The sequence below is a fragment of the Gudongella ferriphila genome, assembly GCF_046224405.1.
Lineage (GTDB): Bacteria > Bacillota > Clostridia > Tissierellales > Tissierellaceae > Gudongella.
Genome location: NZ_JBJXRK010000011.1, coordinates 1 through 57,671 on the forward strand (window position 1 = coordinate 1; position 57,671 = coordinate 57,671).

The 57,671-nt window shown below is 40.9% G+C and carries 58 protein-coding genes and 3 tRNA genes (1 of these 61 running past the window's edge); 5 read left to right on the forward strand and 56 right to left on the reverse strand.

The genetic code is table 11. The features are described 5' to 3' along the window. Window positions 1–71 precede the first annotated feature (71 nt). A complete protein-coding gene (rpsT, locus tag ACKVDP_RS07670) occupies window positions 72–335 on the forward strand; it encodes a 30S ribosomal protein S20 (protein ID WP_409228234.1) in 264 nt (87 codons plus the stop codon). Between the two features lie 40 nt (window positions 336–375). On the opposite strand, the gene holA is transcribed toward rpsT, so the two are convergent. Next, window positions 376–1,416, reverse strand: coding sequence for a DNA polymerase III subunit delta (gene holA, locus ACKVDP_RS07675; RefSeq protein ID WP_409228235.1), 1,041 nt, complete (start codon window positions 1,414–1,416; stop codon window positions 376–378). After that, window positions 1,403–3,784, reverse strand: a complete 2,382-nt coding sequence (locus ACKVDP_RS07680) for a DNA internalization-related competence protein ComEC/Rec2 (RefSeq protein ID WP_409228236.1) — start codon at window positions 3,782–3,784, stop codon at window positions 1,403–1,405. The genes holA and ACKVDP_RS07680 overlap by 14 nt, the downstream gene beginning before the upstream one ends. Window positions 3,785–3,906: 122 nt before the next feature. Between ACKVDP_RS07680 and ACKVDP_RS07685 the strand changes: the two genes are divergently transcribed. Continuing rightward, window positions 3,907–5,118 (forward strand): alanyl-tRNA editing protein, encoded by a 1,212-nt coding sequence (locus ACKVDP_RS07685; protein WP_409228237.1) that lies wholly within the window; start codon window positions 3,907–3,909, stop codon window positions 5,116–5,118. A 76-nt stretch (window positions 5,119–5,194) separates the two neighbouring features. On the opposite strand, the gene ACKVDP_RS07690 is transcribed toward ACKVDP_RS07685, so the two are convergent. The 6 genes from ACKVDP_RS07690 to ACKVDP_RS07715 all read right to left on the reverse strand — a co-directional run bounded on the left by ACKVDP_RS07690 (window position 5,195) and on the right by ACKVDP_RS07715 (window position 11,045). Next, window positions 5,195–5,291: transfer RNA gene (locus tag ACKVDP_RS07690), tRNA-Sec, on the reverse strand. Between the two features lie 48 nt (window positions 5,292–5,339). Beyond that, on the reverse strand, window positions 5,340–6,029 hold the full coding sequence (locus ACKVDP_RS07695) for a winged helix-turn-helix domain-containing protein (RefSeq protein WP_409228238.1): 690 nt from the start codon (window positions 6,027–6,029) through the stop codon (window positions 5,340–5,342). 18 nt (window positions 6,030–6,047) lie between these two features. Beyond that, window positions 6,048–7,958: a selenocysteine-specific translation elongation factor gene (selB, locus tag ACKVDP_RS07700; RefSeq protein ID WP_409228239.1), complete on the reverse strand. Its 1,911-nt coding sequence runs from the start codon at window positions 7,956–7,958 to the stop codon at window positions 6,048–6,050. Continuing rightward, a complete protein-coding gene (gene selA, locus ACKVDP_RS07705; RefSeq protein WP_409228240.1) occupies window positions 7,955–9,379 on the reverse strand; it encodes an L-seryl-tRNA(Sec) selenium transferase in 1,425 nt (474 codons plus the stop codon). Before selA ends, selB begins: the two co-directional genes overlap by 4 nt. A 14-nt stretch (window positions 9,380–9,393) precedes the next feature. Further along, window positions 9,394–10,407, reverse strand: a complete 1,014-nt coding sequence (selD, locus tag ACKVDP_RS07710) for a selenide, water dikinase SelD (protein WP_409228295.1) — start codon at window positions 10,405–10,407, stop codon at window positions 9,394–9,396. A 35-nt stretch (window positions 10,408–10,442) separates the two neighbouring features. Then, on the reverse strand, window positions 10,443–11,045 hold the full coding sequence (locus tag ACKVDP_RS07715) for a helix-hairpin-helix domain-containing protein (protein ID WP_409228241.1): 603 nt from the start codon (window positions 11,043–11,045) through the stop codon (window positions 10,443–10,445). Between the two features lie 162 nt (window positions 11,046–11,207). Here ACKVDP_RS07715 and ACKVDP_RS07720 point away from each other — a divergent pair, with 162 nt between their 5' ends. Continuing rightward, the gene (locus ACKVDP_RS07720; RefSeq protein ID WP_409228242.1) at window positions 11,208–12,494 is read left to right on the forward strand and encodes a D-alanyl-D-alanine carboxypeptidase family protein; all 1,287 of its coding nucleotides are present in this window, start codon (window positions 11,208–11,210) and stop codon (window positions 12,492–12,494) included. A gap of 43 nt (window positions 12,495–12,537) precedes the next feature. On the opposite strand, the gene ACKVDP_RS07725 is transcribed toward ACKVDP_RS07720, so the two are convergent. The 35 genes from ACKVDP_RS07725 to polA form a co-directional block, all read right to left on the reverse strand. Then, a complete protein-coding gene (locus ACKVDP_RS07725) occupies window positions 12,538–12,921 on the reverse strand; it encodes a Rid family detoxifying hydrolase (RefSeq protein WP_409228243.1) in 384 nt (127 codons plus the stop codon). Beyond that, on the reverse strand, window positions 12,921–13,274 hold the full coding sequence (gene rsfS, locus ACKVDP_RS07730) for a ribosome silencing factor (RefSeq protein ID WP_409228244.1): 354 nt from the start codon (window positions 13,272–13,274) through the stop codon (window positions 12,921–12,923). The genes ACKVDP_RS07725 and rsfS overlap by 1 nt, the downstream gene beginning before the upstream one ends. A gap of 22 nt (window positions 13,275–13,296) precedes the next feature. Further along, the gene (locus ACKVDP_RS07735; protein ID WP_409228245.1) at window positions 13,297–14,160 is read right to left on the reverse strand and encodes an LCP family protein; all 864 of its coding nucleotides are present in this window, start codon (window positions 14,158–14,160) and stop codon (window positions 13,297–13,299) included. Beyond that, window positions 14,147–14,731: a bis(5'-nucleosyl)-tetraphosphatase (symmetrical) YqeK gene (gene yqeK / locus ACKVDP_RS07740; protein WP_409228246.1), complete on the reverse strand. Its 585-nt coding sequence runs from the start codon at window positions 14,729–14,731 to the stop codon at window positions 14,147–14,149. The genes ACKVDP_RS07735 and yqeK overlap by 14 nt, the downstream gene beginning before the upstream one ends. Before the next feature lies 1 nt (window position 14,732). Then, entirely contained in the window at window positions 14,733–15,338 is a 606-nt protein-coding gene (gene nadD, locus ACKVDP_RS07745) for a nicotinate-nucleotide adenylyltransferase (protein ID WP_409228247.1), read from the reverse strand. 59 nt (window positions 15,339–15,397) lie between these two features. After that, the gene (yhbY, locus tag ACKVDP_RS07750; RefSeq protein ID WP_409228249.1) at window positions 15,398–15,688 is read right to left on the reverse strand and encodes a ribosome assembly RNA-binding protein YhbY; all 291 of its coding nucleotides are present in this window, start codon (window positions 15,686–15,688) and stop codon (window positions 15,398–15,400) included. A 16-nt stretch (window positions 15,689–15,704) separates the two neighbouring features. Next, window positions 15,705–16,976: a GTPase ObgE gene (gene obgE / locus ACKVDP_RS07755; protein WP_409228250.1), complete on the reverse strand. Its 1,272-nt coding sequence runs from the start codon at window positions 16,974–16,976 to the stop codon at window positions 15,705–15,707. A 148-nt stretch (window positions 16,977–17,124) separates the two neighbouring features. Continuing rightward, the gene (gene rpmA / locus ACKVDP_RS07760) at window positions 17,125–17,415 is read right to left on the reverse strand and encodes a 50S ribosomal protein L27 (RefSeq protein ID WP_409228251.1); all 291 of its coding nucleotides are present in this window, start codon (window positions 17,413–17,415) and stop codon (window positions 17,125–17,127) included. Beyond that, complete coding sequence (locus tag ACKVDP_RS07765; RefSeq protein WP_409228252.1) at window positions 17,408–17,767, reverse strand: ribosomal-processing cysteine protease Prp; 360 nt, start codon at window positions 17,765–17,767, stop codon at window positions 17,408–17,410. Before ACKVDP_RS07765 ends, rpmA begins: the two co-directional genes overlap by 8 nt. A gap of 2 nt (window positions 17,768–17,769) precedes the next feature. Then, the gene (gene rplU, locus ACKVDP_RS07770) at window positions 17,770–18,081 is read right to left on the reverse strand and encodes a 50S ribosomal protein L21 (protein WP_409228253.1); all 312 of its coding nucleotides are present in this window, start codon (window positions 18,079–18,081) and stop codon (window positions 17,770–17,772) included. A 108-nt stretch (window positions 18,082–18,189) separates the two neighbouring features. Continuing rightward, window positions 18,190–19,425, reverse strand: coding sequence for an Rne/Rng family ribonuclease (locus tag ACKVDP_RS07775; RefSeq protein ID WP_409228255.1), 1,236 nt, complete (start codon window positions 19,423–19,425; stop codon window positions 18,190–18,192). Window positions 19,426–19,436: 11 nt separating this feature from the next. Then, window positions 19,437–20,138, reverse strand: coding sequence for a TIGR03936 family radical SAM-associated protein (locus ACKVDP_RS07780; protein WP_409228256.1), 702 nt, complete (start codon window positions 20,136–20,138; stop codon window positions 19,437–19,439). Then, on the reverse strand, window positions 20,135–21,949 hold the full coding sequence (locus ACKVDP_RS07785) for a TIGR03960 family B12-binding radical SAM protein (RefSeq protein ID WP_409228257.1): 1,815 nt from the start codon (window positions 21,947–21,949) through the stop codon (window positions 20,135–20,137). The genes ACKVDP_RS07780 and ACKVDP_RS07785 overlap by 4 nt, the downstream gene beginning before the upstream one ends. 117 nt (window positions 21,950–22,066) lie before the next feature. Beyond that, window positions 22,067–22,348 (reverse strand): cell division topological specificity factor MinE, encoded by a 282-nt coding sequence (gene minE, locus ACKVDP_RS07790; protein ID WP_409228258.1) that lies wholly within the window; start codon window positions 22,346–22,348, stop codon window positions 22,067–22,069. 14 nt (window positions 22,349–22,362) lie between these two features. After that, window positions 22,363–23,175, reverse strand: a complete 813-nt coding sequence (minD, locus tag ACKVDP_RS07795) for a septum site-determining protein MinD (RefSeq protein WP_458306238.1) — start codon at window positions 23,173–23,175, stop codon at window positions 22,363–22,365. Window positions 23,176–23,190: 15 nt separating this feature from the next. Then, window positions 23,191–23,838, reverse strand: coding sequence for a septum site-determining protein MinC (gene minC, locus ACKVDP_RS07800; RefSeq protein ID WP_409228259.1), 648 nt, complete (start codon window positions 23,836–23,838; stop codon window positions 23,191–23,193). An 82-nt stretch (window positions 23,839–23,920) separates the two neighbouring features. Next, entirely contained in the window at window positions 23,921–27,175 is a 3,255-nt protein-coding gene (locus tag ACKVDP_RS07805; protein WP_409228260.1) for a penicillin-binding transpeptidase domain-containing protein, read from the reverse strand. A 6-nt stretch (window positions 27,176–27,181) separates the two neighbouring features. Further along, on the reverse strand, window positions 27,182–27,682 hold the full coding sequence (mreD, locus tag ACKVDP_RS07810; protein ID WP_409228261.1) for a rod shape-determining protein MreD: 501 nt from the start codon (window positions 27,680–27,682) through the stop codon (window positions 27,182–27,184). 13 nt (window positions 27,683–27,695) lie between these two features. Continuing rightward, a complete protein-coding gene (gene mreC, locus ACKVDP_RS07815) occupies window positions 27,696–28,532 on the reverse strand; it encodes a rod shape-determining protein MreC (RefSeq protein WP_409228262.1) in 837 nt (278 codons plus the stop codon). A 7-nt stretch (window positions 28,533–28,539) separates the two neighbouring features. After that, a complete protein-coding gene (locus tag ACKVDP_RS07820) occupies window positions 28,540–29,571 on the reverse strand; it encodes a rod shape-determining protein (RefSeq protein WP_409228263.1) in 1,032 nt (343 codons plus the stop codon). A gap of 15 nt (window positions 29,572–29,586) precedes the next feature. Beyond that, the gene (gene radC / locus ACKVDP_RS07825) at window positions 29,587–30,294 is read right to left on the reverse strand and encodes a RadC family protein (RefSeq protein WP_409228264.1); all 708 of its coding nucleotides are present in this window, start codon (window positions 30,292–30,294) and stop codon (window positions 29,587–29,589) included. A 54-nt stretch (window positions 30,295–30,348) separates the two neighbouring features. Beyond that, complete coding sequence (locus ACKVDP_RS07830; protein WP_409228265.1) at window positions 30,349–30,924, reverse strand: Maf family protein; 576 nt, start codon at window positions 30,922–30,924, stop codon at window positions 30,349–30,351. Then, window positions 30,921–31,451, reverse strand: coding sequence for a Gx transporter family protein (locus ACKVDP_RS07835; protein ID WP_409228266.1), 531 nt, complete (start codon window positions 31,449–31,451; stop codon window positions 30,921–30,923). The genes ACKVDP_RS07830 and ACKVDP_RS07835 overlap by 4 nt, the downstream gene beginning before the upstream one ends. 12 nt (window positions 31,452–31,463) lie before the next feature. Then, window positions 31,464–31,844 (reverse strand): NusG domain II-containing protein, encoded by a 381-nt coding sequence (locus ACKVDP_RS07840; RefSeq protein WP_409228267.1) that lies wholly within the window; start codon window positions 31,842–31,844, stop codon window positions 31,464–31,466. A 105-nt stretch (window positions 31,845–31,949) separates the two neighbouring features. Further along, window positions 31,950–32,777 (reverse strand): RnfABCDGE type electron transport complex subunit B, encoded by an 828-nt coding sequence (locus ACKVDP_RS07845; RefSeq protein WP_409228268.1) that lies wholly within the window; start codon window positions 32,775–32,777, stop codon window positions 31,950–31,952. 12 nt (window positions 32,778–32,789) lie between these two features. Continuing rightward, complete coding sequence (locus ACKVDP_RS07850) at window positions 32,790–33,368, reverse strand: electron transport complex protein RnfA (RefSeq protein WP_409228269.1); 579 nt, start codon at window positions 33,366–33,368, stop codon at window positions 32,790–32,792. A gap of 11 nt (window positions 33,369–33,379) precedes the next feature. Beyond that, on the reverse strand, window positions 33,380–33,979 hold the full coding sequence (gene rsxE, locus ACKVDP_RS07855; RefSeq protein WP_409228270.1) for an electron transport complex subunit RsxE: 600 nt from the start codon (window positions 33,977–33,979) through the stop codon (window positions 33,380–33,382). A 17-nt stretch (window positions 33,980–33,996) separates the two neighbouring features. Beyond that, on the reverse strand, window positions 33,997–34,575 hold the full coding sequence (locus tag ACKVDP_RS07860; RefSeq protein ID WP_409228271.1) for an RnfABCDGE type electron transport complex subunit G: 579 nt from the start codon (window positions 34,573–34,575) through the stop codon (window positions 33,997–33,999). After that, the gene (locus ACKVDP_RS07865) at window positions 34,576–35,529 is read right to left on the reverse strand and encodes an RnfABCDGE type electron transport complex subunit D (protein WP_409228297.1); all 954 of its coding nucleotides are present in this window, start codon (window positions 35,527–35,529) and stop codon (window positions 34,576–34,578) included. It lies immediately after the preceding gene. Between the two features lie 31 nt (window positions 35,530–35,560). Then, on the reverse strand, window positions 35,561–36,886 hold the full coding sequence (gene rsxC / locus ACKVDP_RS07870) for an electron transport complex subunit RsxC (protein ID WP_409228272.1): 1,326 nt from the start codon (window positions 36,884–36,886) through the stop codon (window positions 35,561–35,563). A 153-nt stretch (window positions 36,887–37,039) separates the two neighbouring features. After that, a tRNA-Leu gene (locus tag ACKVDP_RS07875) sits at window positions 37,040–37,126 on the reverse strand. An 87-nt stretch (window positions 37,127–37,213) separates the two neighbouring features. Beyond that, on the reverse strand, window positions 37,214–38,839 hold the full coding sequence (locus tag ACKVDP_RS07880) for an ABC transporter substrate-binding protein (protein ID WP_409228273.1): 1,626 nt from the start codon (window positions 38,837–38,839) through the stop codon (window positions 37,214–37,216). Between the two features lie 26 nt (window positions 38,840–38,865). Next, the gene (locus tag ACKVDP_RS07885; RefSeq protein WP_409228274.1) at window positions 38,866–39,489 is read right to left on the reverse strand and encodes a lytic transglycosylase domain-containing protein; all 624 of its coding nucleotides are present in this window, start codon (window positions 39,487–39,489) and stop codon (window positions 38,866–38,868) included. Between the two features lie 9 nt (window positions 39,490–39,498). Next, window positions 39,499–40,116 carry a dephospho-CoA kinase gene (gene coaE / locus ACKVDP_RS07890; protein ID WP_409228275.1) on the reverse strand — a complete coding sequence of 206 codons (618 nt, stop codon included), beginning with the start codon at window positions 40,114–40,116 and terminating at the stop codon, window positions 39,499–39,501. After that, entirely contained in the window at window positions 40,103–42,772 is a 2,670-nt protein-coding gene (gene polA / locus ACKVDP_RS07895; protein ID WP_409228276.1) for a DNA polymerase I, read from the reverse strand. Before polA ends, coaE begins: the two co-directional genes overlap by 14 nt. 164 nt (window positions 42,773–42,936) lie before the next feature. Between polA and ACKVDP_RS07900 the strand changes: the two genes are divergently transcribed. Next, a tRNA-Leu gene (locus ACKVDP_RS07900) sits at window positions 42,937–43,023 on the forward strand. Window positions 43,024–43,065: 42 nt separating this feature from the next. On the opposite strand, the gene mltG is transcribed toward ACKVDP_RS07900, so the two are convergent. The 12 genes from mltG to ACKVDP_RS07960 form a co-directional block, all read right to left on the reverse strand. Next, window positions 43,066–44,073 carry an endolytic transglycosylase MltG gene (gene mltG, locus ACKVDP_RS07905; RefSeq protein WP_409228277.1) on the reverse strand — a complete coding sequence of 336 codons (1,008 nt, stop codon included), beginning with the start codon at window positions 44,071–44,073 and terminating at the stop codon, window positions 43,066–43,068. 1 nt (window position 44,074) lies between these two features. Continuing rightward, window positions 44,075–45,241, reverse strand: a complete 1,167-nt coding sequence (locus tag ACKVDP_RS07910; protein WP_409228278.1) for a GNAT family N-acetyltransferase — start codon at window positions 45,239–45,241, stop codon at window positions 44,075–44,077. A 20-nt stretch (window positions 45,242–45,261) separates the two neighbouring features. Next, a complete protein-coding gene (locus tag ACKVDP_RS07915) occupies window positions 45,262–46,254 on the reverse strand; it encodes a lipoate--protein ligase (RefSeq protein ID WP_409228279.1) in 993 nt (330 codons plus the stop codon). A gap of 16 nt (window positions 46,255–46,270) precedes the next feature. Beyond that, window positions 46,271–47,899 (reverse strand): MBL fold metallo-hydrolase RNA specificity domain-containing protein, encoded by a 1,629-nt coding sequence (locus ACKVDP_RS07920; protein WP_409228280.1) that lies wholly within the window; start codon window positions 47,897–47,899, stop codon window positions 46,271–46,273. 127 nt (window positions 47,900–48,026) lie between these two features. Further along, window positions 48,027–49,067 carry an ABC transporter substrate-binding protein gene (locus ACKVDP_RS07925; protein WP_409228282.1) on the reverse strand — a complete coding sequence of 347 codons (1,041 nt, stop codon included), beginning with the start codon at window positions 49,065–49,067 and terminating at the stop codon, window positions 48,027–48,029. A 4-nt stretch (window positions 49,068–49,071) separates the two neighbouring features. After that, window positions 49,072–49,863: an ABC transporter permease gene (locus ACKVDP_RS07930; RefSeq protein ID WP_409228284.1), complete on the reverse strand. Its 792-nt coding sequence runs from the start codon at window positions 49,861–49,863 to the stop codon at window positions 49,072–49,074. After that, entirely contained in the window at window positions 49,857–50,696 is an 840-nt protein-coding gene (locus tag ACKVDP_RS07935) for an ABC transporter permease (protein WP_409228285.1), read from the reverse strand. The genes ACKVDP_RS07930 and ACKVDP_RS07935 overlap by 7 nt, the downstream gene beginning before the upstream one ends. After that, on the reverse strand, window positions 50,686–51,741 hold the full coding sequence (gene potA, locus ACKVDP_RS07940) for a spermidine/putrescine ABC transporter ATP-binding protein (RefSeq protein WP_409228286.1): 1,056 nt from the start codon (window positions 51,739–51,741) through the stop codon (window positions 50,686–50,688). Before potA ends, ACKVDP_RS07935 begins: the two co-directional genes overlap by 11 nt. A gap of 10 nt (window positions 51,742–51,751) precedes the next feature. Beyond that, window positions 51,752–52,291, reverse strand: a complete 540-nt coding sequence (locus ACKVDP_RS07945) for a helix-turn-helix domain-containing protein (RefSeq protein WP_409228287.1) — start codon at window positions 52,289–52,291, stop codon at window positions 51,752–51,754. A gap of 194 nt (window positions 52,292–52,485) precedes the next feature. Beyond that, on the reverse strand, window positions 52,486–53,652 hold the full coding sequence (thiI, locus tag ACKVDP_RS07950; protein WP_409228288.1) for a tRNA uracil 4-sulfurtransferase ThiI: 1,167 nt from the start codon (window positions 53,650–53,652) through the stop codon (window positions 52,486–52,488). Window positions 53,653–53,656: 4 nt separating this feature from the next. Further along, a complete protein-coding gene (locus ACKVDP_RS07955; protein WP_409228289.1) occupies window positions 53,657–54,811 on the reverse strand; it encodes a cysteine desulfurase family protein in 1,155 nt (384 codons plus the stop codon). An 11-nt stretch (window positions 54,812–54,822) separates the two neighbouring features. Then, window positions 54,823–55,416 carry a lactate utilization protein gene (locus ACKVDP_RS07960; protein ID WP_409228290.1) on the reverse strand — a complete coding sequence of 198 codons (594 nt, stop codon included), beginning with the start codon at window positions 55,414–55,416 and terminating at the stop codon, window positions 54,823–54,825. A 342-nt stretch (window positions 55,417–55,758) separates the two neighbouring features. On the opposite strand from ACKVDP_RS07960, the gene ACKVDP_RS07965 reads away from it, so the two are divergent. Continuing rightward, window positions 55,759–56,745: an asparaginase gene (locus tag ACKVDP_RS07965; protein ID WP_409228291.1), complete on the forward strand. Its 987-nt coding sequence runs from the start codon at window positions 55,759–55,761 to the stop codon at window positions 56,743–56,745. Between the two features lie 128 nt (window positions 56,746–56,873). On the opposite strand, the gene thrC is transcribed toward ACKVDP_RS07965, so the two are convergent. Then, window positions 56,874–57,671, reverse strand: partial view of a threonine synthase gene (thrC, locus tag ACKVDP_RS07970; RefSeq protein WP_409228292.1) — the 3' portion only. 396 nt of this gene lie beyond the right edge of the window; the window shows 798 of its 1,194 coding nt (coding positions 397–1,194); the start codon falls outside the window, past its right edge; the stop codon is at window positions 56,874–56,876.

Genomic DNA, 57,671 nt, shown 5'->3' on the forward strand with positions numbered 1-57,671 from the left:
GTGATTTTTCTCTTGCATTTTGATTTATGACATGGTACAATATCCTTTGTTAGATTAGAGGAGGTGAAATCGTGGCAAATATTAAATCAGCTGAAAAAAGAATTCTTGTAACCGCTAAAAAAACTGCCTTGAATAAGAGTAAGAAAACTGAAATTAAGACATATATTAAGAAATTTGAGAGTGCTGTAGCCAACGGAAATTTCGACGAGGCGAGAGCATTGTTGAAGGTCATTGATAAGAAGCTTAAGAGAGCAGCTCACAAAAACGTAATCCATACCAATGCTGCTGCTAGAAAAGTTAGTCGTCTGACTAAGGCACTTAATAAAGCAATGTAATAAAAACTTCGGCCAAACCGAAGTTTTTTTCTTTTTTGAATTAACTTTTATACGATCTACCACTGGTTGTCAGCTTTACTATCAGCATTTCCATTTCAAGTCTCTGGTCAGAGGATGTTGTTTTGAGATTCCTGTCAGTTTGGAGTATTTCCTCAAGAATATCCCTTAATCTGTTCCTGTCCATTCCGTTCCCCTGAGCAGCTATCTTTCCAAATTCATATGGTTTTATTCTCAGCTTTTCCTGTATTTCTCCAGAGCCATATCCCTTTTCCCTATAGGTGACATACCCAAGCAGCAACCTGAACTGCCTACTTATCATAAATAGGATTCGAGGCACCGGTTCATTCATAAGATATATTTCATTGAAGACCTCCATGGCCCTGTCCGTATCATTCTTGCCTACAGCTCCCAAAAAATCGAAAATGTTCTTGTCGAGAGTCTTAATTAGGACCTGATCCAGGATTATCCGGTCAATGTTTTTTCCAGAGGCATAATCAGCAAGCTTCTTGATTTCGTTGTCAAGATCATATAGTGTAGTGCTTATGTTTCTACTGTTGTAGCTGCTTTGCTGAATAAAGTAGTTCAGATCAGCATAGGACATGGTCTTGCCTCTTTCTGCCAACTTCCCATGTATCCAATCAGCTAGCTCCTTTCCCTTGAGCTTCTCAAACACCACAGCACTTCCAGCTTTATTGAGATACCTGTAAAACTTAGTGTTCTTCTTGATTTTTCCATCTCTGTCATTTATCAGTAAAAGCTGATGATCCCCCAAGCTCTTTACATAATCCAACATTTCATCAGATGATGAATCCTTGTCAAGCAAGGCTTCTGCTCCCCTTAAGACAGTTACTCGCCTTTCTGACATAAATGGCAGAGTCTCACAGCTGGCTTTCAGATCCTCCAGTCCAGCAGTCTTACCATCCAGGTTTGCAAGATTGATGGTCCTCCCTTCTTTTGTCATGAACAGACCCACAAGTTGCTCTACAGCAATATCGAGAAGGTAGGTTTCCTCACCAGTGAATATGTATATTGGATTGATATTACCATTTTCAATTGAATTTTGAAACTCAATGTATTTCATAATTCTTTTCCTCCATTTTTGTATAGGTAATAGTTGATATATAGGATAGTATACAATAAACAACTATCCAGCTCAACCGATAGCCATGCTTAGATATTAAATCTAAAGGATTCATCTGGTACATGGGGCCGTTATAAGGTAGCACCTCCATCTCATCATCCCTTAAGACCACCTTGATCAGGCCTGCTTCATCTGTTCGATAGATACTGGATCCAAATTTTTCCAAGGTTTCCAGCACTGAGTCATGGGGGTGTCCAAAGGAGTTGTTTCTACCAGCGGAAATGACACTGACCTCCGGCAACAGCCGCGAAATATGGTCCACAGAGGATGATGTTCTGCTTCCATGATGTGCAACCTTCAAAATATCAACATCATATCCAGTTAGTAGTCTTTCAACCTCCACCTCTATATCCCCTGTAAAAAGTGTACTCTTCCCTTTGCTTCTGAGTAAAAGAACAAGTGAATTATTGTTTTCATCGGTGTATGAATTACCAGAAGAATATATGCACTCTATGTAGCTTCCACCAAAATCAAACCTACTTCCTTCCTTAACAATGAATACTGGAATGTTGAACTTTTTTACTGCATGCTCCAAATCCGCATCAGGAATAACATTGTTTACATATAGGGCTTCAATTTCCAAATCCTCCATAATTGGGAACAGACCCTTGTAATGATCCTCGTGAAAATGACTTATGAAAACCCCATCAAGTTTTCTAACACCCAGCTTTTTCAGATATGGCAGAGTTATGGCTTCCCCGGGATCGTAGCTTCCGAAAATTGCTCCACCTGTATCAATGAGATAATCCCTGCCTTCAACCCTTACAAGGGCTGAATCACCCTGACCCACATCAATAAAGTGGATTTCTGTATTGGTGGATTCAAACACATGCAGAAGACCCATGGCTGAGATGAGCAAAAGGTATGCCACAATAACCTTCATTATCCTGATATTAAAATATGAAATGTACCTCCATTTCAAAACCACAATTAGAAAAAATACATAAAGGATTATTTGGTGCAGACTTGGTGAAGCAACTCCAAGCGCTTCGATTGGCAAAAATGACAACAGGTCAATCATATACCTCTGAAGATTCAACAGCCAATTTAGTATGGGAGCCAATGCCGGTATTGCAATAATTATAGATCCCAGTATGAGATTAGCCGTAGCCACCGGCACTATCAATATATTGGAAAATAAGGCCATAAGGGGCAACTGATTGAAATAGTAGCTTTGCAATGGGAGAATCCCAGCATTTACTGCCATCACTGCACCAACGGACATTGCAAGCTTTCCCTTTGCAGGATATATCCTCTCCTGTATCCAGGGAGCAATTGTGGCCAGGGATAGTGTTGCACCATAGGATAATTGAAAGCCCAAACTGAAAATCCAGAATGGATTAATCAACAAGCAAATTATATATGATACTGCCAATAAATTGATTGGGTCATATGCCCTGTGCAGGATTTTAGATATCAATACAAATGAAAGCATAACTGAAGCCCTAAGAGCTGATTCAGGAAATCCAACCAGATAGGTGAATAACCAGATAAATATCATGACAGCAGGAATTGCCACATTCCTTTTTACTCCCGTCCTGGACATTATGAAAAGCAGAAACCCTGTCAGAATACCTATGTGAAGTCCTGAAATTGCTAATATATGGGCTATCCCCATCTCTCTGTAAAGCTCATATTCCTCCTGCTGCAAAGAGTCCTTTCCACCTGTTAGAAGAGCCTTCATAAAGCCCGCATTTTCTTTGGACAACCCATTGTCAAATACCATGTCCAATCTATCCTTAAAGGAATTCTGTATTTCATATCCAAATTCAATGGGTCTAGCATTATTTTGTGGCAAAACTTCCTCTGTCCGAAGCAAATGTTTTATGTTTTTAGTCAACAGGTACTGTCTGTGGTTAAATAGCATCGGGTTTGTATTTGCCATGGGCTTGTACAACTGACCCCTTAAAATTATCTCAGTTCCTGGAGATATTGACGAGCCATCGTATATATTGGTCCTTATTTTCTCCTTTAGACCATCACCGTTTATACTATGGATAACTATGTCATAGCTGCTGTAGCCTTCCCTGATGTACTCCCTGTGTACCGTTCCCATTATAAGTACATCCTTATGTAAATAAGCATCCAAGGATGATGTGTGAGAGTAATTTGTATAGAGCATTGACAACAGGAATAGGAGTAGAAGGTAGGACTTTCCAAGATTCCTACCTGTAGACAGCAAGCCAATCCATACTATAAGAACCAGGACTGACAGGCCCAATATGACAATTGATGAAATACTGAAATAATAAGCTGTTAGTATCCCCAACGTGAAAAAAAGAGCGGGGATCAAAGCAGGTCGCTTCATGTATTATCTCCTCAGCACTTTATATTTGCGTTTCGTTGTTATATAATAAAATCAATTATATCACAGAACTGGTTAGTTTCTCTTTAAATATTTAAAATTACAAATTTGAAGGTGGTGCTTTTATGACAAGAAAGCTTTATTGGGAGAATCCATATTTACATGAGACTGAGGCTTCCATAATCAAAAAGGAAAGAAAAAATGGTCTATTCCACATAACTCTTGACAGGACAATATTCTATCCTGATATGTCAGGTGGTCAACCAGGGGATATTGGAACCATTAACGGTGTATCGGTAATTGAAACAGTCGAGAATGAGGATCGCTTAACACATATACTCAAATCAGACATTCCAGGGCCTAAGGTCAAGCTCTCCATCCAATCAGACCACAGATTCGATATGATGCAACAGCATAGTGGCCAGCACCTTCTTTCAGGCGTCCTATACAACCTTTTGGGAGGTGAGACCATAAGCTTTCACCTGGGAAAGGATTATTCATCAATCGATGTGACCCTATCTCATATGGAGCAGGAGGAAGTTGACAATGCTGAGGCCCTGTGCAACAAGATCATCCAATCTAATTTTCAGGTAAAAACCTACTTTGTCAATCAGGAGAAAATTAAACTGCTACCTGTAAGAAAGGCACCCGCAGTTGCAAGCAACATAAGAATGGTAGAAATCGATGGATTTGATTATTCTCCATGCGGTGGCACACACGTGAACCACACCGGCGAGCTTGGATTGCTGAAAATTACAAAGTGGGAGCATTACAAGGGCAATCTGAGGATTCATTTTCTGACCGGACTAAGGGCATTTATGGATTACTCCTCCAAGTTTAAGTCCGTCAGATCCATTTCAAATCTATTGTCCTCCTCCGATGATGACATTGCAGTCAAGGTTGAAAAGCTATTCAATGACAGGACAGAACTTGAAAAGGAGGTCAGATCTGGAAGAGAAGAGATAATTTCAGCCAGAAGTTCCATGCTGGTTGATGGTTCGGAAAGGCTCGGGGATTTAAGGGTAATAAGAGAGCTGTATGACAATTATGATTTCAAGGCCCTCAGTCAGCTGGGAAGTCATATTTCAAACAATTATGAAAGGGTTGTGCAGATCTATGGAATATCGAACAATGGTCTTGGGCAGTTCATAATCAGCAAATCCAAGGATATCAACCTTGACCTTGGAAATGTATACAAACAGTTGTCAACAGAATTCAAACTCAAGGGAGGGGGAAATCCCAACACTGTGCAGGGTTCAGTTCCAACTGCCAATTTGAACCTACTGCTCCAAAGGTCCATGGATATAATTTCCCAGATGCTCCAGTCCGAAAATTAACTATAAGCATATTAAAAAGCACCTTCACAGGTGCTTTTCTAAATATGAACATGCAGTATCATCGTATTAATTTATATGGCGGGAGTATGTGAGAATCGAACTCACCCAGGACGCTCCTAACGCCCCGCGCTGGTTTTGAAGACCAGAGAGCCCACCAGGACTCCTCTACCCCCATATGGCTACAAAAGCCATTATACAATAAATACTAAAATATTTCAATCCTAATTTACCTTGAAAAAGTAACCTACTCCCCATTTTGTAAGAACATACTCCGCAGCTTTGGGATCTTTCTCAATCTTTTCCCTAATTCTCCGTATATGAACGTCAACTGTTCTTAGATCTCCATAATAGGCATATCCCCATACCTTTCCCAACAGTTCCTCTCTTGTGAATACCTTCCCCGGATTTGATGCCAGGACATATAGAAGGTCAAACTCCTTGCCAGTCAGTGAAATGTTCTTGTCATTTCTTGTGACCTTTCTCCCGACGGAATTGATCCTCAAATCCTTTATTTCAACAACATTGCTGTCATTGTCAGAAACCTTGTGGTTTATCCTCCTAAGAACGGCCTTGATTCTGGCTTTCAGTTCCAATATGTTAAAAGGCTTTACCAGATAATCATCTGCTCCATACTCCAAAGCGAGAATTTTCTTGATATCCTCATTCACGGAGGTTATGAAAATAATTGGTACAGATGAAATATTTCGGATATCCTGGCATAATGTAAGCCCATTAATGTCTGGAAGATCCGTCTCCATAAGTACCATATTGTAATCCTTCCTAGATATGTGGTCCAGGGTATTCTTCCCCTCGGAAAGTATATCTATGCGATAATCATCCTGCTCAAGGCTGTATCGAAGCCCCTTCACAAATGACCTGTCGTTGTCTATAATCAGTATTCTACCGCTCATACCTACCCCACCTCAATATCAATTTACAAGTATCCTCTTCTCGCCATCTCTTTTTGTAATTTTAATTTGGTCGAAGTACTCAAGCAGACCAATTGCATTCTTTCTATTCGTATTTAATAGATCTCTGTACTCGGCTACAGATATTCCTCCATTTTTTTCTATGTGACCTATCAACTCCACTTTGGCTAATTCAAGATTTTCAGGCGACAGTATCAAGTCATCGCTGATCTTCATCAGTTCCTGCCTGTTGAGCATGTCCATTATAATTTCCTCTATATCATCGTTTTTACCCAAATCAGACTTTATCAAATCCTCTTTCTTTGGTGGCATAAAAGCTTCCTTGTTGATGATTTCAAGAACCTTGTGCTTTAGCTTAAGCTGTTCACTTGAGTACTCAGGATTAAAATTCTGAAGTGAAATCAGGTCTTTTTCCTGCTTGAAGTGTCCTTTTTGGATCAGGTTTTCAATTATGATCTCTGCAAGCTTTGGTTTTGCCTTCTGTAGGAACCTGCTTCTCATCTCCTCCTTTGAAGCTCCAATTCTCAGTGGATATTTACTGTGAAACACCTGAAGAACCTTTTCCATGGATTCAACAAGGTTGGATATATGATCCATATGCACGGGGTAGATATCCTTGCTAAGCTCATAGAGGGTTACCTTCCCTTTCTCTTGAAGGTTTCTTACCTCTTGGAGAATATTCTCCTCCAGCATGGACGTTTCTCTGGCCATTTCCTTAACAGAAAGGTAAAGCTTAGCTTTGTCAAGAATCATATGCTCTACAATATCTCCAAAATCTCCTTCGTCCTTTATTCGAAGCTCCTGGATATCATCATCGTCAAATCTCTTTCGTTTAGCAGGGTTAGGCTCAAGAATCTCTCCTCCTCCGATTGTAAACATAGGTGAATAGAATCTAAGTATAAACCTATCTCCCCTTTTTGCTACGGTCTCAGATTCAAGTCTGAGTTGAGCATAAGCCTCTTCACCAGGCTCAAGTGCTTCCTTGTCAAGTAGTACAATTCTACAGAGAATCTCTTCAGTTCCCAGATAAAGCTTAAGTCGTGTACGATTTTCAATTATCTTATCCAAATTCTTTAGCAGCTTAATCTTTACATCGAGCATCATGGTACTGACCATGGCATTTATTGGAGCCACAACATTCCCTCTATTGATATCATCCTTCTTAACATTGGCAAGATTCATGGCGACTCTCTGCCCACCGAAGGCTTCCTTTGCATCTTGGTCATGAACCTGTATGGACCTTATCCTGGACTTTAATCCTGATGGGTAGATTTCCACCTCGTCACCAATTGAAAACTTCCCTGCCAATAGAGTCCCTGTTACGACTGTTCCAAATCCTGAAATGGTGAATACTCTGTCAATTGGCAGCCTAGGCATATCATTCAAATTCTTGTCCTCAAGCTCTCCTGCCATATCCTGAATCAAGTTGATTACCTTGTCTATTCCTGTTTTCTTTGTTGATGATACGGGAATGATTGGGCTTCCTTCCAGAAAGGTCCCTTCCACTGCCTCCCAAATCTCCTCCTTGACCAGTTCAATCCATTCCTCTTCTACCATGTCAGCCTTTGTTATTACAACAAATCCCTTCTCCACTCCAGCCATATCAAGAATTGCAAGATGCTCTGCTGTTTGAGGCATTATTCCCTCATCAGCAGCAACTACAAGCATCACTATATCAATTCCAACAACACCAGCCAGCATGTTTCTAATGAATTTTTCATGGCCAGGGACATCAATAATTCCTGCCCTCTGTCCATCGGGAAGATCAAAATATGTGAATCCCAGTTCAATGGATATCCCTCTGTCCTTCTCCTCTTTCAACCTATCCGTTTCTCTTCCAGTCAGTGCCTTTATTAGAGTTGTCTTGCCATGATCTATATGACCAGCTGTTCCAATAATCAGATGCTTCATTTTTTACACTCCTCCAGTCCGTCAATTGCCCTCCGGACGGCCTTGGAGACTATCTCCATTTCAGAATCGTCTATGGTTCTCACATCAAGATATACTTTATCCCTGTAGATTCTGGCTATGACCGGAATGGTATTGGTTCTTAGAAGCTCCTCGAACCTTGCTGTACTTCCTTCTTCAAGTTCAATGACAACGCATTTGGTGGGAAGTTTCTCCATGGGTAATGACCCTCCACCCACCTCAGAATAGTCATCCTGTAGGGTTAAACCAACTCTTTTCTGAAGATCTTCCCTTGACAACATCCCCATCAGCCTTTCACCCTTTTCCTGGAGAATCTCCCTGGAATAGGTTAACATCTTTAAAGTGGGGATTTTAGATACAACAGTATCCTCATCCAGATAGTACCTAAAGGTTGCCTCAAGGGCAGAGATTGTAAACTTATCTACTCTAAAGGCTCTGGTTAGGGGGTTCTTCTTCATCTGGTCGATGAACTTCTTCCTTCCCACAATTATTCCAGCCTGTGGCCCTCCCAAAAGTTTGTCACCGCTGAAGGTAACCACGTCAACTCCGTTCTTCAGACTATCCATCACTGTGGGCTCATAGGTTATTCCATATCTGGAAAGGTCAACAAGTACCCCACTTCCCAAATCCTCAATTAGTGGGATATTGTTTTTCTTGGAAACATCCTTTAGCTCTGAAGCCTCCACTGCGGAAGTAAAGCCCATTATTCTGTAATTTGAGGTATGAACCTTCATTATTGCTCCAGTATCCTCAGAGATGGAAGCCTCGTAATCCCTTTTATGGGTTTTATTTGTTGTGCCCACCTCTATTAGTTTTGCACCACTTTGGGCCATTACATCCGGAACCCTGAAAGCCCCACCTATTTCTATCAGTTCCCCTCTTGATACAATCACTTCCTTCCCTGACGCCAGGGTGCTCAATACAAGAAGAACCGCTGCTGCATTATTGTTGACCACCATAGCTGATTCGGCACCTGTTATCTCAGCAACCACTTCCTCCAGATGTGAATATCGTGATCCCCGGCTACCCATTTCCAGGTCATATTCAAGATTTGAATAGCCCTTGGCAACCTCCCTTAAATGATCTAGTATTTCAGGATTTACAGGAGATCTTCCCAGATTGGTATGGATTACAACCCCTGTTGCATTGATGACAGGTCTTAGCTTAAAAGAACTCTTCTTGCTTGCCAACCTAACTACTGTTTCTCCCAGCTCTCTTATCATTTCCTTGATTTCTTCATGCTCTTTCCCACCATTGATTGAAGCTCTTATGCTTTCGGTGGCAAGTCGAATTGAATCCACAATGGTCTTTCTTGCTACCTTGTCTTCCAGATTTTTTATAAGCTCATTTTCCAGAAGCTCATCTACCTTGGGTATCATCTTATATAGATTAATATCGCTCATTTCACACCAATCCTTTATTCTACGATCAACTGTTTTTCTTCTTTTGTAATAACTTCTCCAATAATTCCGAAATCAACAGGTGATTTGGAAAGACTGTCCAGCAATGCATCCACATTTTCCCTTGCAACTGATATCAAGAGTCCACCTGATGTCTGTGGATCGAATAGAATATCCCTTAGGTATTCTGGTACAGCTTCATCAATTCTAACCTTGTCACCTATGAATTTTCTATTGTTGTAAGCACCTTCAGGGATCAAGCCCATCTGTGAATAATCCTTTGCTTCTTCAATATAGGGTACCTTGCTGCTGAAAATCCTGATGGTCACACCGCTCCCCTCTGCCATTTCCAGGCTATGACCCAACAGGCCAAAACCAGTTATGTCAGTTACGGAGTGAACATTTTCTGTGGCATCAATGGCATTCTTGCCATGAATGTTCAAGGTGCCCATTGAAAGTATTGCCTTATTCTTGGCATTTTCACTTGCAAGCTCTCCTTTTATTGCAGTTGTGATGATTCCTATCCCCAGAGGTTTAGTCAATACAAGTAAATCTCCAGGTTTCGCTGTATTATTTGCCTTCACCTTTTCAGGATGCACAAATCCTGTAACTGAAAGCCCATACTTAGGCTCATCATCGGATACACTGTGACCTCCCACCAGTATGGCACCGGCTTCAGAGACCTTGTCATGTCCTCCTTTCATTATTTGTGTCAAAACTTCAGGGTCCAAACAATCCGGGAAACAGACGATATTCAATGCCAGCCTAGGTTCTCCACCCATTGCGTAAATATCACTTAGGGAGTTGGCTGCAGCAATCTGACCAAAGGTGTAGGGATCATCCACTACAGGAGTGAAAAAATCCAACGTTTGGATTATTGCCAACTCATCATTTATCCTATAAACTGCGGCATCATCTGATGATTCAATTCCAACCAATAAATTATCATCGTTGGCTTTTGGTAAGTGGCACAGAACCTGTGCCAGGACATCCGGTCCTATTTTAGCCGCTCAGCCAGAGCTTTTTGTCATTTGGGTCAATCTATCTTCCAACTTAAATCCTCCTATCAGTTAACAGTAATAAGATCCTTGATCTGCTCAAATTTTGCATCACCTATTCCAGATACATTCATTATATCCTCAGGCCTCTTAAACTTGTTCTTCTCTCTATATTCTACCACCCTGCCTGCTATGACCTCTCCTATCCCAGGCAGGCTCTCAAGCTCCTGTTGTGAGCAGCTATTTATATCCAACAGTCCGCCACCTCCTGTGGAGGTATTCATTCCCGTTTCAATTGCCACCTCTTCCTGGTAGGATGGTATATATATCTTATCCTCATCAACAAGTTTCTTAGCTAAGTTTATTCTATCCAAATCTGCCTGTTTGGTCAAACCTCCTGCCAGGTCAACTGCATCGACAACCCGGTCACCCTCAATGAGCTGGAATATTCCCGGGTGATACACCTGACCGCTTATGTGGACCATTATTACCTTTGGTCTTATATCTTCATTCTCGCCGTCATCCTCAATAGCTTCAGCTTCATGCAAACTCCTTACATCTGTGATTTCCGGCACCTTTTCCTTCAAAACAATCCTGGCTCCAAGTACTCCCAGGATCAGCACGACTACACTAAGTATAGCTATTTGTTCTCTTTTTGTAAAGAATTCCATATGTCCAATACCTCCAGAAAATAGTATAGTATATTATTATATTCGACTTGTTTTGTGAAATTCCTTCTTTTTTTGAAATTCTAGAGCTTAAATAATCCATCTTTTTCTGGTATAATCTATATAGTCAGGTGGTACTGCAAAATATAGGCGAGGTGGTTTGATTTGAAAAAGATATTGATATTGCTATGTATTGTTTTGATTACTGTTTCAAGCTCGGGAGCTTATGCCCAAGCCCTAGATATAGATGGAGAAGCTGCTATTCTCATTGATTATGACACCGGAGAAATACTTTTTCAAAAGAACAGTCATCTTAAGCTGTACCCTGCAAGCACAACAAAAATGATGACTGCGATACTGGCTGTGGAGAACTCCTCCCTCAATGAGCTGGTTATGGTTGACCAGGAAATAGTGAGTCTTACAAAGGGAAGTCATATCGCCCTTGAACCTGGAGAAGTCCTAACAATGGAACAAATGCTACATGCATTGCTCCTTCCATCTGCTAATGATGCAGCTTTGGCAATAGCAAAGCATGTGGGAGGCTCAATAGAAAACTTCGTATCCATGATGAATCAAAAGGCCAACGAGTTGGGTGCCCTTGATACAAACTTTGTCAATCCAAACGGGCTTCATGACGATAGACACGTATCCTCAGCATATGATTTGGCTCTAATTGGTCGGTATGCAATGAACAGTGAAACTATTAGAAGCATTGTAGATACGGTTACATATGAAATACCACCAACAAATATAAAAACTGAAACAAGATATTTTAAAATCACCAATAAGCTATTGTTCAGCTCAGAGCTCATAGACAAGGACGGAGAACTTGTTCCGGCCCGTTATGAACCTGCCTCTGGTGTAAAGACAGGCTATACCTCCCAAGCTATGAATTGTCTGGTTTCATATGCTGAAAAGAATGACCAGCGGCTTATAGCAGCTGTCCTTAAGGCCGATGGTAACATGGTATATTCAGACAGCCAGAAGCTACTGGACTTTGGCTTTGAAAATTACAGTAATACTGTTATAGCGACTAAAAATGAATTTATTGATAATATAGGTATAACCGATGGAGATGCTCCTTTTATTGCAGGGATCCTGGATAGGGATATAAGTTACCCGGTTTCTGAGACAAATACAAACCTGATTGAAAGTAAAGTCACATTGAATGAAAATCTGAAGGCACCCATAGACAAGGGGCAAATCCTGGGCCAGGTTGAATACCTTGTGGATGGGAAGGTGATTGGAGGAGGAAATGTAATCTCCACAGCTTCGGTTAAGGTTGATCCACTTACCGTAATGCCTGGTAAACTATTGAGCAAGTGGTATCTGTTTGTATTTGGAGCTTATTTTATCATGAGGGTTCTAATACTCCAGAATCGGAAGAAGAGAAGAAGATATTCGAGAAAAAGAAGGCAATCAATGTACAGAGTACCCTATGCACCTAAATAGAATCTAAAAGGCCAGGACAATGTTGTCCTGGCCTTTGTATATCCTACTTTGCTACTGCAACAGCCTCTATTTCTATTACTCCATCTTTGGGAAGTCTCGCCACTTCAACAAGGCTTCTAGCAGGCTTGTGATCAGTGAAAAATTCTGCATAAACCTCGTTAATGGCTCCAAAATTGTCCATATCCTTAACAAATACGGTTACCTTTACAACGGTCTCAAGGGAAGCTCCACCTTGCTCAAGCACAGCTTTGACATTGTTCAAAGCAAGTCTTGTAGCCGCTTGGATATCTTCCTGTACCAGCTGACCTGTTTCTGGATCGATTGGCAGCTGTCCTGATGTATAGACAAAATCTCCCACCCTTATACCCTGTGAATAAGGTCCAACTGCTGCAGGTGCTTTTTCTGTTGCCAATGTGTTGATGTTCATTATTTCTCCTCCTTTGAAATTTTCTCATATTCTGACCACAATCTTTCTAGATTGTAATACTCCCTTTCATCTCTGTGGAACAGGTGAACTATAACATCTTCATAGTCAAGAATAATCCATCTTGCACTACCGTATCCCTCTTTGGTGGTTAATGTATGAAACCCAGCTTCCTCCATTTTATCTTCAACCTCATCAGCTATTGACGTGACCTGATTGGAAGAATTTCCACTGGCTATTACAAAATAATCAGCAATTGTTGTCAACTTACCAACTTCCATTGTTTCGATGTTAAAGCCCTTCTTGTCATCAATTGCCTTCTGGATTATTTCCAGTTTTTTGTTCAACTCAGTCATTATATAATCGACCCCCTTTGGTTTATTTAATTCCTATATCTATCAACAGTTGCTCAGTTTCATTGTGATCGTGAATAAAATATGATAGGCCCTCCATCATTTTTGCACTTCCCGGCAAGGTGTACCCATTTATTTTATCCATATCAAGCCTTAAGCTCTGAACACCGTAAATAACCATTTCAAAAAACGAAATGTTTGTCTCCATATTATTATTGTATATACCTATCATGCCGGGAATTTTAGAGATATTCCCCAACTTTATGCTTTGCCCAAAAAGCTCCTTCATAAACTCCTGCTGTGCTCTCACTCTTCCCAGGTCTGCATCCTTGTAGCCCTTTCTGAACCTTAGATATTGAAGTGCCTTTTCTCCATCAAGTGTCTGTTCCCCTTCCTTCAAGTCAATATGAAGTGGCGGATCTGCCACTGGATCTGAATATTTCATGTCCATCGGCACATGAATATCCACCCCTCCTACAAGGTCAACAAACTCCTTTACAAGCTGATAATCAGCTAAAACATAGTGATCCAGCTCTATGCCCAGCAGATTCCTTACGGTGCTTAAGGTAAGCTCCGGTCCTCCGTATGCGAATGAATGATTAATCTTTTCAGGACTCTTTCTGCCTTCAATAGGTGCCCTGGTGTCTCTTGGAATTGATATTATGTTTATTTCTCCTGAAGAGGTGTTCATATCCACAAGCATAATCGTATCTGACCTGACACTGGAAACCTCACTGTAATCACTTGAGTCTATGCCAAGAAGAAGGAATCTTTCATGATTCTCCTTTGAACCCATGAAGCCTCCGGCTAAAAACAGCAAGGAGAGAAAAATCAAAAATGATACCACAAACACTCTAATAAACACACTATTATTTTTACGCTTTTTCATTTATATTCTCCCCTAAACGCTTTCCAAGGAGAAAGTTTCTCGCATGTACAGTGTTCACATGGATAATGCTCTTCTTCTTTAAAAGGTATGATATGGTACTGTCCAAAGCCATAAAAATAGCTTCATCCAAGTCCTCCAAAGCCTTGGCTCTTATGATCTGGATCCCTTCAAACTCTCTTCCAGGCTCTATGAAATCCGCCAAGAAAACTATCTTTTCAACAGTTGTCATGTTCTCTCTTCCTGTTGTGTGATATGTAATTGCGTTTAGGATTTCCTGATCTCCAATATTGAAGTATTCCTTAACCATTCTGGCTCCCAATGGGCCATGAATAAGCTCTGTGCTTGTGATTGTAACATCGTCAAGCTTAAGGCCGTATTCTTTAGCCAGTCTTAGAGACTCTTCCAGAGTCAGGTTCTTCGCAAAATCATGCAAAAGGGCTGCAATTTTCACCTTGTCCTCCGGTGCCTTGTGCCTTTTGGCCAAGCTAAGGGCCTCTTCAACTACACTAAGAGTATGGTTCAGTCTTTCCTCTCCAATTCTATCTTTTAAAACCTCAATTATTCTATCCATTTCATTCCCCTTTGTATAAGGATTCCCTTTTGATCTCTTCAATAAGGATATCCGGAATCATATACTTTACTGATTGGCCCTTATTTATCCTATCTCTGATTTGGGTTGATGATATCTCAACCTCCGGACCTTTACTCCTATTGATTTTAAAACCATAACCATTCCTCAGACTCCATAGTTTTTCCTCAATTTCTTCCTCGGAGTGGGTGCCACGGCCATACATTATAAAATCAATCTCTTTGGCAATTTCCTTGAAATTTTTCCATGTTTCAAGCTCGAACAAGGTGTCTGTTCCAATTATAAAGTAGAGCTTCTCATATGGATATTCTATACTCATCTGCCTTATTGTGTCAATTGTGTAGGAATACCCTTCCCTTCTAAACTCAATATCACTCATCTGAAAATATGGATTATCCTCAATCGCCAGTTCCACAAGTCGCATTCTATAGCTAGCATCAATAACATCCCCACCAATTTTGTGTGGTGGATTGGCGGATGGTATATAAATCACTTTATCAAGATCCCACTCATCCCGAATGTATTCCCCTACAAGCAGATGACCCATATGAATTGGGTTAAAGGTTCCACCAATTAATCCAATTGCCATTATATCCCTCCTTCTCCCAGATGACATAGGACTTCAGAAATATCTGAAGCCCACTATCCCTAGGGAAGCACGATTGTTTTGTTGTCCTTTGATTCCCTGTAGATTACAAATCTTCTTCCAATACTTTGTACAAATTCTGCATTAAGTGTCTCGACAAGCTCCACCGCTACATCAGTGGGGTCAAGAACACTGTTTTTCAATACGCTTACTTTTACAATCTCTCTTGCAGTCAGAGCATCATCCACCTGCTTGACAAAATTCTCTGTCAAACCATTCTTTCCCAGCTGAAATATTGGGTCTAGATTATGTGCAATGCTCTTTAAATAACTTCTCTGTTTTCCTGTTAACACTTTTTCACTTCCTCTTCTATTCAAAAAATTCAAATTCGTAATCACAGATGAATACTGAATCTCCCTCGGTTATCCCCAGTTCCTTCAGCCTGTCAATGACACCTTTCTTTCTTAGCATCTCCTGAAAATATCTCAGGGAATCAGAATCATCCATATATGTGGATCCCAGGAGTCTTTCCATGAAATCTCCCTCTACAATGAATCTTTCATCCTCTTTTCGGACAATTATTTCATCACGTCTGGGAGCAATGGCTTCCACATATTCTTCATCATAAGTTTCGTAAGATGTCTCAGTATTCTCCAGAAGATTCCAAATTGCATAAACCAATTCCTGAATTCCTTCCTTGGTCGCTGCTGAAACCTCGAGAACCTGATGCCCCTTGGGTATGAATTCTTCCTTTATTCTATCAATCCATTCATTGGATGAGGGCAGGTCAATCTTGTTTGCAACTATTATCTGAGGCTTGTCCCTCAGCTTCTCATTATATTGAAACAGCTCTTCATTGATCTTGTGGAAATCATCAATGGGATTTCTTCCTTCGCTACCGGATGAATCCAGTACATGGACCAGCACCCTGGTTCTTTCAATATGTCTCAGGAAATCATGCCCAAGACCTGCTCCCTGTGAAGCGCCTTCGATAAGTCCAGGTATATCAGCAATTACAAAGCTTTTTTCTTCCCCTACCCTTACCACTCCAAGATTTGGTTTTAGTGTAGTAAAATGATAATTTGCTATCTTTGGCTTTGCTGCTGATATTGTTGATAATATTGTTGATTTCCCAACATTTGGAAACCCTATCAAGCCGACATCAGCCAAAAGTTTCAGCTCCAGAACGATTTTTCTTTCCTGCCCCTTAGTCCCTGCCTCAGCAAAACCAGGTGCCTGGCGGGTAGCTGTGGCAAATTTTGCATTTCCACGTCCACCTTTACCGCCTTTGGCAATCACAAATTCCTGACCAGGCTCCTTCAGGTCAACTATAACCTTACCAGTCTCCTCATCCTTTATCAGTGTACCTACCGGCACCTTAAGGTAAGTGTCTGAACCATCCTTGCCAAATTGCTTTTTTGCCCTGCCGTCTTCACCGTTTTCTCCTACGTAGGACCGTTTATATCTAAAGTCCATTAACGTTCTTATTCCTTCATCCGCATAGAGTATTATGGAACCACCTTTTCCCCCATCTCCACCATAGGGGCCTCCAGATGGCTCATACTTTTCCCTTCTCCATGCAACTATACCATTTCCGCCTTTTCCTGCCTTAACAGATATTTTTGCAACATCAATAAACATTACCATCATCCTCATTTACATTATTTATACATTCTGGGTCTTAGCCATCTATTATTTGTTACCCCAAAAAGCACCTTTAACACTGTTCTTGGGAAACATCAGCTCCAATACAAAAAAATTAAAGCTTACCAGACGGTAAGCTTAAAATTTACGCTAATTCTTCTCGAGGATAGACGCTAACTTGTTTCTTGTCGCGACCTTTTCTTTCATATTTAACAACACCATCAACTGTGGCAAATAATGTATCATCCCCACCTATTTGTACGTTGTTACCTGGATGGATTTTAGTTCCTCTTTGTCTTACCAAGATATTTCCTGCCAATACAAACTGTCCATCTCCTCTTTTGACACCAAGTCTCTTAGACTCACTGTCTCTACCGTTCTTTGAACTACCTACTCCTTTTTTAGAAGCAAACAATTGTAAATTCAATTTAAACACGAGTTCCACCTCCCCTATATTCAAGAGTGATATATTTAGGGTAACTTTCTATCATTGATTTGATTCCGACCTCGTAGGTCCTTAATATCACCTGGACATCGGATAAATTACCGTTTCCCATTTCTGTATCCATATTCACCTTCATATAGCCCATATTATCGTCAACCTTGTAGTCAAGGCTTGCTTCATCTATGCCGGCTACTTCTACAATGGCTCTAAGAGCCGTGTAACCCAAAACCGATGCAGCCGCACATACAATATCTTCTCCATATGGTCCATATTCCGCGTGTCCTGACATCTCAAAGGATACCATGTTCCCTGTTTTGTCAGTTTCAATTATTACCTTGATCATAATTAACCTACAATCTTGTCAATTTGAACCTTAGTAAATGGTTGTCTATGTCCTTGCTTCTTTCTGATGTTCTTTTTAGCCTTATACTTGAACACCACAATTTTCTTTGCCTTGCCTTGAGCAAGAACCGTTCCTTCAACCTTAGCTCCTTCTACGAATGGCTTTCCAGGAGTCACTCCTGAATCAGTTGACATTAAAAGAACTTTGTCAAAATTAACAGCGTCGCCTTCTTCAGCGTTTAGCTTCTCAACGAAAACTACATCGCCTTCCTGAACTTTATATTGCTTACCGCCTGTTTCAATAATTGCGTACATTTACTGCACCTCCTCTTACCTAGTCTCGCCAATATCAGGTGACTATGCTTAAAACCCATATTGAGCGGCTCTACACCTAAGATAGTTTAACAAAATAAACCGCTATTGTCAAGCTTCATTTTTCCTAATTCGGCCTCTTCCATTGCAGGTCGGGCATACTATTGTTGTCTCCTTGTCAAGTGTAGGCCTGTTTCTCTTTCTGACAACCTCCACAAGATTCAGCTTGGTCATTCCCACCACATAGGGCTTATTCTTGTCTTTTCTGAATTCCTTATCCAGCTTTCCAAGTACTATGTCTATGTTATCCTGGCTTTTCATGTCGATAAAATCTACAATAATTATGCCTCCAATATCCCTTAGCCTGACCTGCCTTGCGATTTCCACAGCAGCTTCGATATTGGTCCTTACGATTGTGTCACTTAAAGTAAGGCTTCCCACATATTTCCCGGTGTTCACATCTATAGCTGTAAGGGCTTCAGTCTCGTCAATGACAATATACCCCCCACTTTTAAGCTGAACCTTCCTTGAAAGAGCCTCCTTCATATCCATTTGTATGCTCATATGGTAATCCATATTGTATTGCTGGTCAAACTTCAATCTATCCTTTAGATTGTAGTCACTTAACTTTGTGGTTGATTTGAGATAATCATAAATCTCCTTGCTGTTGGTAACAACATCAGTCTTGGATTCATCATAATAATCCCTTAGTATCTGGAGAACCAGGACTGGTTCGCTGTAAATCAGTTTTGGTGTAGGAAGATAGTTTCTCTCTCCTTCTATCTTCTCGAAAATTCTAACCAGCTCCTTGTATTCCTCCTGTAGAAGTTCCGAAGCCACACCCTGGGAAACGGTTCTAAAAATCATTCCCATATTGTCCCTTTCCAGATCCTTACCCAGATGCTTTAGTCTCTCAATCTCTTCCTGGTCTCTGATTTTTTTTGATATGTTAACCCTGTTTGAATAAGGAGTGAGAACCATATATCTTCCAGGTATTGAAATATGTGTCGTTACTTTTGGTCCCTTGTTTCCCAAAGGCTCCTTCACAACCTGAACCATGATATCCTCACCATGTTTCAAGACCTGGTCTATGGTCAATCTATCCCTTGAGTACATCATCTCTCTGCCGAGTGCATCCTTTATGTTCAGATAGGCATTCCTCTCCTCACCTATGTCAACAAAGGCAGCTTCCATTCCTTGAAGAATATTCACCACCCTACCTCTGTAGACATTCCCAAGAAGCCTGTGCCTGCCGGTGTCTTCCTTGTAGTATTCAACAAGTCTGCCATCCTCTACAATACATATTCTATTGATCCCATCCCGTGAATCGATGTATATTGTGTTCATTGGCTGCACCCCTATGCAAGTTCCTTGATTTCCCCATCCTCATCTGCAAAAACATCAAGACGTTTTATCATAACCATGTCCAGGTCAATGCTTAGTTCAAGCTCCCTCTCCATGGCTTCAACAAGCTCAATTGGCTTCAGGTTGCCTGACTCTCCAGATTTCAGGAGAGCACTTAACACGTGAAAACCCTCACTGTCCTTGCCCTTGTATGTTATATTTCCAATGAGGGGTTTAATGTCAAGTTGTCTTTCAACCTTCTTTTTGCCCTTCTTTTTCTTCTTTGTAATATTAACCTGTGAAAGTCTGTTCCAGCGTGTCAGAGCTCCCTCAAAGTAAATATCTTCATCCAATTTCTCAGACACGAATCTTATCTCGTAGTGGGACCATGCTATGATTGAGGTCAGAGATGCTCTCCTTTCAACTGTTTTACATCCTATAATCTGAATTCCCTCAGGCAAAGCATTATTCATCCTTTCAATGAAGGTTTCCGGATTCATCCTTTCAGCAAGCTCCACATCCATGTATTCTGCCATGCTTTCAGTACCCAAAGGCAGAGGATTCCCAATTGAAAATTTTGGATGAGGGTTAAAGCCCTCTGAAAACTTTATTGGTATTCCAGCCTTTGAAAATGTTCTGGTAAACAATCTTACCATGTCCAAATGAGAAAGATACTTCAAATATCCAACCTTGGTAAATCTAGTTCTTAAAATCAATTGAATACCCCCCACATTGCACAATCCTTTATCCCGCATCCAGTACAGCCCAATCTGCAATCCCTTGTGGTTTCACCCTTTATGGCCTTGGTGTATTCATTCTGGAGATACTTCTTGCTTGGTCCTGGGTTTATGAAATCCCATGGTAGATTCTCTGAAAAGTCTCTGCTGCGATTGGCATAGAAGCTCCCGTCCATTCCAAGCTCACTCATGGCTTCCAACCAGGTTTCATACTTGAAATGCTCAGACCATCCATCAAATCTGCAGCCCTTCTCCCAAGCTCTGTAAAGCAAGCTGCTTACCCTTCGGTCCCCTCTTGCAACTATTGCTTCCATATAGCTGACTCTTGGATCATGGTAGTTAAAGGTTACCTTCTTATCCTTTATACTTCCCTTTACAAAATTAATTTTATCGTTGAACTCCTCTATTGTATCCTGCCCATGCCATTGGAAAGGAGTAAAAGGCTTTGGAACAAAGCAGGACGCACTCGCTGTCACTTGAAAATTACCCTTTCGCTCTTCAGGTGGTCTGTTGAAAAACAGGTCCTTCACTAGATATGACAGCTCCTTTATGCCCATTACATCCTCATCTGTTTCAGTTGGGAGCCCGATCATGAAATACAGCTTGATTCTTGACCAGCCTTCCTTGAATGCATAGCTGACAGCATTTACAAGGTCATCCTCATCAACGCCCTTATTGATAACATCTCTCAACCTCTGGCTTCCCGCTTCCGGGGCAAAGGTCAGGCCTGTTTTCCTAACCTTCTCGATTTCCTTCAAAATATCTATGCTTACAGAATCCAACCTTAATGAGGGTAGGGATACACCAACCTTTCTATCCTCGAATCTTTCCATAAGACTTGATATCAGCAGGTGAAGCTGCGAGTAATCACAGGAGCTCAGGGATGAAAGTGATATGTTTTCATATCCTGTGGAATCTACAAGCTTTTCTGCCAGCTCCATTAGCCTATCTACAGATTTTTCTCTTATAGGTCTATAAATCATTCCCGCCTGACAGAATCTGCATCCATGGGTGCAGCCCCTAAATAGCTCCATGGAGATTCTGTCGTGTACCGTCTCCATATACGGTACTATCATCTTCTCGGGAGAAAACATGCTGTCCAGGTCTCTGATCATTCTCTTGTCAATGACTTCCGGTATTCCTGAAATCATTGGAAATCTATCCTTGATGGTTCCATCGTCATTATAGTTTACATCGTATAAGGATGGTACATATATACCCTCCATTGTAGCCTGCACTTCCTCAAGGAATTTTCTCTTGTTGTAGCCGTTTTTTTTGTGCTTGTCATATATTTTCATCAGTTCCAGTGTAACCTCTTCCCCTTCACCAATGACAAAAAGGTCCATAAATTCCCACAATGGTTCAGGATTATATGCACAAGGACCACCGGCAATAACCAATGGAAAATCCTCGCCTCTTTCCCTGGAATGGATGGGTATTCCTGCCAGGTCCAGGATGTTCAATATATTGGTATAGCTCATTTCATACTGTAATGTGAATCCCAAGAAGTCAAAGTCCTTAACTTCCTCCTTGGAATCGATTGTAAATAGGGGAATTGACTCCTTTCTCATCTGCTCCTCCATGTCAACCCAGGGTGCGAAAACCCTCTCACAGGAGTATCTTGGTTCGTTGTTTATGAGGTTATACAGTATGTGCATCCCAAGATGTGACATACCCACCTCGTAAACGTCCGGGAATGAGAAAGCAAAGCGAACATCAACCTCATCAGGGTTTTTTTGTACCATATTCTGCTCCATTCCGATATATCTGGAAGGCTTCTCAACCTTCATTAAAATTTTATCCAATTTATATTTATTTATCATTCCATTCACCTTTCAATTGTTTTGCTTGTCCCTATGACAACATTACACACAGGAAAAGAAAAGCTCTAACCAAGGTTAGAGCAATCACTTCTTCTTGTCTTTTACATTAACAATGGGGATATTGGCAACCAGTGCTGATACAGGAGATTTGTTGCCTTCTTTCTTCATCTTAGTCATCTTGATTTCAATTTCTGACTCATCTATTTCTGCGTATTGAGAAATCACCTTGACAATATCACCCTTAATCATTTCAAGAAATCTAGGAGACAGGTCGGAGCGATCATGAACCAATACCAACTTCAGTCTTTCTTTTGCAACATTCTTGCTGTTTTCCTTTTTTCTAGTAAACATTTTGAAAAAATCCAAACCGTTCGCCTCCTTTACTTGCCAAATATAAGTTTAAGAACCTTGCTGAACTTACTTTCATCATTTTCTTCCAGATTCAGTAACTCCACTTCCTCACCAGTGATTCTCCTTACAATATTCCTGTAAGCCTTTCCTGCCAAGGCCTTTTCATCCATAACAACAGGCTCACCTTTATTTGTAGAGATTACAATTGATTCGTCATCAGGAACTATTCCAATAAGGTCAATTGCAAGGATATCGATAATATCATCAATATTCATCATATCCCCTCTTTTGACCATATCAGGTCTTATACGATTGATTATTAGCTGAGGGTCATGAAGTTCATTGGCTTCTAGAATTCCAATTACCCTGTCCGCATCCCTTACAGCTGAAATTTCAGGTGTGGTAACAATTATTCCACGGTCTGCTCCAGCGATTGAATACTGGAATCCCTGTTCAATACCTGCGGGTGAGTCAATTATTATATAATCATGGCTCTTCTTAAGTTCATTAACAAGTTCAACCATCTGCTCAGGCTTCACTGCTGTCTTATCCTTTGTCTGTGCAGCTGGCAATAAGTAAAGTTTCTCATGTCTCTTGTCCTTTATCAGTGCCTGCTTAAGTTTGCAGTTTTTTTCAACTACGTCAACTATATCATAAACTATCCTGTTCTCAAGACCCATTACCACATCAAGATTTCTAAGTCCAATATCCGCATCAAGAACTACAACCGAATATCCCAGTTTTGCCAACCCGGTCCCGATATTTGCACTTGTGGTTGTCTTGCCAACACCACCTTTACCGGATGTAATAACAATAGCTGTTCCCATTTTCTCTTTAGCCATTTATGTTCCTCCCTTTTATTTATTAGGTAAATAAGGCTCGATTACAACTGCTCCATCAACCACTTTTGCAATTTCAGGATATTTGTACTGTATATCATCCTCAGGTGGTCTTACTATATAGTCTGCTATTCTAAGCTGTGTGGGCAACAGACTATATGCCGCCACAACTGCATATCTATTTCCTCCAACTCCTGCCTGTGCAACACCTCTCAGGGACCCAAGCACTACAATGTTTCCCTTTGCCTTCAACAGTGCTCCCGGATTAACATCACCTATAACAACAATATTTCCGTTATAGGACACCTCCTGGCCAGACCTTAGTGTCCCGTGTACAAACTTGGTCATGCCCTCCTGCACAACCTCAGATTCAGACACAATCACGTCTTTATTGGGCTCATAATTGGCAGAAACCATTTCTTCTGGTAATTTTTCAATTTGAATTTCAAAATCATATTTATACTTTAGAAGCAGCAATATTTCAGCCCTATTTTCCTCTGAGAGCTCATCTCCCCTCACACCCAGGAATCTGCTACCCTTAAAGAAATTTGAAGCCGTCTTCATCTTGCTTTCAAGCTCGGTTTTAATCACCTCAAGGTCGTTTCCTTCCACATTAAGGTAAATGCCATCAGCTACACCCTTTATTGAAACAACATCTTTTTTCATGTGCTACCTCCAAATAAATGCCTTATTCTAATTCTACTAGTTTATGGTATAAAAATCCAGAGTTTTAGGTTTTTATTTTACATCAATCAAATGTAATGGAGTTTTCAATTGGTAAAGTGTCTATTTGCTCAACATCGTTTAATCCAAGATATTCAGCGATTATTTCCCTTACCATTGGTGCTGCATAACCTCCTGACCCTCCCTGGAACAGCACTGCAGCCACAGCTATCTCAGGATCATCATATGGAGCGAAACCAACAAACCACGCGAAATCATCAAATGTATCACCAGTTGATGGATTGATGCCACTTCTCTCTGCAGTTCCTGTCTTAACCCCCACCTGTACGGGAAAGTTCTGGAATATCCTTCTTGCAGTTCCATCATCTGCAACCATTTCCATTCCCACCTTCACATGCTCCAAATTTTCATAATCATTCAGTTCGATCCGCTCTCTCTGGGGTTGATGCTCATAAAGTATCGATACATTATTGTAGTTTCGAATACTGTCTATAAGTGTAACCTTGTTGAGATAACCACCATTGGCTATAGTGGAGATATAATTAGCCATTTGAATTGGAGTGTATGCGCTTTGACCTTGACCTATTGTCACATTGAGGGTATCTGAAATATTCCATCCTGCCTGGTTAAGGTAGGTATACTTAATCTTGTCGGCCAAACCTTCTCGTTCTCCGGGTAGCCTCATCTCGGGTTCTATTCCCATATCATAAAGCCTTCTCACAACTTCAGCCCTAGACAATGTTTCTTCAAGCTCCGTCCAGCTTATTATCTCATCTATGGCATCATTAACTTCCTCGTCACTAAATTCCCTCTCTTCCATCAGATAACCTTCAATGATTCTTTGAAGCATTTGCTTCAAAAGATATTTTGTAGTGATGATTTTCCGTTGTGGGTCAGGGACTCCACCTGATACTTCCGTTGGTATGTTTATCTCTATTCCTGTCTTGTCATTCAGACCTAGCTTTTTGGACATATCTACAATGTCCTCTATTTCTATTTTTACTCCAATGTCCTGTCCGGTTCTTTGGTTTCTACCAAGAGCCAAAGTATAGAAGTAGTAGTTACAGGAATCCCTCAATGCTTCATAGAAGTTCTCATATCCATGTGTTCCCCCAGTATTGGTATATATTAGACAATGGAATCTCTTGTCACCAACGGTCACATAACCCATGTCTCTAATCCTTAGAAGTGGATTTAAGCCCTTTTCCAGAGCTGTAAGACCTGTCACCATCTTGAACGTGGAACCTGGCTGTACGGCTGTCTGAGTAGCTATGTTGTATAGAGGTCTTGCGGCCAATGGGTTGTCTGAGTCCTCAGGAAACAAGCTCAACCAATCTGTGTTGTTTATACCAGTTGAGAAAAGATTGGGGTCATAGGACGGGTAGCTTACCATGGCAAGAGTTTCTCCGGTTTTTACATCCAGTACAACTACAGCACCTGAATTTGCATTGATGTAAGGCCGCCCCTTTCGACGATGCGTCCCAAATGTAAAGTCTCCCCAATCACTCCTAAAGGTCCCACCTTTGCTTAGCTGCTCCAATGTGTGTTCCATTGCCTCCTCTGCTGTTTTTTGCAGTTTGAGGTCTATTGATAGGTAAATATTATCTCCAGGTACAGGGATTATCTCCTCAATTACATTTGTCGTATTCCCAATAACGTCTACCTCTACCTTTTTAACACCGCTCTGACCGTTTAACTGAAGCTGAAAGCTCTCTTCTATTCCTGTCTTCCCTATTAGAGTACCAGGAGAGTAGCCTTCCTCCCTGATATATTTTTCAATTTCGAAGGGCTGACTGATTTTACCGATGTACCCTAGTATGTGAGAAGCCGTTGTACCTTCGGGGTAGATCCTAACGGGTTCAATTGATACATTTATACCTGGTACCCCAGAAAGACCTTCTTCAATTTTAGCTACGGTTTCATCCTTGATTCCATATGCAATATTGATAGGCTGATATGCCAGGTATCCTTGGATATTCAACTGATTAATCAATCCAAGCAATGACCTTGACTCATATGGGGAAATATTTTCATCGATGCTGTAGATTTCTCTCACAGCTTCAAATGCTTCCTTAAGAGGTGTTCCCTTTTCAATTCTATTTGCCTCATACCAGTTGTTCATATTATTGATATGCACGTACTCAATTTCACCTGCAACGGAAATTCTTGGATTAACTCCGCTGTTTATCAAGTGGGACTGAGCCTGATATCTTATTCTCTCATCCTTTATGAACAGATGTAGGATATTCTTGTCTTTGGCTGTCTCTATAAGGTGTTCCAGTGGATCCTGATCAGATATTCCAGTTGTATCCGCAAAACTGTATAAAAGATCTGTACCGTTGTCACCTATGCTAATCTGCACAGGAGAGCTGACTCCATTATCCTCAAGGACCTCAATGAGAATCTCTCCCGGAATCAGATACTCATTTGTCTCATCATCCAAAAGTATAGCTCTGCTTAAAAAGGAATACATTCCAACTTCATTAAATAGATTTATGAAATCCTCTTCACCTGATGTTTTCATTGTAATAAATGGATATTCAGCCATCAGACCCGTCTTTTGAAGAACATAGTCCTCATAATATGTCAGAGCATATTCATCTATTTTAATATCTTCCTGAAGACTGTATCTTTGAAGCAGCTCATAGGCCAACAGTCTCGCCACGGGATGGTCAACAATTTTTCTTGTGTTCACCTTGTCATCACTGAGCATTTCAGCAATCCTAACCACATCCTCCGGAGATTCTCCATCCAAAGAATATATGTCTGGATTCTTGTCGCTTAGGACATCCTGAGCCCTTTTGAAAATTGTAACGCCAAAATGATCATTGTAGGGCTTGCTATACTCCATTGTCAGAAACTCATTCAGCAGACTATTCTCAAGTAGAATTTTAACGAGCTTATCCATTGGACTATCCTCGTTGCTCAAATAAGAATCTATTGAGCTGTACTTAATGTAATTCAATTCCACAGGATAATCATTTACATACTCTGCCCCATCGGTTTCAAGAAGCCTTACAAGCTGCAACAGGCTTTCATTTCTTATGGAGCGATCTCCAATATTCAATTCATCCTTCAACAGCTGTACAGTAAAGGTAGGTACATTCCCAGCCAAAAGTCTTCCATGCCTGTCACGGATTTCACCTCTTGGTGCAGTGGTATATATCTCCTTCACTCTCTTGTTGTCTGACAGGTCTCTGTAATAGTCCCCCTGTGCAATTGTCAGTGTAGCCAGCCTAAATACAAGCATGGTGACAATAAGCACAAGAATATATATCATTAAGCTGTACCTGTTGAAAAGTTTCTCTCTAAGTTTCATACCGCTCTACCTCCTGCCAAATTTTAAGTTTGGCTGTATGAATATCCTTTGAACAATCATAAATAACAATACAGCAATAATCCCATTATATACTACTTCCAGTGAAAATACGCTCTTTACAGCATCAACAAAGTTTATATCCCTTGATAGAAAAAACTGAAACAAGGAGAACATGAAATTGTAGAATATGGTAGACAATGCTGTGAATATGAAATGATTTATTCCGGACTCCCTGGTTAAACTTTCATATGCAAAACCAACCAAGTAGCCTATAAAGAATAGAATGAATGCATTTACCCCAATGGTGATTGAAAAGAGCACATCCTGCAATAGCCCGACAATAAGTCCAAAGGCGGACCCATATACCCGCCCTTTTTTTAATGCTATCATTACCACCAGGACTATGGCAGTATTTGGAACAACACCAAAAACTCCGATATATGGTATCAGAGTGGCCTGTAGTATGATATTAATTATTATTGACATGGTAATAAGTAGAATGGTCAATTAAATCCCTCATTCAATTTACTATAACAAATACATTGTAAAGCTTCTTAAAATCCACAGCTGGCTGAACCACAATGGTTTTTGTCAGCTCTTCCTGACTTGTCTTTATTTCAGTAACCTCTCCTATATAAACATCCGCATTGTAAACCCCGCCAAGTCCGGAAGAATATAGTTTATCTCCAACTATAACATCCGCTTCGAAATTAAAAAGATACCCTTGAAGGAGACTATCCACGCTTCCCGAGAGAACCCCTCCATCCTGGGTTCTGATTATCTTGAAGGATACGCTGCTTAGCTCGTCAATAACAGTGGTTACCTTTGCCCAGTTGTCTCCAACATCCACGACTCTTCCGACCAATCCTTCCTGGTACAGCTCCTGTTCCACCTCTACGCCCTGTACAACTGTTGCGCCTTTAATTATTCCGTCATCTGAACCAAGATTAATGGTGAACCTGTCAAACCAATTCCCAGGTTCCTTGCCAACAACCTTGCCTTTTATCAAGTTCAATTCAGTTGATTTTTCAAGCTCCAATTCATTTTTCAAATAATCCGTCTTCCCAATTATGTTGAGTAGATCTCTGTTCTCCGATTGGAGCTTCTTAATTTCATCCTTAAGCAATTCATTCTCTTCCCTAGCCTGAAATGTATCTCCAATGGAAGAAAAAAAACCGGCTATTCCTTCCCTTGCAGAGTTTACTCCACTCGTCAATGGAGACAGAATATTACCGGTTAATCTTTCAATCCCCGACAGTGAAACTCTCTCTTTACTTGTTTGACCTATTACAATAAGCAGAATGATAGCGATTGATATCACTATCATTCTTTCCTTGTATTTTCTTAGGAAATGCATGGAATCACTACCTTAATCTATTATTTCTCGTTGATGTTCTCTTCAATATTTCGATACTATCCAGTGCTTTCCCGGTTCCATTGGCAACACAGTCCAGCGGTTCATCAGCAACAAATACAGGAATACCTGTTTCCTTTGTTATCAATGAATCCAGCCCGTTGAGCATTGCTCCTCCTCCGGTAAGCACAATTCCATACTCCATAACGTCTGATGACAGCTCCGGTGGGGTCTTTTCCAGTGTAGACTTGATTGAGTCAATTATATTATTCACAGGCTCTCTTAAGGCCTCATAAATTTCCTTGGATGATATTTCCAATGTCTTAGGTAACCCACTTACCAGGTCCCTTCCCCTTATCTCCATTGTCCCCAATTCAGGGTCATTTATTGCAGAGCCTATACCTATTTTTACCTCTTCAGCAGTTCTTTCACCAATCATCAAACTATATTCCTTCTTAACATAGTTCACAATGTAGGTATCCAGCTCATCTCCACCAACTCTTATGGATTTGCTGGTAACTATTCCGCCCAGAGATATTACAGCTACCTCGGTGGTACCTCCACCGATATCTACAACCATGCTTCCTGTTGCATCGTGAACAGGCAAGCCAGCACCAATTGCTGCAGCCATTGGTTCTTCTATAAGGTATGCTTCCTTAGCACCTGCCTGAATTGTAGCCTCTTCAACAGCTCTCTTCTCAACCTCGGTTACACCACTTGGAACACAGACAACAACTCTCGGTTGAAATACTGATTTTCTTTGAGTAGCTTTTTTTATGAAATACTTTAGCATTTCCTGTGTTATGTCAAAGTCTGCTATTACACCATCCTTCAATGGTCTAATCGCTACTATGTTCCCAGGAGTCCTACCGATCATTTTCTTAGCATCCTCACCAACAGCCAGAACATTTTTGGTGTTTCTATCAATTGCAACAACTGATGGCTCCCTTAAGATTATACCTTTTCCTTTAATATAGACCAGTGTATTCGCAGTTCCTAAATCTATTCCCATATCCTTTGTCAAACCTTTAAATAATACCATTTTACTCCTCCATAATTACATAAAATTTTTCTCTTTCATACTAAGAAAGATATCATTGCCGATTATTATGTGGTCCAGGACCTTAATCCCAATGATATTTCCAGCTTCAATGAGTCTCTTGGTTATGTTAATATCCTCATTGCTTGGATTCACATCACCGCTAGGGTGATTATGTAGAAGAATTACCGAATTTGCATTCTTCTTTATTGCAGCGTTGAAAACATCTCTTGGATGCACAATTGATGCATTTAATGTTCCAATTGAGATATTCTCTATGCTAATAATCTGATTTTTTGTATCAAGAATTGCTATGTTGAAATGTTCCTTCTGAAGCAGCTTCATATCCTCCATAACCAGATTCGCCACCACATCAGGTGAAGTTACCCTTATCTTATCATAAGGATTCAATCTTTTCATCCTTTTACCCAGCTCAATAGCCGCCATTATCTGTGCAGCCTTGCAATTTCCAATCCCCTTTATGTCTGTCAGGTCACCTATTGATGCATCAGCAAGAAATGCAACTCCTCTACTGTCCATTGAAAGGACTCTTCTGGAAACCTCAATAGCAGTTTCACTGCCTGTCCCGGTCCTGATGATGACAGCCAGTAACTCACTGTTTGAAAGTGCTCCCGGCCCCATTGCCAAAAGCTTTTCCCTAGGCCTTTCGCTTAAAGGAAGATCCTTTATTGTGTACCCTCTAACATCTGTCCTGACCATCTCCATAACTAAGCATCACCCTTATTGTAAATTTTAATGAAAAAAAACTACATAAAGATTTTAAAAGCTGGTGCTGAAGAATTTCTTAAGGCTGTGATTCAGCTTTGAGATGGGAAGACCCATTACATTGAAATAGCACCCTTCAATTTTTTCCACAAGAAGGGCCCCTTTCCCCTGAATTCCATATGCTCCAGCCTTGTCGTCACATTCTCCTGTTGAAATATAATCGCTGATCTCCTGATCGCTCAGTGATCTGAAATAAACATTGGTTGTTTCATAATCCACTACTCTTTCTGTGCCTTCTGCATCTATAATTGAGAATCCTGTAATTACTCGATGACATTTTCCGCTTAGTCTCCTGAGCATTGAAAAAGCCTCTTCTTCATCCAAAGGCTTACCTAGAATCTCATCATCAAGAACAACTACCGTATCTGCTCCAATCACCAAGCCCTCTCCGATCCTTAGTGCAACTTCCATAGCCTTTTGGAAGGAAAGACTCATTGTGATTTCTTCTGGAGTATGGTTGTTGGATATTCTCTCGTCTATGTCGCTTGCTATTATTTCTGGTTTAATTCCGCACTGTTCCAGAAGTTCCTTACGTCTGGGTGATGCAGATGCCAAAACTATCTTTCTCATATTGTCTCCTGTCTTGAAAATAGTACGCGGAAATTCTTTTTGAGATTCTCCACAATATAAGTTGAGGACAATCCTACGAAATATCCTGAGAAAAGGCTGACCAGCAGCAAAAATGGTAAGTATGAATAGATTCTTGTGTTGCTGAGCATCATAACCGCGACGGAAACCTGAGCAAAATTATGTGCCGCTGCACCTATTATGCTTACCCCTATTAAACTGAACACCTTGGAAAAATACTTGTAGGCCATATGCATTAGAATGCAACTCAATATCGCCCCTGAGATGCTGTATATAAAACTTGATACACTTCCCGTTACCAACATCAGAACTGTACTTTTAAGCATTCCGACCTTTATGCCATCCTTGAATCCAAAAACAACCAGTGTGACTAGAACCACCATATTTGATAGCCCCAATCTTGCTCCCGGCATGGCTATTGGCAATGGTATAGCTGATTCTATCACACTGAGGGCAAGACCCACTGAAACGAGAAGGGATATGAATATCATCTTATTTGTTTTTCTCATGTCTACCCCACTCTAATAATTCATTATATCAATATCATCTTCCCCTGATTCTCCTTTAACCTCTATAACCAACTTGTTTGGAAGGCAGACAATAGTCTCTCCGATTCTGGAAACATAGCCTTGATGTACACATATTTGATCAGGGCAATCGGCTTCAGCAAGCCTCACCTGTCTGTCTCCAATTTCAATAAGACTGTAGCCGAACTCGGATTCCACAGGTATTGTATGACCAACCAATTGTTCATCATACAAAATCTTTTTCACTTCCTGACCATTTACCTGTACACTTACATATCTTTCCTGATCTGACAAAGCATACCGGTTGATGTAAGCAAAGGAAAGAAAGCTCAGCATAACTATAAACAGTATTAAAAACTTATCGCCTTTAGTCAATTGAATCATCCTTTATAAGGTCACAATACCACCTCTATAGTTTATCATTTGTAACTTTCATTTACAAGCTACAAAAAGGAAAAATAGAGCCCGGCGGGCTCTATTCTAACTAGCAAATTCCCTAGCAAATTCCTCACTTACAATTGAACTATTGTCAATGGCGTTGGTAGGACATTTCTCTACACATACCAGACAATTTATGCACTTCTCATAATTGATTCGTGCAAGATTGTTTTCAAAACTGAATGCTTCTGTCGGACAATTTTTAACACATATCTGACATCCAATACAACCAGTTGAACAATAACCTCTTACAAGTTTTCCAGGATCCTCACTCTTGCACTTTACTATTGCAGTGCTGTCATAAGGTACCATTTCAATTATTTTCTTTGGACAAATCTCAACGCACTTGTTACATGCGGTACAATTTTCCTTGTTAATAACAGCTATTCCATTTATCATCCTGATTGCGTTGAATTCACAGACATCAAAGCATGATCCACATCCAAGACAACCATAGGAGCATTCCTTTTGTCCCCCTGCAAGGGTCGCCTGAATTCTGCAATCCTGAAGTCCCTGATATACGTATTTGTCCTTTGCCTTATCGCAATCTCCCTGGCAAAGTACAGCCGCTACATTTCTATCCATTTGCGCTGCATTTACACCCATAATATCTGCAACATTTTCCGCTACCTTCTGTCCACCGATTGTACAAGCGGTTACAGGTGCCTTTCCTTGAGCTATTGCAACTGCACAGCCAGCACAGCCAGGGTATCCACATGCTCCACAGTTTGCACCTGGCAATGCATTAAGCACATCCTCTACCTTGGGGTCCACTTCAACCACAAAAACCTTCGAGGCAATTGAGAGCAATACTCCGAAAAGCAGTCCCAGGCCGCCGAGAACGACAACCGGATTAATAATGTTAGTCATCTCTCACACCTCCTAAACCAGTCCAGCAAAGCCTGTAAAGGCAATGGACATTAAGCCAGCGGCGATCAGTGTAATTGGGAATCCTGCCAATGCTTCAGGAATATCCGCAATATCCATCTTTTCCCTTAAAGCAGATATCAAGATCAATGCCAGGAAGAATCCCAGAGATGCTCCAACTGCGTTTACTGTTGTCTGAAGCAAAGTGAAGCCTTCCTGTATGTTCAGAATCGCCACACCAAGAACCATACAGTTTGTAGTTATAAGAGGTAGGAATACCCCCATTGCACTGTAAAGTCCAGGACTTATTTTCTTTAGTGCAAGCTCTACAAACTGAACAAGTGATGCTATGACAAGTATGAATACTATTGTCTGTAAGTACTGTAATCCAAGTGTATTCAGAATGGTATTCTGAATAATGTATGTTATTATTGATGCCAATGTTGTTACAAATGTAACCGCAAATCCCATGCCGGTTGCTGTCTCCATTTTGTTGGAAACACCAAGGAAGGGACATATTCCCAAGAATCTTGCGAATACATAGTTGTTGACTAGAATAGTTGAAACCATTATAGCAAATAAACTCATCTCCATACCCCCTTCTCTTAGTTGGTTGCCTTACTCTTGATTGTAACGTTGAATATGCCTATCAAAATTCCCAGAAGTATAAACGCACCTGCAGGGCTCACGAAAACTGCAGCTGCCTGGAAATTCTCTCCAAACAGGTTCATTCCAAGGAATGATCCTGATCCAAGAATCTCTCTAACTGCTCCCAGGGCTACAACCGCTACTGTATATCCCAGGCCCATTGCCAGGCCATCCATTGCCGACAAGAAAACTCCATTTTTTGAAGCAAATGATTCAGCCCTTGCAAGAATCAGACAGTTTACTACAATCAACGGGATGAAGATACCCAAGGATTGATAAAGTGACTGGGCATAAGCATTCATAAACATCTGAACCATAGTTACAAATGTTGCAATTACTACTATAAAAATTGGAATCCTGATTTTTGAAGGAATAAACTTTCTAATTGTTGAAATAACAATATTCGACAGAAGCAATACTGCAATTACAGCCGCTGACATTCCCAAGCTGTTCTCAACAGTGTTTGTTATCGCTAGAACAGAACACATTCCAATCATCTGAACAAGAACAGGATTCTCCTTGATAATTCCATTCTTAAATATCGTAGAAATTTTCAATGATCGCACCTACCTTTCTAATTGGATAGGTTGCTAGCGAAGGCATCCAAAGCCTCGTTAACACCTTTTACCACAGCATTTGTCGAAACTGTAGCACCTGATAACATCATAACTTCATCATCTCCTGCTCCTGCACCGGAAGGAGTGACGCTTCCACCTGCACCCTTGCCCTGGAATGATTCCGCAAATGCAGGGTCGTCCACTATCCTTGACCCAAGACCTGCCGTCTCACTCATTACAAGAACCTTGATCCCTGCAAGGGCACCCTCGGAATCCACTCCAACAAGAGTTCTGATATCTCCTGCATAGCCACCAGTGACTACTGTCATGGCATAGCCTAATACCTCTCCATCCTTAAGTACCTGCGTTACTTCCGTTATACTTGGGTTTGATGATGCGACCTCAGCTACCTGGCCCTCGTCGTACTCCACTGAATCATTTGCATCAGGGAATAGTTCAAGAATTGCACTGAGGCTTTCCATCTTTTCCCTTTCAGCAATTACAGGCGCTGTGACGGAGTTAACTCCAGCAAGTACTCCACCTGCTATTGCTGTTACCAATAATAAAACTACACCTAATTTTATAGTCTCGTTCATTTATTTTACCTCCCCAAAAACTTTAGGTCTTGTGAACTTCTCGATTAATGGAGTGGCTACGTTCATTATAAGTATTGAATAGCTTACACCTTCAGGCAATCCACCCTTAACTCTTATGAGTGCAGTGAGCAGACCGCAGCCTATAGCAAATATTATCTTCCCTTTTGGTGTAACCGGTGATGAGGCATAATCAGTTGCCATAAAGAATGCACCTAGTATAAGACCTCCACCTAGTACATGGTAAATCAAATTGCTTGAATCAACACCAAGAAGCATCAATACAACAGTTGTTGTAGCTATGTATATTACTGGGATTTTCCAGTCAATTACGTTTCTTATTATTAGGTATAACCCACCAATCAGAAGTAATATCGCTGATGTTTCTCCAATGACTCCCCCGATATCTCCAAATATCATCCTTTGGATAGCAGGCAAGCTACCTTCTCCTGCCTTCAATATCCCCAGCGGAGTTGCTGCACTTATCCCATCAGGGTTTGTATAGGCAGTCATAATGCCAGGCCATGATGCAACCAGGGCAGCTCTAGCACCCAAAGCCGGGTTCATAAAGTTTTGACCGATACCACCAAAAAATTCCTTTACAATTATAATTGCAAAAGCTGCTCCAAATACCGCTACCCACCAAGGTGTTCCAGCTGGTAGGTTCAATGCCAACAGAACACCAGTTACAACAGCACTTAAATCCATTATCCTAACTGGCTTCTTGAATAACTTCTGGATACCATATTCAAATATCAAAGCTGCAACTACCGTTACAAGAAGCAATCTTATAGCATCAAATCCAAAGAAGTAAACACTACCGATCATTGCAGGGACCAATGCAATTATTACATCCAACATTGTTCTTTGCACCGACTCATCTGATCTGATGTGGGGTGACAAGGATACAATCAGCATATCGTCCAAAACGACAGTATCATTGTTCGCTGGATCCATTACTTTTCCATCCATTCGACTTCCTCCTAACCTATGATTTTTTTCTCTTTGCGATAATTTCTTTTTTAATGTTTCTTATTGACTCGGAAAGTGGTCTCTTTGCAGGACAAATGAATGAACATGCTCCACACTCCACACAAGCCATGGCTGAATAGCTGTCTGCCTTCTCTACATCATTCTTCAGTGCATAGGCACTAATGAAAAGTGGCTGCAATCCTGAAGGGCAAACTTCAAGGCACTTGCCACACTTGATACAAGGCAATACAAGCTCTTCCTTAACTTCTTCCTCAGGTAGAACCAGAATCCCTCCTGATCCTTTAATTACTGGAACATCCAGTGTAAACTGGGCAATACCCATCATCGGTCCACCTGAAATAACTTTTCCAGGTTTTCCATTGAATCCACCACTTTGTTTAATCAATTCAGAAAAAGGAGTTCCAATTCTTGCCAAAAGGTTTTTGGGCTCGACAATTCCTCTGCCGGTAACTGTAACTAGTCTTTCATACAATGGTTTCCCGTGCTGTATGGCATCGGATATGGCCTTGGATGTAGCAACGTTTGAAACAACAACTCCAACCTCTAGAGGAAGTGCTCCTGTTCCTACACTACGTCCTGTTATTGCATAAATTATACTCTTCTCTGCTCCTTGCGGATACTTTGTCTGAAGTACTGCAACTTCAATTCCATCCTCTGGACTGATAGCCTTCTGGATTGATTCAACAGCATCCATTTTGTTGTTTTCGATTCCTATGTACGCCTTATCCACTCCAAGAGCCTTCTTGATTGCCTTTAGACCGAATACAATGGATTCAGGATCTTCTAGCATTAACCTATGGTCACTGGTCAAGTAAGGTTCACATTCTGCACCATTCAAAATCACGGTGTCAATTTTCTTATCCTCTGGAATTGAGAATTTTACATGAGCCGGGAAGCCTGCTCCACCCATTCCTGTGATGCCACTTTCCTTCACAAGACCAATAATCTCCTGTGGAGAAAGGTCGTCAAGGTTTCTTCCTTTTACGGACTCGTGCATTTCATCGGTGCCATCGTTTTCAATAACGACACATTTGGCCTTGGCACCTGTGGGTGTATACATCATCTTGATTTCCTTTACCGTTCCAGCTATACTTGCGTGAACAGTACCTGATACAAAAGCTCCTGATTCCCCAATTTTTTGTCCTATGGTAACCCTGTCTCCAACGTTTACAACTGGGTCACAAGGTGCACCAATATGCTGATGCAAAGGTATGTAAGCAAATTGAGGACTTTCAGCAACTTCTATTGACTTGTTTTCTGCCAGCTCCTTATATTCAGGAACATGTACGCCACCTTTGAAAGTCAACTTACCTTGGTTCATTCTTATTCCACCTCTTTACTTGATATAATTTTAGCAATTTTTGTTAAATTTTTTTAAAAAATTGCACTTATGGATATATTATAACATTAATTGTTATTAATGTATATAAATCAGGGTATATATATTTGTTAATTTGGGAGATTGAAAGTGATGTGGTGCGAGTGATGGGACTTGAACCCATACGCCAATTCTGGCACATGCCCCTCAAACATGCCTGTCTGCCTATTCCAGCACACTCGCACATTACAATGGATAAAACAGCCGAATGACTGTCTCATTGGAAATGTTACTCATACATTATAATATCTTTTCACTCAAATTTCAATCCTAATTTGTCCTCATTGTAAGATAGCAACCTTCCAATCCATTGTAGAGATTATAGTAGGTTGGCTGAAGAGGTCCTGAAATGCCTGAGTCCACCAAAAGAGCCTTGTTTCTGAAAAGCAGACTTCCATAGGGCACCTTCTCAACATAGTATTCCTGAAAATCCTTATATATGCTCACCTTTGAATTTTCGTCCCATGTGTTCCTCATTCCTGAAAGCAACAGATCCATATTTTCATCTGAATAGTGTGCCAGATTTTCTGGTCTGCCTGTTCCCAGAAATTCGTCAAATAACGGGATTGTAGACTGTTCCCATTGTAGTAGCGCCATGTTGTATTCACCATCAAGAAGCATTTTTCTCATGTTTTCAGTTATTTCATCAGCATTCTCCCCGGATGGATGTACTAACTCCACCTGAATGCCAACCTCCTTCAGGTTGATCTTAATCATTTCAGCTGTTTTCAACTTCAACTCGGATTGGGGATTTACCAATAACTCCACCCTTAACTTGTTTCCCTGGCTGTCTTCAAGAACACCATCCAAATCAAGGTCTGAATATCCAGCCGATGCCAAAAGACTCTCGGCCCTTTCGATATTATAGCCATACATGTCCGTCTCTGATGATGCCAGATAAGAGGATGGATGCACAGGTGTATCAACCTGGGTTCCATGCTGCAGATATACCTTGTCTATTATTGACTGCCTGTCAATAGAATAAATAATTGCCTTCCGCAGTGATTCCGATCCTTCAGATGAAAATATGACACTTTGGTTGTTAAAAGACAGCAACTCATGATCGCCGGAAACGTACTCGTATATGGAAATCCGTTCATTGTGCTCGTACTTGTCCCAATCAACACCTATGGTAGGTGCCAAATCAAGCTTTCCAGTTTCAAATGCGGTAAGTATCAACTCCCTGTTATCAAATATCTTACCTGTTATGTATGAAATCTGGGGTTCTCCTTCCCTGTACTGAGGATTTGATTCCAGGTGAACCTCCTTGAATTTAACATGCTCCACAAATTTGTAGGGTCCTGTTCCAACAGGTATATAGTCCTCCACCGCCAGCGCCCCAGCTCCAAGTTCTTTTGGTATTATTGGGAATGTCAGCATGTCTAGAATGTTTCCCATTGGCTCCCTGAAGCTTATTTCAACTCTATTTTCCGACAGTGCTTTAGCTGATAGTATGTTCATATCTCCTGCATTGCCACCACTTCGAACCAGCCTGCCGTACAGGCTATCCTCTCCTGCCCGCTTCATGGTCTGGACTGTGAATACAACATCCTCCGAATCAAGACTCTCTCCATTATGCCACAATACATCGTTTCTCAAGTAAACCTCCACCATCCTTCCATCCTCACTAATCGTATAGGTGCTGGCAAGCCTTGGCACAGGCTGAAGGTTCTCATCGTATTCAAAGAGGCCCTCAAATATGAGCTTACTGAAGTGATAATAGCTGAGATTATCTATAAAAAGCGGGTTAAGTGTCTTGAAGCTGGTTAAGGGAAGGCTGATTCCGGCATTTTCAAAAATAAAGTAATCAACGCCTTCCTGAATCTCTCCTATGTCTGATGGGTCCTGTTCCAATGAACAACCGGTCACCGACAATAAAAGTAATGCAATTGTCATTAAGATTGCTGTATTCCTCATTTTATCTACCTTAATCCTTTTATAATATTTTTAAGCCAATTTCTTGTATTTATTACAAGACCATCAAAAAAGGTATCTTTCCCAATGGCCATACCACTTCCATAGATAAGTTCGTAGACCTCCTTGTTCCTCAGTACACGCCTTACATACTCCTCTGTTTCCGGAAAAGGTATGCTCTGAAGGTTTTCTCCATCATCACTGTAGGCCTTGTTTGACAACCAGTTGGAAACATTTCCACTTCCAGCATTGTAGGCAGCCAATGCCACGGCATCATTGCCGTACTGATCAATCAGCTCCCGCAAGTACCAGGTTCCGAATCGGATATTTATCTCAGGTACATACAGCATTCCATGGTCATAATCCTTTATCCTTAGCACCTCCGACGCCCAGTTCCCAGTTGATTCAGCAATTTGCATCAATCCTCTGGCATCCCTTATGGAGGTGGCATCCTTGTCAAAATTGCTTTCTGTCTTTATTACTGCCATAATCATCATGGGGTCCAGGTTGTACTCCTTTGAATATTTGAGTACGGAATCCTTGTATACCAATGGATATGTCAGCGCTACAGCAGATACAACAATAGCCATTAGAGTCACTGCAATAACTAAAAACGCAAATATCTTTTTCATAATTCACCACTATCTATATTCATTCAACAGATCCTTAACCTGTTTTCTGGTATTCTCAAAACTTCCTGAATTATTGATTACCTTGTCGCCCAACCTCTTCTTTTCTTCAATATCCAACTGAGACTTGATTCTAGCCTGTGCTTCATCATAGGTATAGTCGTTTCTGTTCATAAGTCTATTTAGCTGAGTAGTGGGATCTGTGTAAACAACCCAAACCTCATCCAGCTCAATACCTGAATCCTCAATATCTTCCCTGGATTCAAACAGCAGTGGTATATCCACAAATAATACTGAATGAGAAGCTGCAGCCTGTTCTATCCTTGATGCCATTGATTCCCTTATAAGTGGGTGTAGCAATTTGTTGAGTAGTCTTCTCTTCTCCTCATTTTGGAATATGAGCCTCCCTAGCTTTTCCCTGTCCAAGTCTCCATCATCCATCAACAGGTCCTTTCCGAACTCGTCAATTACCATATCCAGTCCTTGACTACCTCTTTTTACGACCTCCCTTGCAATACCGTCTGAATCAATAACCTGAAAACCCTCATCTCTGATCATTTGGCTGACGGTGCTTTTTCCAGTTGCTATTCCTCCTGTTATGCCAATAACTTTCACCTTATTTTGTTTCATACCAGCTCTCACCTTCCAGTATGTCAACCTTTAGAGGCACCTGCAGTTTTACTGCATTTTCCATTGTTTCCTTCATCATTTTCTTTACGGTTCGGACTTCATCCCTATGTGCTTCAATAATCAGTTCGTCATGGATGGTCAAAATCAATCTTGATCTCAGTTTATTATCTCTAAGGCTCCTGAACACCTTGACCATTGCCATTTTAATTATGTCGGCAGCACTGCCCTGTATGGGCATATTCATTGCTACCCTTTCCCCGAAGGACCGGATGTTATAGTTTCTTGATGCCAGCTCAGGTACGTATCTTCTACGATTCAACAGTGTTTCAACATATCCGTTCTCCTTGCCCTTGGCTATGGCATCGTCCATGTAAACCTTGACTTCCTTGTAGTTTTCAAAGTAACTGTCAATATATTTCCTTGCTTCCTTCCTGCTGATACCTATATCCTTTGAAAGGCTGAAATCAGATATCCCGTAGATGATGCTGAAGTTTATTGCCTTTGCCTTATATCTAAGCTCTGATGTCACTTCATCCTTTGGATATCCAAAAACCTCAGCTGCAGTCTTGGTGTGGATGTCCTCGTTATTGATAAAGGCATCCATCATTTTTGGGTCAGAGGAAATGTGAGCCAGTAACCTCAATTCAATTTGTGAGTAGTCTCCATCCAGAAATACATAATCAGGAGTCTGTGCAATAAATGCCTTTCTAATTAGTCTGCCTTCCTCCGTCCTGATGGGTATATTCTGCAGGTTTGGTTCTGTGCTGGAAATCCTGCCAGTGGATGTTACGGTCTGATTGAATCTGGTGTGTATTCTTCCAGTATTTTCATCTATCATCCCTTTAAGCCCTTCAATGTATGTGGATTGAAGCTTTACAAGCTGTCTATACCTAAGAATCTTTTCAATTATTTCATGCTCACCCTTCAGTTCCTCAAGCACCTCAGCATTAGTCGAATAGCCTGTTTTTGTTTTCTTAATGACTGGTAGCTCCAGATCCTCAAAAAGAACCTCTCCAATCTGTTTAGGCGAATTTAAATTAAACGTCTTCCCTGCCAGACTGAAAATCTTGTCCGTGAGCTCCTTTATCTCAGTATCAAACTCCTTGCCCAGCACATCCAGTTCCTTTTTGTCCACCTTGACCCCATAGTACTCCATGTATGCCAACACTTCAACCAGTGGCATCTCAATTTCCCTAAACAACTGGTCCATTTCTCTTTCACTGATTATATCAATCATCAAGGGCTCCAGCTTCTCAATTTTTTCCAAAATGAAAGCCATGTAATTTTCTATAAAGGAACTCTCCAACTCCCTGAACATTTTCCTGTTCTTTCCCTTGCCTATCTCGCCTTCAACATCAGGTCCAGTCTCACTGAAGTATTCCTCCGATAACTTGTTTACGGAAAGGTTGCTTTGACTTGGGTTTATAATGTACTCAGCTATTGATGCATCAAATACGAGCCTTTTTAAATCCCAACCTATCTGGATTGTCTTCAGTAGGTCGGATTTAGAGTCAAGCCCCGACTTTTCAATGTTTTCATCCTCAAAGATATTCTTGAGGATTTCAGTATCCTCCGTGCCCAATCTGTCCAGATAAACAAGTCGGCTTTTCATCCCCATTGGCTTAATACCAATGCATACAGGTTTTTCTCTGAAATATTCCTCTTCAGTTAGTATCTTGAATGAAATTTTCCCCGATTTTTTGGATTCATCAGCCAACTTCCTGATTTCCTCTGGGTCTCTCATCTCAGTAATACCGTATTCCACCACCTCATCCTCTATTTCCATGTTCTCCATGTGGAGCTTACCCAGGAGACTCTTAAACTCAAGTTCCTCATACATCTCCTTTAGCTTTGCCGTATGTTCCTCTCCAACCAGGAGATCTGTCAACTGAAAGTCCAAAGGTACATTTAACACTATTTCTCCCAGCTTCCTGCTTAAAAATGCGACCTGTTTGTTCTCAACCAATTTCTCCTTGAGTTTTTTTCCACTTATGGAGTCAATGTTATCATAGACACCTTCAATATCTCCAAATTCCTTAACAAGCTTCAAGGCAGTTTTTTCTCCGACTCCGGGCACTCCTGGAATGTTGTCTGATTTGTCCCCCATCAACCCCTTGACATCGATAAACTGCTTCGGCTCAATTCCATACTCCTCAACAATTCTGGATTTATCATAGGTTTCCATCTCAGAAATCCCTTTCTTGGTTATGAGGATCTGAGACATGTCAGTGGCCAACTGAAGATAATCCTTGTCCCCTGTTACCAGAAGAACCTCCATGTCCTTCTCTTCCCCAAGTCTGGCAACTGTTCCAGCAATATCATCCGCCTCATAGTCATCCATGTCAACTGTCTTTATTCCAAGGTGCTCAAGTATTTCCTTCAATATTGGAAACTGTTGGGATAACTCACTTGGGGTCTTGTCCCTGGTGCCCTTGTATTCACTGTACTCCTTGTGTCTGATGGTAGGTCCCTTCCTATCGAAGGCAACACAGATATAGTCAGGCTTCTCCTGCTCTCTTATTCTATATAGCATGGTCAGAAATCCATATACGCCGTTTGTAAATACCCCTCCTTTTGTTGTCAACAGGGGTAGTGCGTAGAAAGCTCTGTGCACAAGCGAGCTCCCATCAATTATCATTAATTTTTCTTTATTCATAAATGGCCTCCCAATTCATTAGTCCTATACATAGTATACATTATTGGTGCTGTAGTTTCCACAAAGAGGACGATAATAATCCCTTTCATTTGACCCATTTTATGGCAATTATTTTTATTGCTTTTTATGTCCAACTGTGTTAATATATATTTCGTAGTCACTGAGCCGAAGTGATGGAATTGGCAGACGTACTGGACTCAAAATCCAGCGGTGGCAACACCGTGCGGGTTCGACTCCCGCCTTCGGCACCACTAAAAAATACAGTTCAACAGAACTGTATTTTTTTATGCCCTTTATTGCATTTTTCTGTAATCTTCAACATTTCTAAGGTGTTCAGCATATGTTTCGGCAAACACATGCCCATTTTCTCCCATTACATAATAATAATAGTTGTGTTCTGCAGGGTTCAAGGCAGCCTCGATTGAATTTCTTCCGGGGGATGCAATGGGTCCAGGTGGCAAGCCCTGATTTCTGTAGGTATTGAATGGATTGTCACTTTCCAGATCCTCATATAGCAATCTAGTCATATGTTCCTTGCCTTCTCCAATACCATATATCACAGTTGCATCAATCTGCAAAGGCATTCCCACTGCCGTTCTGTTAAATATGACACCGCTGATGATATTTCTCTCTTCATCATTGTAGGCTTCCCTTTCAATAAGAGATGCCAGCGTCATGACCTGGTGTCTTGTCATCCCAAGCTCTTCACGTTTTGCATCCATATCAGAAGTCCAAAAACCTTCTCCTGTATCTACCAGTCTTTCAACTATTTGGGAAACCGTTCCGTTAGCGGAGAATTTATAGGTTTCCGGGTATAGGTAGCCCTCAAGGCTATAGTATAAAAGGTCATTTTCATATAAATCTGAATACCTCTCCTGATATACTTTCTCAGTCTCTTCAATAAACTCCTCCATAGTACCAAGACCCGATTCCTCTACCTTCTCAGCAAACTGATAAAGAATAAAGCCCTCAGGAAAGGTAACGGACACCTGAACCTCCTGCTCGCCCACCTGTATTATGTCATATACATCATTTATAGTCATCCCTTTGTCAATGGTATAGGTTCCTGGCCTAATGCCTGAAGCAATATCCTGACCATTGTATCTGAACCACAATCTGCTTTTTATGACACCCGCTTCATAGAGTCTCTCTGAAACTGCCCTGAGAGTATCTCCCCTTTCCACCACAAACTCCACTGGTTCATCATTGTGGGTCTTGTCAAGATATCCCGGTGCCAGGAAAAACCCTGCAACCCCTGCGATAAGAACCAATAAAAATAAAACTAGTATAGCCTTTTTCATCCTACTCCTCCCCTGTTGAACCATAATGGTTTGAAAGTCTTTTTTTGTATAATCTGTAAGTTTTATATATTTCTCCACCGTATTTCTCAATGTCCCTTTTCATCGGTTCATTGTAATCCCATATAGTGGATCCTTCAACGAAATCATATCCCCTCTTCACAGCCGCCCTAAAGGTATGCCAATAAATTGCTGATGAGACTCCCTTCTTCTGATACTCAGGGACAACAAACAGGACAAAGAACCTAATCTTTCTGATTTTGTTCTTGTAATACAGATATTTTAGGATCCCAAATGGCAGCAGATGTCCTTTCATCTTTATAAGGACTTCATTGTAATCAGGCAATGCAATATTGAAGCCTATGGGCTCACCTTCCACTGTTCTTGCAATATAGATCAAATCCGGATCAGCATAGGGTACCAGTTGCTTTGCAATTAGGTCAATCTCCTCATCGCCTGGCGGTATGAAATCCTCCCAGTCAGTTGGCATTGCCTTGTCAATGATCCTTTTGATGTCCTTCATTTCGATGTCGATGTTTTTTAGATTTATTGGGTCAACCCTGAAACCGTATCTTTCCATGGCATAGGGAGCTATCTTTTCGTATCTCTTGATGTTCTCATTGGCACTGTCGCTTTTGTATGCATATACGTCACAATATTTCTGGAATCCATATTTCACAAACAATTCCGGATAGTAGGGTTTGTTGTAGGTATTCATAATCAAGGTTGAATCACTGAAATTATCAATCAGGAAACCTCTGTTATCATCTCCTCCAGGCAGGGACAATGGCCCTTTGACGTATTCCATACCTCTTTGGAGCAGCCAGGTTTCTGCATAATCCAGCAAGCTGTCGGCAACCTGCTGGTCATTTACGCATTCAAAAAGGGAAATGTAACCATCCTTAAGTTTCTTGTGACTATTGAGATGCTGGTTAATCCCCACCAAAAGCCTTCCACATACTTTTCCATCCCTTAACGCAATTATTTTTTTGCTTGGCCCAGATTGATTAAGATAATTGCCTTCACCTTCAACGTATTTTTTGTAGTCCCCAACCAACGGAGGAACCCACGCCTCATCACCTTCATAAAGACTGTATGGGAACCTTACGAACTGATTAAGTTCTCTCCTGCTACTTACAGCTTGTATAGTAACCTTTTCATTTGGGTTCAATTATTTCATCTCCCATGGATTTAATCAAACAAAAGTTCCATAAATTCAGAATCAGTCATATTACTGAAGTAATCTGAGATATTAAGATTCTCCAAAAGTTCCCGTACTTGATCCCTGTCGTACCTGATTCCCTTTAGCCTCCCCACCAAATCGTCTATATCCTTTGTTCCGAAGAAGTCCCCAAAAATTCTGGCATCATTTATTACACCATGCTTTATCTCAAGTCTAACCTCAACTGATCCCGTTGGGAACCTCTTGTAATTCTTCCATCCGAAATCCGGTGACTCACCATAATTCCATTCCCATGTAGAGTACTTTTCTTCATAAAGCTTTTGTATTCCATCAAGCTCCTGTTGACTCAGCACATACTCTACCATCTCTTCATTATGATACTGGAAAATGTGCTTTAGTAGCATGTCCTTAAATTCAAGGATCGATGCATCTTCCTTCATATATGGCCTGATATTGGTAACCCTCGATCTGACCGACTTAACTCCCTTGGACTCAATCTTGTCAGCCTTAACGTTCAGAGCTTGCGAGAGCACACCCATATCTGTATCGTATAAGATTGTTCCATGGTTCAGAATTCTTTTTCTGTACACCGACTGAGCGATTCCAGATATTTTTTTACCGTCAAGGGTAAGGTCGTTTCTACCTGATAATTCCGCCTTAATACCAAACTTCTCCAATGCTTTCAATATTGGAATGTTAATCTGACCAAAGTCAATCCTATCCTGACCCTTTGAGTTTGTATATATTGAAAAATTAAGATTTCCCAGGTCGTGGTATACGGCTCCCCCGCCGGTAATTCGCCTAACTATTTTTATGTCGTTTTCCTTGACATATTCGCTGTTGATCTCTTCAAGTGTATTCTGGTTCTTCCCAACTATTATGGCAGGGCCATTGATCCAAAGATAAACAAAATCTTCCTCCCTGGGCAGATTTTTAAAGCAGTATTCCTCAAAAGCCAGGTTATAGTTCGGGTTGTTTGATAGATTAGTCAAATACTTCATTTCTTCCTTCTACCTCCTATTTTCCAATTAAAATATTTATGTCCATTAATTGACTCTGCAAATCCAGCAGCCTGTTTTTCAATAGATTATAGTTGTTTTCCAGCAATTCTTCGTCAAAGAGTCCATTTGACCTGTTCATCAAGGAATTGAACTGTTCATACACATTTTGCAATTCCTTGGCAATATCCTCCCTTAGGATTTCCGGTTCAATTGTTATACCCTTCTCAACTTCAATGGTATCAATGGCTATCTTATAAGAATTTCCCAGCTTTGGTATTATTGTTTTCAGCCCAAACCTTTCCTCAATCTGTTTGGAGAAAGCCTTGGCTGTTTCTTTTTCTCCATGAACTATAAACACCTTCTTGGGCTTTTTCTCTATCTTGTCAATCCAGTTGAGCATAAATGTTCTGTCCGCATGAGCTGAAAAGCCTTCCAGGTCATATATTTGAAGACCAACATGTATGTCTTCTCCAAGGAGCTTAACCTCCTTTGCACCATCAAGCAATATCCTTCCCAGGGAACCCTCCGCCTGATATCCAACAAAAACCAAGCTGTTCTTGGGATTCCACAGATTATGCTTCAAGTGGTGTCTGATTCTACCGGCGGTTGCCATACCACTAGCTGAAATTATCACCTTGGGAAAATCCGCTTCGTTTAAGGCCATGGACTCCTCAACTGTCCTTACGTAATTTAGGTTGTTGAAGGTAAAAGGGTTATCACCCTTCAGAATAAGGTCTGTGGTCTCCTGGTCAAAGGTCCCCGAGTTATTCTGGAATACCTCCGTTGCGTTTATCGCCATGGGACTGTCTATATATATGGGTATTTCCATATGAGGTTTAATGTCATTGTATTCGTAATATCTGTTTAGCTCATATATCAGCTCCTGAGTCCTTCCAACAGCAAAGGAAGGTATCAAAACTGTTCCACCTCGTTTGGCAGTCTCATTAATTATCTCAATAAGCTTTTCCGTGCTTTCCTTCATGGGTGGATGATCCTTGTCACCATAGGTTGATTCAATAACAAGATAATCAGCTTCGTCAATATATTGGGGATCCCTTATTATTGGTCTGTCAGGCATTCCAAGGTCTCCAGAGAACACTAGTTTTGTGGTGGTTTCATCTTCTGTAATCCATAGCTCAAGGATTGAAGATCCCAAAATATGTCCTGCATCCTTGAACCTTATTGATATTTCGCCATTGATGTCTATCTTCTGTTCATAAAGATGTGGTTCAAAGTATTTGAGGCTATGCTCCGCATCCTCAACAGTATAAAGAGGTTCTATAGAGGGCTCGCCTCTCCTTTTTCTCTTCTTGTTTTCCCATTCTGCGTCGTATTCCTGTATTTTAGCGCTGTCCAATAGCATAACGCCACAAAGGTCGTAGGTTGCCTTTGTTGATATTATCTTGCCTCTGAATCCTTCCTTGACCATTCTGGGGATTCGCCCGCTGTGGTCAATGTGAGCATGGGTCAATATCAAAATGTCAATCGATGCCGGATCGTAGGGGAACTCCTTGTAATTCAATTTCTCAGTTTCCTGATTTCCTTGAAACATTCCGCAATCTATTACAATATTATGATTTTTGGTGCTTAATAGGTAATTGGAACCTGTTACCATCTGTGCTGCTCCAAAAAAACTTAACTGCATACCCTTCCCTCCTCGTATTGTTAGTAGTCATGTCCTTACTAAGTTTTTACACACTTATGTGTACATTATACCATTAAATCAAAAAAGATGGTAACCTCCTGTCCCAGGAAGTTACCATCAAACCCATCTATTGTGCGCTGGTTATTTCAGTCCAAATTCTGTCATACTCACTTATTATATCCTGGGGATCCTTAAAGACCTCCGTGTTCACAAGCATCTCCTCAGAAGGATAAGCTACTGGGCTGTTCTGGATCTCTTCATCAAGCATCTCCACGGCTTCTGGGACCGGTGATGAATATCCGATGTAATCAGCATTCATTGCAGCAATCTCTGGTCGTGTCATAAAGTCAATGAATTGCTCTGCAGCCTCCGGATTCTGTGAATTAGCTGGAACTACCATGGCATCAAACCATAGGTTAGTTCCCTCTGATGGAATTACATACTCCAAATCAGGATTTTCATCCATCATCGCCACAGCATCACCAGACCAAACAACTGCAATTGCTGCTTCTCCGCCAACGATTACATCCTTTACCTCGTCTCCAAGATATGCATAGACTATTGGCTTTTGCCTTATAAGTTCATCTCTTGCTTCCTCAAGCCCTCCAATGTCTCTTGTATTCATTGAGTATCCTAACTTTTTAAGTGCTACGGCGATAGTATCTCTCTGACTGTTGAGCATTATTATTTCACCTTCAAACTCTTCATCCCATAGATCCGCCCAACTTGTAAGAGGTCTGTCAATCATAGAGGTATTGTAGATGATACCTACTGTCCCCCACATGTATGGTACTGAATAGTTGTTGTCAGGATCATAGTCAAGGTTTAGAAACTTCTCGTCTATCTTTTCGAGATTTGAAATGTTATCCATGTTAATTTCCATAAGGAGTTCTTCCCTTATCATTCTTTCAATCATGTAATCAGAAGGGATCACAACGTCATAGCTGCTTCCCCCCTGCTTCATTTTAACATAAAGATCTTCATTTGTAGCATAAGTATCATACACTACCCTTACTCCGTATTCATCTTCAAATAGATCCAGAACTTCTGGGTCAATGTAGTCTCCCCAGTTATATACGTTTAACGTCGGCTCACTAGCTCCGCATCCACTTGTAACCACTCCGACCAGGAGGACCATAGCAAGCATGATCAAAATTTTGTTTTTCATTTCACTACCTTCTTTCTTGTATGATTTTTTTTGATTTTTCACTTCTATTGTTTATTATCAACAGCAATGCAACCAGTGATATGAACATTAAGGTTGACAATGCGTTTATTGTAGGATTAATACCCTTTCTAGCCATTGAATAGATGTATATGCTCAAATTTGAAATACTGTGACCTGTGGTGAAAAAACTGATTACAAAGTCATCAATTGACAATGTGAATGCAAGAAGACCACCTGTAATTATCCCTGGCATTATTTCCGGAATGACCACCTTTCTCAATGCATACATTGGTGTCGCACCCAAATCCATTGCTGCTTCTGCCAGGTGGACGTTCATCTGTCTTAACTTTGGGAGGATTGACAGAACTACATAGGGTACTGAAAATGTTATATGAGCAAGTAGCAGGGTGATGAATCCAAACTGTAACCTTGCCATCCTGAAAAGGGCCATTAGAGCAACTGCTGTAACAATATCCGGATTCAGCACCGGTAGGTAGTTCAGATTTAGAATCGACTTCTTTGTAAAGCCTCTCATGCCGTGAATTCCTATTGCAGCCACAGTACCCAAAACAGTTGAGATGATGGATGAGGTAATGGCAATCGCAAAGGTATAGTATAAAACCCTAATTACCTCCCTGTCCCTGAAAAGCTCTACATACCATCTAAGGGTAAAGCCGCTCCAGTCTCCCCTGAATTTTGAATCGTTGAAGGAGTAAATGATCAGAATTATTATGGGTGCATATAAAAAAGAGAATATTAAAAATGTATATAATCTCTTCAGGTTCCTGTTTACCATAATCCTCCACCCCCTCCTTCCTTCTCCTTATCGAATTTCGAGGTTAGAGCCATTGCCGCAAGAATGAACACCATTAGAATTATTGACATTGTGGAGCCAAAGTGCCAGTCCCCCGTATATCTGAACTGTTGTTCAATTAGGTTACCGATCAAGGTGGACTTGTTTCCTCCAAGAAGTCCTGAAATTACAAAGGTACTTACTGCAGGGATGAATACCATCGTTATGCCAGTTATCACACCTGGGAGGCTCAATGGGAAAATTACCTTCCAGAATACCTCCGCCTTGTTTGCTCCAAGATCTTCCGCTGCCTCAACCAAATCATTATCCATCTTGGTCAGCACAGAAAAAATTGGCAAAACCATAAATGGCAGAAAATTATATACCATTCCAAGGAGAACTGCTGTATCGTTATACAATAGGCTGATGCCTTCAAAACCTATGAAGGATAATACCCTGCTGAGTATTCCATTCTTCCCAAGAAGAGTCAACCAAGCATATGTTCTGAGCAAAAAGTTCATCCACATGGGAATTACAAACATGAGGACCATTATGTTCCTGACTTTGGGCTTTTCCTTGCTTATTATCAATGCGATTGGATACCCCAGCACCAAGCATATCAGTGTGGATACAAAGGCCAGTTTTACAGACCTGTAAAGTACACCCATATAGATTGGTGACATGAATTTCTCAAAATTCTCCATGCTGAAGGTAAAGGTTGATAGATTCTGGCTGTCGCCTGTGGTAAATGCAAAATACATTACCAGCAAAAGAGGTATGAGAATAAATATCCCTAGCCATATAAAATAAGGATAACCTATCCTGTTAAGCTTCATCAGCTTCCCCCTTTCGCATGATGTGTATATTGTCAGGAACTATTATCATCCCAACCTTTTCACCTACATTCTTCATGATTGTGGAGTGAACTGTCCATGTGTAATCCTCACTCCTGATCTCCATTTCATAGTGAACACCCTTGAATATGACATTCTGGACCTCACCTGAGATAAAGCCATTTTCATATGATACAATCTGCAGATCCTCAGGTCTTATGACTACATCGACAGGCTGATCCATACCAAAGCCCTTGTCAACGCACTGAAAGGTTCTATTGGAAAATGTGACCTTGAAATCCTCATTCATCATACCGTCGATTATATTGCTTTCGCCGATGAATTTTGCTACAAATCTGTTAACAGGCTCGTTGTATATATCCATAGGTGTTCCGATCTGCTGAATTCGCCCCTTGTCCATAACCACTATTGTATCTGACATGGTTAGGGCCTCTTCCTGGTCATGTGTTACATATACAAATGTTATGCCAACACGCTTTTGTATTCTTTTAAGCTCAAGCTGCATTTCCTTTCTAAGCTTCAGATCAAGAGCTCCTAGTGGCTCGTCCAGTAGCAAAACCTTAGGTTCGTTCACCAAAGCCCGTGCTATTGCAATCCTTTGTTGTTGACCCCCGCTAAGTGACTCGATGTCTCTGTCCTCAAATCCTTCAAGATTAACCAGTTTAAGCATTTCAGCAACCTTTTCCCTAATATCCTCTTTGCTCATTTTCTTGATTTTCAGACCAAATGCTATATTGTCAAATACATTCAGATGAGGGAAAAGCGCATATTTTTGAAATACTGTATTTATCTGCCTCTTAAATGGCGGTATTTCAGTTATGTCCTCTCCATCAAACATGACTCTACCATTTGTCGGAGTTTCGAACCCACCAATAATTCTGAGGGTGGTTGTCTTGCCGCAGCCACTGGGTCCAAGTAAAGTTAAAAATTCATTCTGTCTTATATATAGATTGATATCCTCCAATACCGGGGTGTCTCCAAACTGCTTATAAATCTGCACTAAATCAATTGCGTGTGTTTTTGTCATCATACCCCTCCTAAAAATTTGGCGGTGTACTTACCCATATTAAGGCTGCTTCACTCTTGCCTGCATTTTCAATGTAGTGATTGCTGTTGGTCCTATAGTAGAAGCTTTCACCTTTCCTAACCTTGTATTTTTCATTCCCCAGATTAAGGTAGATGGTTCCTGAAAGAACATATCCGAACTCCTCACCCTCATGTGGCGAATCCTCCTTGGTTCTACCTCCCTGAGACAGGGTTACCATTATTGGTTCCATGGAGTTCTTCTGTGCATTTGGGATTATCCAATGGAGGACGTACTTCAGGTCTTCATTTACGGTTTCGAAGACATCATCCTTGTGAAACACTATTTTTTCTTCCTCTTCCTCGTTGAAAAAATCCTTAAGGTTTGTACCCAACCCTTCCAAAATATCTACAAGAGTCGCAATCGATGGTGATGTCAGATCCCTTTCAACCTGTGATATGAAACCCTTGGTCAGTTCACACCTGTCGGCAAGCTCCTCCTGGGTAAGGTTTTTCTTTACTCTAATAGCTTTGATTTTTTCTCCGATGTTCATAGCACCCTCCGTTCCATTAAACAAATAGTTTATGTTTACTAAACAGTTACCACAATATTATAGATTAGAGACTTTGTGCTGTCAACCCATATCATCATTTAATTTCTGTTGTTCCTATGATTATTACTTGAAAATAATTCTCATGCATTAAACCCCAAGTAAATATATAGAAAACAAAAAGGACCTTCCGGTCCCTATTGGATGTTCACAATTTTCATTCCTTCTATCGCTTCCTGTATCAAGGTTTCTATATCCAAAGCCCTTTCTGATTCCTCTATATCCTCAATCTTGGGCCTTGTTACTGGGTGCTTCGGTAGAAATACACTGCAGCAATCCTCGAATGGTTTGATGGATGTTTCATAGGTTTCAATATCCTTTGAAATCTCAATGATGTCAACCTTGTCCATTCCAATGAGTGGTCTTAATATTGGCATTTGCACGGATCTGTTTATGACATCCACACTATAGATTGTCTGGCTGGCAACCTGTCCCAGATTCTCTCCTGTTATCAATACCTGATACCCTCTTTTTTTGCTGATTTCCTCAGCGATTCTCATCATAAACCTTCTGGACAGTATGGTCATTTCATCCTCCGGACAATTCTTGCTGATCTCCTTCTGGATGTTCAATAGATTTATGCTGTATATCATCATAGGTCCGGTATACATTGATACAATCTTGGCTAAATCCAGCACTTTTTCTTCTGCTCTTTGAGAAGTAAAGGGATATGAATGAAAATGAACCGCATCAACCTCCACTCCTCTTTTGGCCATCATGAAGCCCGCTACAGGGCTGTCTATGCCTCCGGACAGCAACAGGAGTCCCTTCCCATTGGTACCTATTGGAAGACCTCCATAGGCCTTGGTCCTGTCAATGTAAACATAGCCATATTCCTTTATATCCACATATAGCATGAAGTCAGGATTATGAACATCCACCTTCAGATTCTCAGTGTTCTTAAGAACATAACCTCCCACATCCCTTGATATTTCAGGGGATTTCAAAGGATACCTCTTGTCTGACCTGCTGGTTTCAACCTTGAATGTGGTCATTTTATCACCATGGAGCTTCTCCTTTACAAGGGTTAGTCCAGCCTCCCTGATATCTTCCATTTCCCTGCTTGTTCTGATGCATGGGCTTATATATACCAAGCCGAAAACCTTCCTAAGCCTTTTGATGGCATCCTCCTGATGGTCATGAAGTCCCTCGAGATATATCTTACCCTGCTCCTTGTATATACTATATTCCCCAAAATCTCTAAGAACTCTTTTCATATTCTTGATCAATCTGTCCTCGAAATACTTTCTATTCAAACCCTTAAGGACGATTTCCCCTAGACTTACACTGATTACTCTTTCCAATACATCATCTCCTCATTATGCTTCTTACATCCTCAACTGAACTCTTCAAAGCCTTAACAGTTCTAACCACATCTTCCTCGGTGATTTCATATGAAAAACAAATTCTCAATGTCCCTTCAATGTAATTATCGTCAAGTCCAATTGATTTCAATACATGACTCTTATCGGTTCCTTTGGATGAACAGGCTGAAGTTGTTGATACAAAAATATCTTCTTCCTCCAGATAGTGCAGGAGTACCTCGCCTCTTGTCCATCCAAATGACAGGTTCAGAATATAGGGAGATGACAATTCACCTGCTGGGCTATTAACAAGGACATCCTCAATCTGATCCGTTATCATCCTTGTCATTGATTCCTTTAAAGCTCTTGCCTTTTGAGATTCCTGCTGACCCTGCTCTGAAAGAATCCTTACAGCTTCCCCGAATCCAGCTATACCAGGAATGTTTTCAGTTCCAGATCTCATCCCCATTTCCTGATTGCCACCAAATACCATTGGATATACTCTGGCTTTTTTACTGATGTATAAACCTCCCACTCCTTTAGGGCCGTGGATCTTATGTCCACTGAAGGCAAAGCTGTCTATACCGCTGGCAATCAAAGAAATTTGAACTTTACCGAAGGACTGTACACCATCAAGGTGAAAGTGCGGCCTGGAGGATCTCTTTGATAGCAGTTCCCCAATTGACTGTATATCCTGTATTGTTCCTATCTCGTTATTGACATGGATCAACGATACGAGAATTGTCTCGTCGCAAAGCTCTTCTTCAAGCTTCTGCATATCAATTCTCCCATTCTTGTCATTTGGGATCCAGGAAACTCGGAAGCCCTTTTTCTCATACTCCCTGATTGTATTCATAACAGCTGGATGTTCAATCATGGAGGTAATGATATGGTTCCCTCTGGTCTCTCTTGCCTTTAGTGCCCCCTGAATTGCTATATTGTTCCCTTCAGTGCCACCTGAAGTGAAGTAGATTTCCTCGTTCTTCACCCCTAAATAGCTGGCTATTATACTGCGGGAATTCTTCATGGCCTTTTCCGCATCCATGCCCATTCGGTGAAGAGATGATGGGTTGCCGAAATTGAATCTCAATGCCTCAGTCATTTTTTCCACAACAGGCTCACGTGGCTTGGTAGTTGAGCAGTTATCCAAATAAATCAAGTTCTCACCTCTTAATATCCCATATCCTCTTCAATAATATATACATGTATGCTGGTTCCGTTAGGATTCTTGCTTAAAATGGTCTCAGCCTTACAAATCCTATCCTTGGAATCACAATCACTGCAGACACCTGTATACACACATGGAGTAGTCAAATTCAATCTCTTGGCATTTAAAGGAGCGGCAATGGTCTCAATTCTTTTGAATGCTCCCTCCACATCCTTGCAAATTTTATTTTTTCCAACAACAACAAAAACCTTCTTGTGTCCAAAAATCATTGACGCCACTCTGTTTCCTGTCCCATCCTTGTTAACAAGCTTTCCATCCTCTGTTACGGCGTTTGAACTTGTAAGATAAACATCCGATGTAGTTGCACTTTCAAGGGCAGCCTTTTTATCCTCAGCTTTCCAATGCCAGTATGTAGCGTTTCCTCTCTCCAGCAGCTCTTCATAAACACCCATGTCAAGTATAGTCATGGAGCCACCTATTCCAACTGATTCATCCATTGCTATCTCTTTCATCAGCTTCTCTTTGGCATCCTCTGCATTTTTGAACAAACTAGCTGTAAACCCATTTCTCTCAAGAGCCTTGATAACTTTATCCATTATTAATCTCCCCTTTCTCATCATTCTTATTATACTTTAAATAGTCTTCTATTTAAACTCCATTTTGTTAAATGATAAACTTTATCATTTGTGTTGCAATAAAATAACATATTTGTTATAATCAATATGAGGTTATCCCCCTGGTAACCTCGAGTTAGATCTCTATTCCCAATACCCCTTTTGAACGGTTATGTTCCGTCCTATAGTATTAGGATGAGAGGCTCCAAATTTTGGAGCCTTCTTTTTTTGTTGAAGGTTCCACATAATTGTGTTACGCTTTTTATATAATAAAGAATTGTTTTTCAACTTAAAGGTTTTGTAAAATAAATAGGAGGTGGCCAGATGACAAAAAAATTGGCAATAATTTTCACTGGTGGCACAATATCAATGAAGATTGACCCAGAGATCCATGCTGCAATACCAGCTTTGAATGCCGATGAAATTGTAAGCACCCTTAAGAACATCGAGGATATTGCAGACTTTGAGTTAATAAACTATGCAAATCTTCCCAGCCCTCATATTACACCAGCCATAATGATGGATATTTTTCACCTTGTGAAGGACAAGCTAGCAGACCCAACAATTGATGGTGTTATTGTAACCCATGGAACTGATACCATGGAGGAGACAGCCTATGTACTGGATCTTCTGATAGATTCAAACAAGCCAGTGGTTGTCGTGGGAGCCATGAGGAACTTCTCTGAGCTAGGCTATGATGGAGCAAGCAATCTTTCTGCAGCAATCTGTACTGCTGTATCAGACCTATCCAAAGGCAAGGGCGTACTTGTGGTCATGAATAATGAAGTAAATGCTGCAAGTCAAGTAACCAAGACAAACACACTCTCACTTGATACCTTCAAATCCCCTGAATTTGGCCCACTTGGAATCGTTGATAACGATGAGGTCATTTACTACAGAAATATTGTATCCAGACAGGTTATAGACACAGATAGATTGGAAGAAAAAGTCGCATTGCTAAAATCAGGTGCAGGTATGGAGTCTGATATACTGGACTTTTATATTAAAGAAGGCTACAAGGGCATTGTTATTGAGGCCATGGGTCGTGGAAATTTACCACCAGCAATGGTTCCGGGTGTCAAAAGGGCAATTGAAAATAATATCCCCGTAGTAATGGTCTCAAGATGCAACACAGGCAGAGTTCTTTACACCTACGGCTACGAGGGAGGCGGTATGCAGCTCAGGGATATGGGTGTGATTCTCGGTGGAAATCTACCGGGTCAAAAGGCTAGAATGAAGCTGATGCTCATATTGGGAAAAACCACTGTTTACGATGAAGTAAGGGAACTGTTTGAATTGAATCTGTTTTAGACTCTAAGGGCGCCTGGATTATAGGCGCCTCTAGTTATTGTGAATAGGAATTTTCTATTTTTTTGTAACATGAAATTTAAATGCTTGAGCATCATAAAAACTACCTTGTTTCATCTTCTGATGCTTTCTTATCTCAGTCTCTTTTCAAGCTCCTCAATATTACAGCTTTCCACCGGGATTGTATGGTGCTTTAGGCTTTCTGTGAATTTCAACCCCGATGCTGTAGCAATACAAACAACTTCAGAATTTGAGTCTATTTTCCCTTCTGCCATAAGCTTATAGGCAGCCGCCAGAGATGTTGCTGATGCAGGCTGAACAAAGATTCCTGCCTTGGCCAAAATCCTCTGATGTCCGATGATATCCTCCTCCTCTACATCTACAGCCATACCTCCATTCTTTCTGATAAGTCTTAAAACCTGATTCCCACTAGGTGGATATGGATTCTCTATTGCATGTGCTATTGTACCAAACTCGTTTAACTGCTGAACCTCCTCAGATCCGGATTCGAAGGCTCTGACTATAGGGTTGCACCCCTTGGCTTGAGATGCAATAAATGTTGGCATCCTACTCGAAATTCCGCTGAAATAAAGTTCCCTGAAGCCTTTCTCAATACCTCTAAAATTTCCACCGGCACTTGTTGGAACTATGACATAATCCGGCACCTTTCCACCAAGTTGCTCAAATATTTCAAAAGCTGTTGTCTTATAGCCCTCTACCCTATATGGTGCGTCAGAATTTATGAAATATATATCATTCTCTTTACCCAATCTTATACTTTCACTGTAAAGTGTCCTGTAGTTGCCCTTAACCCTGATAAGTCTTGGTCCATAAATTCCAATCGGACCAATTTTTTCTTCAGCCATTTCCTCCTTAACAAGAATTGTTGCCTGAAGACCTGCCCTTGCTGCATAAGCAGCCACAGATGC

Excerpts from the sequence above, each read along its gene's own strand:
- ACKVDP_RS07915 (WP_409228279.1), bottom strand. The coding sequence starts at position 46,254 with ATGAAGTATTTGACTAATCTATCAAACAACCCGAACTATAACCTGGCT.
- ACKVDP_RS07765 (WP_409228252.1), bottom strand. The coding sequence starts at position 17,767 with ATGATCAAGGTAATAATTGAAACTGACAAAACAGGGAACATGGTATCC.
- selB (WP_409228239.1), bottom strand. The coding sequence starts at position 7,958 with ATGAAGCATCTGATTATTGGAACAGCTGGTCATATAGATCATGGCAAG.
- minD (WP_458306238.1), bottom strand. The coding sequence starts at position 23,175 with ATGGCTAAAGAGAAAATGGGAACAGCTATTGTTATTACATCCGGTAAA.
- ACKVDP_RS07805 (WP_409228260.1), bottom strand. The coding sequence starts at position 27,175 with ATGAAACTTAGAGAGAAACTTTTCAACAGGTACAGCTTAATGATATAT.
- coaE (WP_409228275.1), bottom strand. The coding sequence starts at position 40,116 with ATGAAACAAAATAAGGTGAAAGTTATTGGCATAACAGGAGGAATAGCA.
- ACKVDP_RS07775 (WP_409228255.1), bottom strand. The coding sequence starts at position 19,425 with ATGAACACAATATACATCGATTCACGGGATGGGATCAATAGAATATGT.
- yqeK (WP_409228246.1), bottom strand. The coding sequence starts at position 14,731 with ATGGATAGAATAATTGAGGTTTTAAAAGATAGAATTGGAGAGGAAAGA.
- ACKVDP_RS07845 (WP_409228268.1), bottom strand. The coding sequence starts at position 32,777 with ATGACTAACATTATTAATCCGGTTGTCGTTCTCGGCGGCCTGGGACTG.
- potA (WP_409228286.1), bottom strand. The coding sequence starts at position 51,741 with ATGACAAAAACACACGCAATTGATTTAGTGCAGATTTATAAGCAGTTT.
- ACKVDP_RS07830 (WP_409228265.1), bottom strand. The coding sequence starts at position 30,924 with ATGAGAAAGATAGTTTTGGCATCTGCATCACCCAGACGTAAGGAACTT.
- ACKVDP_RS07925 (WP_409228282.1), bottom strand. The coding sequence starts at position 49,067 with ATGAAAAACAAAATTTTGATCATGCTTGCTATGGTCCTCCTGGTCGGA.
- radC (WP_409228264.1), bottom strand. The coding sequence starts at position 30,294 with ATGGAGATGGTCAGGACAGATGTTAGAGGGTACACAATAAAGGATCTT.
- ACKVDP_RS07885 (WP_409228274.1), bottom strand. The coding sequence starts at position 39,489 with ATGAAAAAGATATTTGCGTTTTTAGTTATTGCAGTGACTCTAATGGCT.
- polA (WP_409228276.1), bottom strand. The coding sequence starts at position 42,772 with ATGAATAAAGAAAAATTAATGATAATTGATGGGAGCTCGCTTGTGCAC.
- ACKVDP_RS07880 (WP_409228273.1), bottom strand. The coding sequence starts at position 38,839 with ATGACAATTGCATTACTTTTATTGTCGGTGACCGGTTGTTCATTGGAA.
- ACKVDP_RS07735 (WP_409228245.1), bottom strand. The coding sequence starts at position 14,160 with ATGAAAAAGCGTAAAAATAATAGTGTGTTTATTAGAGTGTTTGTGGTA.
- ACKVDP_RS07695 (WP_409228238.1), bottom strand. The coding sequence starts at position 6,029 with ATGAGCGGTAGAATACTGATTATAGACAACGACAGGTCATTTGTGAAG.
- ACKVDP_RS07965 (WP_409228291.1), top strand. The coding sequence starts at position 55,759 with ATGACAAAAAAATTGGCAATAATTTTCACTGGTGGCACAATATCAATG.
- nadD (WP_409228247.1), bottom strand. The coding sequence starts at position 15,338 with ATGGCAATTGGATTAATTGGTGGAACCTTTAACCCAATTCATATGGGT.
- mltG (WP_409228277.1), bottom strand. The coding sequence starts at position 44,073 with ATGAAAAAGGCTATACTAGTTTTATTTTTATTGGTTCTTATCGCAGGG.
- ACKVDP_RS07935 (WP_409228285.1), bottom strand. The coding sequence starts at position 50,696 with ATGAAGCTTAACAGGATAGGTTATCCTTATTTTATATGGCTAGGGATA.
- rsfS (WP_409228244.1), bottom strand. The coding sequence starts at position 13,274 with ATGACTGAGTTGAACAAAAAACTGGAAATAATCCAGAAGGCAATTGAT.
- ACKVDP_RS07820 (WP_409228263.1), bottom strand. The coding sequence starts at position 29,571 with ATGGTATTATTTAAAGGTTTGACAAAGGATATGGGAATAGATTTAGGA.
- ACKVDP_RS07860 (WP_409228271.1), bottom strand. The coding sequence starts at position 34,575 with ATGAACGAGACTATAAAATTAGGTGTAGTTTTATTATTGGTAACAGCA.
- minC (WP_409228259.1), bottom strand. The coding sequence starts at position 23,838 with ATGAAAAAAGATGTTGTTTCAATAAAGGGTGTAGCTGATGGCATTTAC.
- ACKVDP_RS07865 (WP_409228297.1), bottom strand. The coding sequence starts at position 35,529 with ATGGATCCAGCGAACAATGATACTGTCGTTTTGGACGATATGCTGATT.
- obgE (WP_409228250.1), bottom strand. The coding sequence starts at position 16,976 with ATGTTTATTGATGTTGCAAAAATATCTGTTAAGGCAGGAAAAGGCGGA.
- ACKVDP_RS07680 (WP_409228236.1), bottom strand. The coding sequence starts at position 3,784 with ATGAAGCGACCTGCTTTGATCCCCGCTCTTTTTTTCACGTTGGGGATA.
- rsxC (WP_409228272.1), bottom strand. The coding sequence starts at position 36,886 with ATGAACCAAGGTAAGTTGACTTTCAAAGGTGGCGTACATGTTCCTGAA.
- ACKVDP_RS07850 (WP_409228269.1), bottom strand. The coding sequence starts at position 33,368 with ATGGAGATGAGTTTATTTGCTATAATGGTTTCAACTATTCTAGTCAAC.
- selA (WP_409228240.1), bottom strand. The coding sequence starts at position 9,379 with ATGAGCGATATTAATCTATATAAGATGATACCCAAGGTAGATGAGCTT.
- ACKVDP_RS07920 (WP_409228280.1), bottom strand. The coding sequence starts at position 47,899 with ATGCAGTTAAGTTTTTTTGGAGCAGCACAGATGGTAACAGGTTCCAAT.
- rplU (WP_409228253.1), bottom strand. The coding sequence starts at position 18,081 with ATGTACGCAATTATTGAAACAGGCGGTAAGCAATATAAAGTTCAGGAA.
- ACKVDP_RS07930 (WP_409228284.1), bottom strand. The coding sequence starts at position 49,863 with ATGGTAAACAGGAACCTGAAGAGATTATATACATTTTTAATATTCTCT.
- ACKVDP_RS07685 (WP_409228237.1), top strand. The coding sequence starts at position 3,907 with ATGACAAGAAAGCTTTATTGGGAGAATCCATATTTACATGAGACTGAG.
- ACKVDP_RS07785 (WP_409228257.1), bottom strand. The coding sequence starts at position 21,949 with ATGAAGGTTGAGAAGCCTTCCAGATATATCGGAATGGAGCAGAATATG.
- ACKVDP_RS07835 (WP_409228266.1), bottom strand. The coding sequence starts at position 31,451 with ATGAGAAAAACAAATAAGATGATATTCATATCCCTTCTCGTTTCAGTG.
- ACKVDP_RS07725 (WP_409228243.1), bottom strand. The coding sequence starts at position 12,921 with ATGAACATCAACACATTGGCAACAGAAAAAGCACCTGCAGCAGTTGGA.
- holA (WP_409228235.1), bottom strand. The coding sequence starts at position 1,416 with ATGAAATACATTGAGTTTCAAAATTCAATTGAAAATGGTAATATCAAT.
- ACKVDP_RS07715 (WP_409228241.1), bottom strand. The coding sequence starts at position 11,045 with ATGGAATTCTTTACAAAAAGAGAACAAATAGCTATACTTAGTGTAGTC.
- mreC (WP_409228262.1), bottom strand. The coding sequence starts at position 28,532 with ATGCATTTCCTAAGAAAATACAAGGAAAGAATGATAGTGATATCAATC.
- ACKVDP_RS07945 (WP_409228287.1), bottom strand. The coding sequence starts at position 52,291 with ATGAACATCGGAGAAAAAATCAAAGCTATTAGAGTAAAGAAAAACCTT.
- ACKVDP_RS07960 (WP_409228290.1), bottom strand. The coding sequence starts at position 55,416 with ATGGATAAAGTTATCAAGGCTCTTGAGAGAAATGGGTTTACAGCTAGT.